General features: G+C 72.0%; 36 protein-coding genes and 2 pseudogenes. 17 read left to right on the plus strand and 21 right to left on the minus strand.

Annotated features, from left to right (window positions below):
* A partial coding sequence (locus C2L58_RS34305) for an SDR family NAD(P)-dependent oxidoreductase (protein WP_146073726.1) occupies positions 1-3,921 on the plus strand: 3,921 nt, incomplete at its 5' end.
* Positions 3,922-4,069: 148 nt separating this feature from the next.
* Here C2L58_RS34305 and C2L58_RS34310 read toward each other — a convergent pair.
* The 3 genes from C2L58_RS34310 to C2L58_RS34320 form a co-directional block, all read right to left on the minus strand.
* Positions 4,070-5,296, minus strand: a complete 1,227-nt coding sequence (locus C2L58_RS34310) for a cytochrome P450 (protein WP_103341801.1) — start codon at positions 5,294-5,296, stop codon at positions 4,070-4,072.
* A gap of 140 nt (positions 5,297-5,436) precedes the next feature.
* The gene (locus C2L58_RS34315) at positions 5,437-6,960 is read right to left on the minus strand and encodes an FAD-binding oxidoreductase (protein ID WP_103341802.1); all 1,524 of its coding nucleotides are present in this window, start codon (positions 6,958-6,960) and stop codon (positions 5,437-5,439) included.
* A gap of 465 nt (positions 6,961-7,425) precedes the next feature.
* The gene (locus C2L58_RS34320; protein ID WP_103341803.1) at positions 7,426-8,223 is read right to left on the minus strand and encodes a TetR family transcriptional regulator; all 798 of its coding nucleotides are present in this window, start codon (positions 8,221-8,223) and stop codon (positions 7,426-7,428) included.
* A 124-nt stretch (positions 8,224-8,347) separates the two neighbouring features.
* Here C2L58_RS34320 and C2L58_RS34325 point away from each other — a divergent pair, with 124 nt between their 5' ends.
* Positions 8,348-8,809, plus strand: coding sequence for a nuclear transport factor 2 family protein (locus C2L58_RS34325; protein ID WP_158264210.1), 462 nt, complete (start codon positions 8,348-8,350; stop codon positions 8,807-8,809).
* Between the two features lie 69 nt (positions 8,810-8,878).
* The gene (locus tag C2L58_RS34330) at positions 8,879-10,321 is read left to right on the plus strand and encodes an MDR family MFS transporter (RefSeq protein ID WP_103341805.1); all 1,443 of its coding nucleotides are present in this window, start codon (positions 8,879-8,881) and stop codon (positions 10,319-10,321) included.
* Between the two features lie 22 nt (positions 10,322-10,343).
* Here the strand turns inward: C2L58_RS34330 and C2L58_RS34335 are convergent, their stop codons facing one another.
* Positions 10,344-10,538, minus strand: a complete 195-nt coding sequence (locus C2L58_RS34335) for a ferredoxin (protein WP_103341806.1) — start codon at positions 10,536-10,538, stop codon at positions 10,344-10,346.
* A gap of 148 nt (positions 10,539-10,686) precedes the next feature.
* On the opposite strand from C2L58_RS34335, the gene C2L58_RS34340 reads away from it, so the two are divergent.
* Positions 10,687-11,898: a cytochrome P450 gene (locus C2L58_RS34340; RefSeq protein WP_103341807.1), complete on the plus strand. Its 1,212-nt coding sequence runs from the start codon at positions 10,687-10,689 to the stop codon at positions 11,896-11,898.
* A 40-nt stretch (positions 11,899-11,938) separates the two neighbouring features.
* On the opposite strand, the gene C2L58_RS34345 is transcribed toward C2L58_RS34340, so the two are convergent.
* Positions 11,939-12,712 carry an AfsR/SARP family transcriptional regulator gene (locus tag C2L58_RS34345; protein WP_103341808.1) on the minus strand — a complete coding sequence of 258 codons (774 nt, stop codon included), beginning with the start codon at positions 12,710-12,712 and terminating at the stop codon, positions 11,939-11,941.
* Positions 12,713-13,290: 578 nt separating this feature from the next.
* Here C2L58_RS34345 and C2L58_RS34350 point away from each other — a divergent pair.
* Positions 13,291-17,103 (plus strand): WD40 repeat domain-containing protein, encoded by a 3,813-nt coding sequence (locus C2L58_RS34350; RefSeq protein WP_233226094.1) that lies wholly within the window; start codon positions 13,291-13,293, stop codon positions 17,101-17,103.
* A gap of 308 nt (positions 17,104-17,411) precedes the next feature.
* Positions 17,412-18,314, plus strand: coding sequence for an endo-beta-N-acetylglucosaminidase H (locus C2L58_RS34360; protein ID WP_103341810.1), 903 nt, complete (start codon positions 17,412-17,414; stop codon positions 18,312-18,314).
* 269 nt (positions 18,315-18,583) lie between these two features.
* Here C2L58_RS34360 and C2L58_RS34365 read toward each other — a convergent pair whose 3' ends face one another.
* The gene (locus tag C2L58_RS34365) at positions 18,584-19,123 is read right to left on the minus strand and encodes a MarR family winged helix-turn-helix transcriptional regulator (RefSeq protein WP_103341811.1); all 540 of its coding nucleotides are present in this window, start codon (positions 19,121-19,123) and stop codon (positions 18,584-18,586) included.
* 99 nt (positions 19,124-19,222) lie between these two features.
* Here C2L58_RS34365 and C2L58_RS34370 point away from each other — a divergent pair, with 99 nt between their 5' ends.
* Positions 19,223-19,786, plus strand: a complete 564-nt coding sequence (locus tag C2L58_RS34370; protein ID WP_103341812.1) for an NADPH-dependent FMN reductase — start codon at positions 19,223-19,225, stop codon at positions 19,784-19,786.
* A gap of 6 nt (positions 19,787-19,792) precedes the next feature.
* Positions 19,793-20,782: an amidohydrolase family protein gene (locus C2L58_RS34375; RefSeq protein ID WP_103341813.1), complete on the plus strand. Its 990-nt coding sequence runs from the start codon at positions 19,793-19,795 to the stop codon at positions 20,780-20,782.
* A gap of 75 nt (positions 20,783-20,857) precedes the next feature.
* Here the strand turns inward: C2L58_RS34375 and C2L58_RS34380 are convergent, their stop codons facing one another.
* Positions 20,858-21,736 carry an alpha/beta fold hydrolase gene (locus tag C2L58_RS34380; RefSeq protein ID WP_103341814.1) on the minus strand — a complete coding sequence of 293 codons (879 nt, stop codon included), beginning with the start codon at positions 21,734-21,736 and terminating at the stop codon, positions 20,858-20,860.
* 112 nt (positions 21,737-21,848) lie between these two features.
* Here C2L58_RS34380 and C2L58_RS34385 point away from each other — a divergent pair, with 112 nt between their 5' ends.
* Positions 21,849-23,819, plus strand: coding sequence for a BTAD domain-containing putative transcriptional regulator (locus C2L58_RS34385; protein ID WP_103341815.1), 1,971 nt, complete (start codon positions 21,849-21,851; stop codon positions 23,817-23,819).
* A gap of 272 nt (positions 23,820-24,091) precedes the next feature.
* Positions 24,092-25,048 (plus strand): helix-turn-helix domain-containing protein, encoded by a 957-nt coding sequence (locus C2L58_RS34390; protein ID WP_103341816.1) that lies wholly within the window; start codon positions 24,092-24,094, stop codon positions 25,046-25,048.
* Positions 25,049-25,096: 48 nt separating this feature from the next.
* Here C2L58_RS34390 and C2L58_RS34395 read toward each other — a convergent pair whose 3' ends face one another.
* Positions 25,097-25,837, minus strand: a complete 741-nt coding sequence (locus C2L58_RS34395; protein ID WP_233226095.1) for a D-Ala-D-Ala carboxypeptidase family metallohydrolase — start codon at positions 25,835-25,837, stop codon at positions 25,097-25,099.
* A 24-nt stretch (positions 25,838-25,861) separates the two neighbouring features.
* A complete protein-coding gene (locus C2L58_RS34400; RefSeq protein ID WP_233226096.1) occupies positions 25,862-27,175 on the minus strand; it encodes a GH25 family lysozyme in 1,314 nt (437 codons plus the stop codon).
* A 427-nt stretch (positions 27,176-27,602) separates the two neighbouring features.
* Between C2L58_RS34400 and C2L58_RS50920 the strand changes: the two are divergent.
* A pseudogene (locus C2L58_RS50920) lies at positions 27,603-29,198 on the plus strand (PA14 domain-containing protein); the annotation flags it as partial.
* A gap of 1,665 nt (positions 29,199-30,863) precedes the next feature.
* On the opposite strand, the gene C2L58_RS51580 reads toward C2L58_RS50920, so the two are convergent.
* Positions 30,864-31,157, minus strand: a complete 294-nt coding sequence (locus C2L58_RS51580; RefSeq protein ID WP_103341818.1) for an SDR family oxidoreductase — start codon at positions 31,155-31,157, stop codon at positions 30,864-30,866.
* A 1,048-nt stretch (positions 31,158-32,205) separates the two neighbouring features.
* Between C2L58_RS51580 and C2L58_RS34420 the strand changes: the two genes are divergently transcribed.
* Positions 32,206-33,048, plus strand: a complete 843-nt coding sequence (locus C2L58_RS34420) for a DUF1996 domain-containing protein (protein ID WP_199191597.1) — start codon at positions 32,206-32,208, stop codon at positions 33,046-33,048.
* A gap of 170 nt (positions 33,049-33,218) precedes the next feature.
* On the opposite strand, the gene C2L58_RS34425 is transcribed toward C2L58_RS34420, so the two are convergent.
* The 6 genes from C2L58_RS34425 to fae form a co-directional block, all read right to left on the minus strand.
* On the minus strand, positions 33,219-33,773 hold the full coding sequence (locus C2L58_RS34425; protein ID WP_158264211.1) for a DUF305 domain-containing protein: 555 nt from the start codon (positions 33,771-33,773) through the stop codon (positions 33,219-33,221).
* A 67-nt stretch (positions 33,774-33,840) separates the two neighbouring features.
* Positions 33,841-34,977 (minus strand): iron-containing alcohol dehydrogenase family protein, encoded by a 1,137-nt coding sequence (locus C2L58_RS34430; RefSeq protein WP_103341822.1) that lies wholly within the window; start codon positions 34,975-34,977, stop codon positions 33,841-33,843.
* Between the two features lie 11 nt (positions 34,978-34,988).
* Positions 34,989-35,906: an NAD(P)-dependent oxidoreductase gene (locus tag C2L58_RS34435; protein ID WP_103341823.1), complete on the minus strand. Its 918-nt coding sequence runs from the start codon at positions 35,904-35,906 to the stop codon at positions 34,989-34,991.
* Between the two features lies 1 nt (position 35,907).
* Positions 35,908-37,236, minus strand: a complete 1,329-nt coding sequence (locus C2L58_RS34440) for an aldehyde dehydrogenase family protein (RefSeq protein WP_233226097.1) — start codon at positions 37,234-37,236, stop codon at positions 35,908-35,910.
* Positions 37,237-37,386: 150 nt separating this feature from the next.
* On the minus strand, positions 37,387-38,496 hold the full coding sequence (locus C2L58_RS34445) for a mandelate racemase/muconate lactonizing enzyme family protein (RefSeq protein ID WP_103341824.1): 1,110 nt from the start codon (positions 38,494-38,496) through the stop codon (positions 37,387-37,389).
* On the minus strand, positions 38,493-39,053 hold the full coding sequence (fae, locus tag C2L58_RS34450; RefSeq protein ID WP_103341825.1) for a formaldehyde-activating enzyme: 561 nt from the start codon (positions 39,051-39,053) through the stop codon (positions 38,493-38,495). Before fae ends, C2L58_RS34445 begins: the two co-directional genes overlap by 4 nt.
* Positions 39,054-39,196: 143 nt before the next feature.
* Between fae and C2L58_RS34455 the strand changes: the two genes are divergently transcribed.
* A complete protein-coding gene (locus tag C2L58_RS34455; protein WP_103341826.1) occupies positions 39,197-40,012 on the plus strand; it encodes an IclR family transcriptional regulator in 816 nt (271 codons plus the stop codon).
* A 497-nt stretch (positions 40,013-40,509) separates the two neighbouring features.
* Here the strand turns inward: C2L58_RS34455 and C2L58_RS50930 are convergent, their stop codons facing one another.
* A complete protein-coding gene (locus C2L58_RS50930; RefSeq protein WP_233226101.1) occupies positions 40,510-41,007 on the minus strand; it encodes a hypothetical protein in 498 nt (165 codons plus the stop codon).
* Here C2L58_RS50930 and C2L58_RS34465 point away from each other — a divergent pair.
* The gene (locus tag C2L58_RS34465; protein WP_233226100.1) at positions 40,961-41,215 is read left to right on the plus strand and encodes a cellulose binding domain-containing protein; all 255 of its coding nucleotides are present in this window, start codon (positions 40,961-40,963) and stop codon (positions 41,213-41,215) included. The two genes, C2L58_RS50930 and C2L58_RS34465, sit on opposite strands and share 47 nt — an antisense overlap.
* A gap of 38 nt (positions 41,216-41,253) precedes the next feature.
* Here the strand turns inward: C2L58_RS34465 and C2L58_RS34470 are convergent, their stop codons facing one another.
* From C2L58_RS34470 to C2L58_RS34480, 3 genes are all read right to left on the minus strand, one after another.
* Positions 41,254-41,829: a TetR/AcrR family transcriptional regulator gene (locus C2L58_RS34470; RefSeq protein ID WP_103341829.1), complete on the minus strand. Its 576-nt coding sequence runs from the start codon at positions 41,827-41,829 to the stop codon at positions 41,254-41,256.
* Complete coding sequence (locus C2L58_RS34475; RefSeq protein WP_103341830.1) at positions 41,822-42,658, minus strand: alpha/beta fold hydrolase; 837 nt, start codon at positions 42,656-42,658, stop codon at positions 41,822-41,824. Before C2L58_RS34475 ends, C2L58_RS34470 begins: the two co-directional genes overlap by 8 nt.
* 109 nt (positions 42,659-42,767) lie before the next feature.
* On the minus strand, positions 42,768-43,709 hold the full coding sequence (locus C2L58_RS34480; RefSeq protein ID WP_199191598.1) for an SDR family NAD(P)-dependent oxidoreductase: 942 nt from the start codon (positions 43,707-43,709) through the stop codon (positions 42,768-42,770).
* 51 nt (positions 43,710-43,760) lie between these two features.
* On the opposite strand from C2L58_RS34480, the gene C2L58_RS34485 reads away from it, so the two are divergent.
* The 3 genes from C2L58_RS34485 (at position 43,761) to C2L58_RS34495 (ending at position 46,696) form a co-directional block, all read left to right on the plus strand.
* On the plus strand, positions 43,761-44,351 hold the full coding sequence (locus C2L58_RS34485) for a TetR/AcrR family transcriptional regulator (RefSeq protein WP_103341832.1): 591 nt from the start codon (positions 43,761-43,763) through the stop codon (positions 44,349-44,351).
* Positions 44,352-44,376: 25 nt separating this feature from the next.
* A complete protein-coding gene (locus C2L58_RS34490; RefSeq protein ID WP_233226098.1) occupies positions 44,377-44,952 on the plus strand; it encodes a TetR/AcrR family transcriptional regulator in 576 nt (191 codons plus the stop codon).
* A gap of 286 nt (positions 44,953-45,238) precedes the next feature.
* Positions 45,239-46,696 carry a cellulose binding domain-containing protein gene (locus tag C2L58_RS34495; protein WP_103341834.1) on the plus strand — a complete coding sequence of 486 codons (1,458 nt, stop codon included), beginning with the start codon at positions 45,239-45,241 and terminating at the stop codon, positions 46,694-46,696.
* Between the two features lie 253 nt (positions 46,697-46,949).
* Here the strand turns inward: C2L58_RS34495 and C2L58_RS50935 are convergent.
* Positions 46,950-47,034: pseudogene (locus tag C2L58_RS50935) on the minus strand (fasciclin domain-containing protein); the annotation flags it as partial.

Raw genomic sequence — 47,034 nt, forward strand, 5'->3', positions numbered from 1 at the left:
GAACTCACCGCCCGCTACTGGTACGACAACCTCCGCAACCCCGTCCAGTTCCAGACCGCCGTCGAAAACCTCACCGCCGGCGGACACGACCTCTTCATCGAAACCAGCGCCCACCCGGTCCTGACCACCGCCGTCCAGCACGCCACCGCCCTCGGCACCCTGCGCCGCGACCACGGCGGGCTGACGCGGTTCACGAGCGCGCTCGCCGAGGCCCACCTGCACGGGGCCGAGCCGGACTGGTCCGCCGTCTTCCCCGGGGCCCGGCGGATCGAGCTGCCCACCTACCCGTTCCAGCGCCGCACCTACTGGCTCGCGGGCCCGGCCGGCGCGGCCGATCCGGGCCGCCTCGGGCTGACCGCCGACGACCACCCGCTGCTCGGCGGCGCGATCGTCCTCGCCGACGGTGCCACGACCGTGCTGACCGGGCGGATCTCCCCGCAGACCCACCCGTGGCTGGCCGACCACGCGGTGCACGGCACGAAGCTGCTGCCGGGCACCGCGTTCGTGGACCTCGTCCTGCACGCCGCCCGGCACACCGACCGCACCGCGCTGGCCGAGCTCACCCTCGAGGCACCGCTGGTCTTCGGCGACGCCCCGGTCCAGCTGCAGGTCGCGGTGACCGGGGACACCGTGACGATCCACTCGCGTCCCGCTGCCGAGGACGCGTCGTGGACCCGCCACGCCACCGCGACGCTGACCGGCGACCCGCTCCCCGCGCCGCCGGCGGGACCGGCGCCGTGGCCGCCCGCGGGCGCCGAGCCCGTCGACCTCGCCGGCGGCTACGACGACCTCGCCGCCCAGGGCTACGAATACGGCCCCGGCTTCCGCGGGCTGCGCCGGCTCTGGCGGGACGGCGACACCCGGTACGCCGAGGTCGCGCTGCCCGACGGAACGGACGTCACCGGCTACGGCATCCACCCCGCGCTCCTCGACGCGGCGCTGCACCCCCTGCTGGTCACGAGGACGGACACGGACCTGCGGCTCCCGTTCGCCTGGGAGACGGTCGGGCTGCACCAGACCCACCCGACGGCGCTGCGCGTGCGGCTCACCACCCTGGCGGACGGCTCCGCCTCGGTCCTGCTGACCGACACCGCGAACACGCCGATCGCCACCATCGGAGCGCTGCGCACGCGGGCCGTCGACCCGGACGCACTCGCCGTCCGCACGCACCGGCCGCTGTTCCGGGTCGGCTGGGTCCCGGTGCCGGTACCGGAGACCGGCGCCGAGTACACGATGGCCGGCCCCGCCGCGGACCCGGCCGTGGGCACCGTCGTCTTCGACGGCACCGGCGGCCCACGGGACGCGGTGCCGGCCGCCGGGCACGAACGGGCCGCCGCCGCCCTGCGGTTCGTGCAGGACTGGCTGGCCGGCGAACGGTTCGCCGATGCCCGCCTCGCGGTGCTGACCCGGGGCGCCGTCGCCACCGGCCCCGGCGAAGACGTCCCCGATCTCGCCGGTTCGCCGCTGTGGGGTCTGTTGCGCACCGCGCAGTCCGAGCACCCCGGCCGGTTCGTCCTGGTGGACACCGACCGCCCGGACAGCGAACTGCTGGCGGCGGCGCTCGCCACCGGCGAACCGCAGATCGCGATCCGGGCCGGCGGCTTGCTGGTCCCGCGCCTGGCGGAAGCCGCCCCGCCGCCGTCCGGGTCGCCGTGGGCGCTGGACACCGCGCCCGGCGGCTCGCTCGACACGCTCACGGCGCGGCCGTCCGGCGATGCCCTCCGGCCGCTGGGCGAGCTCGAGGTCCGGGTCCGCGTGCGGGCGGCCGGCCTGAACTTCCGGGACGTGCTGATGGCGCTGGGGCTCTACCCGGGCGACACCCGGCTCGGCGCCGAGGGCGCGGGGGTCGTCGCCGAGGTGGGACCCGGCGTGCACGACCTCGCGCCCGGCGACCGCGTGCTGGGCGTGCTCGACAACGCCTTCGGCCCGCTGGCGGTGACCGACCGGCGGCTGCTGGCCCCGATCCCCGGGGGCTGGTCGTTCACCCAGGCCGCCGCCGTCCCGATCGTCCACCTCACCGCCTACTACGGGCTGGTGGACCTCGCCGGGCTGCGGGCGGGCGAGAAGGTCCTCGTGCACGCGGCCGCCGGCGGCGTGGGCATCGCGGCGACGCAGCTGGCCCGGCACCTCGGGGCGGAGGTGTTCGCCACGGCGAGCACCGGGAAGCAGGACGTGGTCCGCGGCCTCGGCGTCGACGACGACCACCTCGCGGACTCGCGGACGCTGGGCTTCGAGACGGAGTTCGGCAAGCGGACCGACGGCGACGGCGTCGACGTCGTGCTCAACTCGCTGGCCGGGGAGTTCGTGGACGCGTCGCTGCGGCTGCTCCCCCGCGGCGGCCGGTTCGTCGAGATGGGCAAGACCGACCTGCGCACGCCCGAAGCCGTCGCCGAGCGCCACCCCGGCGTCCGGTACCGCGCGTTCGACCTGCACGAGGCCGGCCCCGACCGCATCCAGGAAATGCTCACCACGCTGCTCGGGCTGTTCGCCGACGGGACACTCGCGCTGCCGCCGGTCACCGCCTGGGGCATCCACGACGCCCCCGCGGCGTTCCGCCACCTCCAGCAGGCCCGGCACGTCGGGAAGGTGGTGCTCACCATCCCGGCGCCGCTCGATCCGGCCGGGACCGTCCTGGTCACCGGCGGCACCGGGGCCCTCGGCGCGCGGCTGGCGCGGCACCTGGTGACCGCGCACGGCGTCCGCCACCTCGTGCTCACCAGCCGCCGGGGCGCGGACGCGCCGGGCGCGGCCGGCCTGGTGGCGGAACTGGGCGAGCTCGGCGCGGACGTCGTCGTGGCCGCCTGCGACGCGGCCGACCGCGCGGCGCTCGCCGGGGCGCTCGCCGCCGTCCCGGCGAGCCACCCGCTCACCGCGGTGGTCCACGCCGCGGGCACGCTCGACGACGGCCTGCTCACCGGCCTGACCCCGGAGCGGCTGCGGACCGTGCTGCGGCCCAAGCTCGACGCCGCCTGGCACCTGCACGAGCTGACCGCGGAGGCCGACCTGGCCGCGTTCGTGCTGTTTTCCTCGATGGCGGGGGTGCTGGGCAACGCGGGCCAGGGCAACTACGCGGCGGCCAACGCCTTCCTCGACGCACTGGCCCACCACCGCGGGGTCCGCGGCCTGCCGGCCACGGCGCTGGACTGGGGGCTGTGGGCCGGCGCGAGCGCGATGACCGGCGGGCTCGGCGAAACGGACCTCGCCCGCATGGCCGCCGCCGGCGTCGCGGCGCTGACCGCCGAGGAGGGCCTGGCCCAGTTCGACGCGGGCCTCGCCCTCGCCGGTCCGCAGCTGGTGGCGGCGAAGCTCGACCGGGCCCGGCTGCGCGCCACCGACGGACCGGTACCGGCCCTGCTCCGCGGCTTGGTGCGGCCGTCGATGCGGCGAGTGGCCGAAGTCCCGGCCGGCGACACCTTGCCGGCCCGCCTGGCCGGCCTGCCCGAGCCGGCCGGGGCGGCGCTCGTGCTCGACGTGCTGCGCGGCCACGTGGCGGCGGTGCTCGGCCATGGTGAGCAGGACGGGATCGCCCCGGACCGGCCGTTCAAGGAGCTGGGCTTCGACTCCCTCACCGCGGTCGAACTCCGCAACCGCCTCGGCACGGCGACCGGGCTGCGCCTGCCCGCCACGGTGGTCTTCGACCACCCGACCCCGGCCGAGCTCGCCCGCTACCTGTACACGACCCTGGTCCCCGACCCGGAACCCCCGGCCACGGCGGTGCTCACCGAGCTGACCCGGCTCAACACGGCGCTCGGATCGCTGGCGCTCGAGGCGGAGGACCGCGGGCGGATCGGCGTCCTGCTGCGCGCGATGCTGGCGAAAGTGCCGGAGGAGACGCAAGCCGGCCCGGCGGCCCCGGACAGCCTCGACGCCGGCGACCTGCTCGCCTTCATCGACAACGAACTCGGCCGCGCAGTGGACTGACCCCACAACCGCGAACACCGACGGCCCGGCCCCCCGAACGGGGCCGGGCCGTCTCCGGCCCGGGAGCGCCGTCGCCCGGCGACACACCGAAAAGGACGCCTCCAGTGCGGCAAGCACACTGAAGGCGTCCCGAAAACCACGCCGGGAACTACCAGGTCACCGGCAGCTCCAGCACGCTCTGCACCGGACCGAACTCCACGCTCCGCAGCGGCACCTGATCGACCGGGACCGTGATCCGCAGGTCCGGCAGCCGCCGGAACAGCAGCTCGAACACCACTTCCAGTTCCAGGCGCGCCAGGTGCTGGCCGACGCACTGGTGGACCCCGTGGCCGAACGCCAGGTGCCGCCGGCTCGTGCGGTGGATGTCGAATTCGTGCGGGCGGTCGTGCACCTGCGGGTCGCGGTTGACCAGGCTCGCCGACATCAGCACGCCGTCGCCGGCTTCGATCCGGTAGCCGTCGATCTCGACGTCCGCGGTGGCCACCCGCAGGCCGCCCGTCTCGGTCAGGGCCACGAACCGCAGCAGTTCCTCGACCGCCGTCGGGATCAGCGCCGGGTACCGTTTGATCTCGGCCAGCTGCTCGGGGTGCTCCAGGAGCGTCATGACCCCCAGCGAGATCAGCCCCGACGTCGTCTCGTGGCCGGCGACGAGCAGGACGTAGATGATCTGCACCAGTTCGTCGCGGGTGAGCTCACCGGCCAGCACGCCCCGGGCCAGCACGCCGATCAGGCCGGATCCGGGCTCGCGCTCCTGCTCGACAGCCATCCGGGTCAAGTACTCCAGCAGCTGCCGCGCCGAAGTCTGCAGCGTCTGCGCGTCGCTGGACTGCATCAGGTTGCCCGCGACGTCCCGGAAGAACTCACTGTCCTCCACCGGGACACCGATCATCTCGGAGACGGTGATCGACGGCACCTGGACCGCCAGCGCCGTGACGAGGTCCACGGGCGGCCCCGCCGCCACCATCCGGTCGATCAGTTCGCCGGTGATCTGCTCGATCCGGGGCCGCATCGCCTGGATCTGCTTGAGGGTGAACTCCGGGTTGAGCAGCTTCCGGTGGGTGGTGTGCTCGGGCGGGTCCGCCCCGAGCAGCGCGACCTTCCTGGCGTGCCCGGCTTCGAAGCGGGGGGCCAGGATCGGGAAGTCGGGGTTGGTGCGGTCCGAGGAGATCCGCGGGTCCGCCAGCAGGCTGCGGGCCTGCGAGTAGCCGGAGACCAGCCACGCGTGGCGGCCGTTGTAGAGGCGGACTTTGTTCAACGGCCCCCGCTCCGCCAGCCGCAGCATGCTGTCGGGCGGGGCGTACGGGCACGTCCGGGGCTCCGGGAAGGGGGGCACCTCGGTCACCGGGGTCGAGGTGCTGCTTTCTGTGTCGGTCATGGGATCTCGCCTTCGACGGGGAGGACACCTGCGGGACGCGCCGGCCGCGAATGCCCAATGCGGAACCATCGTCGACCGGCCGGGCAAAGGGCCGCTAAAGCCGGCGATCCATTGTGGACGATTCGGCCGGCACCGCGGGATCAGCCGATCGCCTGGGGGAACGTGAAGAACCGGTACGGGTCGTAGGCGTGCTTCACCGCGGCCAGCCGGTCGTAGTTGGCGCCGTAGTAGGCCGAACGCCAGTCCGCGAGCCGAGGGTCGACGAAGTTCTGGTACGTCGACCCGGAGTACTTGCTCAGCACCCCCAGCCCGGTGGCCGCCCAGGCCTCCGCGGCGGCCTTGTCCTCGGCCGCCGGCGTGCTGGTGGGCAGCGCCGCGGAGAAGCTGAGGCTGATCTCGGCGGAGCGGTGGACGAAGGCGGTGGCGTCCGGCGCGACCTCGCCCGCCCGGCCGCCGAAGAGGCAGGCGCCGTGAATGCCCCGGCCGTGCCCGGGCCGCCGGTCCGCCGCGAACGCGGTGAGCACCTCGTCGACGGCCGAAGCCGGCAGCGCGGTGCCGTACAGGCGGCTCCGTTCGACGGTGAAGCCGGTCCGGGGCAGCAGGGCCCCGGGCGACGTGCCGACCCGGTGGCACTGGCCGACGGTCTTGTCCGAACAGCTGTACCGCTGCATCATCGCGTCGCGGTAGGTCAGGTCCTGGGTCACCCGGCTCGCCGGCGCACGCCCGATCTTCGCTTGCAGGTCGTCGAGAGCGGCGTCGAGGTCTTCGGGCGTGCCCGTCCAGGCGCCGAAGATCGCCACGATGGGCACGTTCCCCGGGGCGGCGTCGCTCAGCTGGATGGTCAGCCCGGACCCGATCTGCCGCGGGCCGCCGGCCGCCCAGTGCTGCCAGCCGGACAGCACGGCGGCGGCGTCGTCCCACGACCACGAGGTGCTGAAGTTGATCATCCGGGTGACCGGGACAGGGGTGACCGTGTAGGAGGTCACGATGCCGAAGTTGCCGCCACCGCCCCCGCGCAGGGCCCAGAACAGGTCCGGTTCCTCGTCCTCGCGGGCGCAGACCCGCCGGCCGTCCGCGAGCACGACTTCGGCCGCCACCAGGTGGTCGCAGGCCAGCCCGTACCGCCGGGTCAGCATGCCGATGCCGCCGCCCTGCACGAACCCGCCGGCGCCCACGGTCGGGCACAGCCCACCGGGGAAGGCCAGCCCGGCCGGCGCGAGCGCGTCGAGCACGTCCACCTGCTGGGCACCGGGGCCGAGCACCACCGCGGCGGCGTCGCCGGAGACGGCGTCGAGGCGCGAGACGTCGATGACGAGCCCGCTGGTGAGCGAAAACCCGGCCGGGCTGTGCCCACCGGACCGCGCGGTCGCCCGGATGCTGTTGTCGTGCGCGAACTTCAGGCAGGTGGCGACGTCCGCGGCCGAGCGGCAGTAGGCGATGGCGGCGGGGTTGATCGCGTCGAATTCGCTGAAGAACAGCTGCTTGGCTTCGGCGTAGCTGCTGTTGCCGGGCAGGACCAGGGTGCCCTGCAGGTGCCGGCCCAGCTGCGGCCAGTCGATCGTGGGCCCGCCCGCCCGGGCGACGGCGCCGGGCAACGCGGCCAGCCCCGCGGCCACCACCGCTCCGGCTCCCGTCCGCAGTACGGACCTCCGGCTGATCGCCATCATCCACTCCTCTTCCGGTTGCGCCCGCATCGGCGGCCCGGTCCCGCCCGGAGTGGCACCCGCCGATGTCCCGGCGGCTTTCCCGCCGGAACAGCCGAATCGTGGCGGCGGCGCGCAAAGAACGGCTAAAGCGAGCCCGGATCGGGAGAAAGGCCGAGGGGGCTTACCGGCGGAACGCCGCTCTTCACGGCCTGCGCCCCGAAGGCGGTCGAGCGGGTGTTTCGGCGGGGGTCGAGCAGGCAGCCGACGACGAAACCGCCGCCGCCCGGCTCATCCCGCCCAGGAGCCCGAACCTCCGGCGACCGCACACCACCGGCCCACTCACGCCGACGAGCCCGCCCTCCGCGACCGCGACCGGGCACACCACCCGGCCCACTCACACCAACGAGCCCGAGCCCCCAAGCAACCACGACCGGGCACACCACCCGCCCCGCACTCACCCCGCCCGCACCGGAACCCCGGCGGTCACCCCGTCTTCGCCCGGTTGCGGTGGGCGCGCTGGCGGCAGGTGGCCCCGCAGTACCGGGCCGGCCGCCCGGTACTGCCGGGCTCGATGGGCGTCCCGCACACCGTGCACCGGGGGCCGCCGGCCGGTTCCGTGGTTTCGTTACGCGGCTCGGCCGCCTGCCGAGTTTCGTTACGCTCGACCGGCAGCACCATCAGTTTCGTGACATCGGGTGCCGGGACCGGGGCCCGGCCGTCGTCCGGGCGCAACGCGCCGGCGATCAGCGCCACCATCCGCCAGGAGAAGCCGTGGTGACCGCGGGCCACCATCACCGAGGCGACCACCAGCATGCGGACCTCGGCCACATCCAGGTCGGCGCGCACCCGGCCGGCCGCCTTGGCCCGGGCCAGCAGCGCGCCCAGCGCGGCCTCGAACGACCGGTCGGCGTCCCGGTCGGGCAGCAGCTCCGCCGCGCCCTGGGTGTCGAACGCCTCGCACAACGCCTTGTTGATCACCGTCTGGTCGACCATCAGGTAGAAGAACCGGAAGAACGCGTCGCCGGCGTCCTCGGCGCCGGCCAGCGCGTCGGCCTGCTCGGCCAGCTGCCGCAGGCCGGAGTCGACGACCGTGCGGAACAGCTCCTCCCGGGCCGGGAAGTGCCGGTACACCGTGCCGACCCCGACGCCGGCCCGCCGCGCGATCTCGTCGAACGACACCGCGACGCCTTGCGCGGCGAGCAGATCCGCCGCGGCCTCCAGCAGGCGCGCGCGGTTGCGCCGCGCGTCGGCCCGCTTCGGGTCCACTGCCGCCTTGCCCATGAGCACACCACCTCACCCGGCCGGGTTGACATCCGGAGAGCCTTCTCCGTATTGTTCCAACCGGAGGACATCTTCCAGTTCAGTGCAGACTACCACCGGCTGCTCAGCCATTCAGGAGAGTTTCGTGACCGAGGCAAGCGAAAAGACCGTGGCGACCACCGGCGAAGTGATCGAGGTGCTGCGCGAGGCCATGGAGACCGGCGACGACAGCCGGTTCATCGCACAGTTCGCCGAAGACGCCGTGTACGAGACGCCGTTCGTCCTCGAGGGGCAACCGTCGCGGCTGGAGGGCTTCGAAACCATCAGCAAGGTGCTCGGCGCCGAGAACCCGATGAAGAACCTGCTCGAGTTCCACAAGGTCTCGGTGCAGGTCTACCCCGGTGCCGACCACGAAGTGGCGACCGCGCAGTTCACCATCGAGGGCAAGGTCGTCGCCAGCGGCGACTCGTTCGTGCTGCCGTCTTCGGTCGGGATCATCCGGGTCCGCCACGGCAAGATCGTGCACTACACGGACTACACCAACATCCTGCGCGGGGCGCAGATCGCGGGCGTGCTCAAGCAGTTCGCCGAGTCGCTCATGCAGTAACCCGCCGAAGGTCTGTCCAGCAGGGCGGCGCCAGGGGGCGTTCCCGCCCGCCACAAGGAGTTCCGCCACATGACGAAGAACAACCCCGATCGGCTCGACCCCGCGCTGCGGCGGCTGATCGCGATCCTCATCATCGGCGCGATGGCGCCCCTGCTGGACACGACCATCGTCAACGTCGCGCTGAACACCCTGGCGCACGACCTGACGACGACGGTGTCCACCGTCCAGTGGATCACCACCGGTTACCTGCTCGCCATGGGCATGGCGATCCCGCTCGCGGGCTGGGCCGTCACCCGGATCGGCGGCAAGCGGGCCTGGCTGATTTCGCTGGCCTTGTTCCTGGTCAGTTCCGCGCTCGCGGGCGCGGCCTGGGACATCGGCAGCCTGATCGCCTTCCGCGTCCTGCAGGGCGTCGCCGCCGGCGTGATGATCCCGGTGCTGCAGACCCTCGTCGTGCAGGCCGCGGGCGGCCGGCAGATGGGCAGGCTGATGGCGGCGGTCAGCATGCCCGCCGTCATCGCGCCCATCGTCGGCCCGGTGCTCGGCGGCCTGATCGTCGGCAACACGAGCTGGCGATGGATCTTCCTGATCAACATCCCGATCTGCCTGGCCGGGCTGGTCCTCGCCGGGCGCCGCCTCGACGACACCGGGCAGCGCAGCAACGTCCGCCTGGACGTCCTCGGGCTCGTCCTGCTGTCCCCCGGGCTAGCGGCGGTCCTCTACTCCCTCTCGCGCTTCAGCACCCTGCACAGCCTCGAGCCGGCCGTGACCGTGCCGCTCGTGCTCGGGCTGGTGCTGCTGGCCGCCTTCGTCGCGCACGCCCTGCGCACCGGCCGTCAGCCGATCATCGACATCAGGCCGCTCGCGGTGCGGTCCTTCGGTTCGGCGTCCGCGCTGATGTTCCTGTCCGGCCTGACCTTGTTCGGCGGCACCCTGCTGGTACCGCTCTACCTCCAGCAGGTGCGGGGCCTTTCGGCGCTGCAGGCCGGGCTGCTGCTGGTCCCCCAGGGCATCGGCGCGCTGCTGGCGCGGCGGTCCGTCGGCGGCCTCACCGACCGGATCGGGCCGCGGCCCGTGGTGCTCGCCGGCGTCGTGCTGGCCACGCTGCCCGTCGCCGTCTTCACGCAGTTCGGCGCGCACACCAACCTGGTGCTCATCGGCGCCTGCCTGCTGGTGTTCGGGGCCGGCGTGAGCGCCGCCAGCATCGGCGTCCTGGCGGCGGCCTTCGAAGGCCTGCAGCCCGCGCAGATCCCCGACGCCAGCGGGACCACCCGGATCCTGCTCCAGATCGGTGGCTCGTTCGGCACCTCGGTGATCGCGCTGCTGCTGGCCCGCCAGACCGCGGCGCACCCGGGGGCGCCGGACGTCGCGTTCGCCGGGACCTTCTGGTGGACGACGGGGTTCGTCGTCCTGGCCGTGGCGCCCGCCCTGCTTCTCCCCCGCCGCAAGCGCACCCCGCCGGAAGAGGCCGTCGGCGACCCGGCGATCAAGGGGGCCGCCGACGCCGGGTGACGACGGCCCCGCGCGGTGCGGCTCAGTCCTCGACGACCCGCACCGCGCCCGAAGGACACAGGATCCCGACTTCGCGCACGTCGCCCGCATCGGCGTCGCCGGGCTCCTTCAGCAGGACGACCAGCCCGTCGTCCTCGCCCTGGTCGAACAGGGCGGGGGCGGTCAGCACGCACTGGCCCGCCCCGACGCAGACATCGCGCCGCACTTCCACCTTCATGAGCGCTCGCTCCTCCCGGGATTCCGGACGCCGACGTTAACGCGCCCGGCTAAAGCGCGGCCAAGACCGCGAAAGACCGCCTTTAGCGGCGGACACGACGCTGGTCCTCGTCATCCGTCACCATCGGTCCAGCCCCGGAGGCAGTGCCTTGACCCAGAATCCCCCCGAAGAGCTGCCACGCTTCCCGCAACCGAGGAGCTGCCCGTTCGACCCGCCGTCGGCCTACGCCGAACTGCGCGAACGGGCCCCGATCGCCCGCGTGACCCTGCCCAGCGGGAACACCGCGTGGCTGATCACCGGTTACGAGCACGCTCGGCAGTTCCTGGCCGACGCGCGCACCACCGCCGACCGTTCGCTGCCCGCCTACCCCGCGGTCCTGCCCCGCCAACCGGTCACCAAGGCCCAGGCGAAGGGCCTGCTCACCTGGATGGACCCGCCGGAGCACACCGAGCACCGGCGCATGGTGGTCAACGAGTTCACGACGCGCCGGCTGCAGGCGCTGCAGCCGCGCATCCAGGAGATCATCGACGGCTGCGTCGACCGGCTGCTCGCCGGTGACCGGCCGGTCGATCTCGTGGAGGCCTTCGCGCTGCCGGTGCCCTCGCTGGTGATCTGCGAGCTGCTCGGGGTGCGCTACGACGACCGTGACCTGTTCGGCAAGTACACCATCGCCATCCTCAACCGGGACACCAGCGCGGAGGACCGGGTCGCCGCGTGGCGGCAGCTGCGCGTCTACCTCGGCGACCTGGTCACGGACAAGGTGCGCCACCCCGGTGAGGACCTGCTCAGCCGGCTGGTGCAGAAGTACCAGGAAGCGGGCACGTTCGACCACGAGCTGATGATCGGGCTGTCGATGGCCCTGCTCGTCGCCGGGCACGAGACGACGGCGAACATGATCGCGCTCGGCGCGATCGCGCTGCTGGACAACCCCGAGCAGCGCGAGCAGCTGCTGGCCGACCCGGCCCGCGCCCCGCAGGTGGTCGAGGAGCTGCTGCGGTTCTTCAGCATCGCCGACACCTCCACCAGCCGCGTCACGACCGAGGACGTCGAGATCGGCGACGTCGTCATCCCCGCGGGCGAGGGCGTGATCGTGCTCAATTCCCTGGCCAACCGCGACGAGAACGCGTTCCCGAAACCGCAGGAGCTGGACTTCGGCCGCGAGGACCGCCACCACATCGCCTTCGGCTACGGCATCCACCAGTGCCTCGGGCAGAACCTGGCCCGGCTCGAACTGCAGCTGGTGTTCACCACGCTGTTTTCGCGCATCCCGGACCTGCGCCTGACGGTGCCGTCGGCCGAGCTCTCCTACAAGGAGGACGCCACCTTTTACGGCGTCTACGCGGTTCCGGTCACCTGGTGACCGGACCGGGAGCGGGCGCGGGCCCGCTCCCGGTGGCGCGTCACATCAGCACGTGCTGGGCTTCCAGCCCGGCTTCCGCGGAAAGGATCGCCTGCTGCGCCTCCCGCAACGCGCGGCACGGCTCCAAGCCCAGCTCGCGCCGGGTGACCTCGCGGGCGGTGAAGTACACGTTGAGCGCCTCCGCCCGGCGGCCCGAGCGGTGCAGGGCCAGCATCAGCAGCCGGTAGAACTCTTCGTGCAGCGGGTGTTCGGCCACCATCGCCCGCAGGAACCCGACGATCTGGCTGTGCCTGCCCAGTTCCAGGTGGGCCTCGGCCAGCAGCTCCAGGCACTGCAACCGGATTTCGTCCAGGGTGCTGACGAACGCCGAGACGATCGGCCCGTCCCGGAGGTCGCCCAGGACCGGGTCCTCCCACATGTCCCGCGCCCGCTCGAGCACGTCCACGGCCTCGGCGTGCCGTCCGGCCCGGGTCAGCTCCCGGCCGCGGTCGACCAGGTGGTGGAACTCGTGCACGTCCAGCTCGTCGTCGCACAGCTCCAGGATGTACCCGGGGGAACGGGTCACGATCACGCTGGTGCCCTCGCCCGGCCGGTTGAGGAACTTCCGGAGCTGGGACACGTAGACGTGCAGCGCGGCCGTCGCCCGCTGCGGGGGCGCCGAGCCCCACAGCTCGCTGATGAGCTGGTCGACCGAGACCACACGGCCGGTTCTGACCAGGAGCGAAGCCAGGACCACCTCGATTTTCCTGGCTCCGATGTAGGAATACCCGTTCCGGTCCTTCACGCGAAGCGTCCTCAGGATTTCGTAGCGCATCTGCTGCCTCCCTCAGTGGATGAATCCCGCGTCAGCCCGCCTCTTCAGCCGCCGGTTCCGGTCACCACGATCACCCCCGTCCGAACGCGCGCACGACGACGCAGGCCGGTGCCTTCAGGCTCGGCCCACGTCGTCGTGGCAGATATTTCCCGGAACGCACGAACCCGGTCGTGCGCCTTCCCCAGTTCACCGGCGAGCGGTTCCATCACCGGTGGCTCGGGAAGAGCCTTGGCACTCGCTGCCGGCTCGTCCCGAACGTCGCCAGGTCAATGTTGCCCCCTGACCCCATACAGTGCCATCCCGTTTGTGAAAAATGACCCCAGCCTGGAGTTCTGCTACAACAGAACGGTGATCAGCCTGGGATTTTGGGCTTCCCGGTCCGGGACCGGTCCGGAACCGGACGGGGCCGAATGACCGCTTCGGGGGCGAAACCGGGACCGCGGGCGGTCTTCGCGGAACGTTTCGCGAGACTGTATGTCTCGGCGGGGGATCCGCCGATCACCCGGGTCGCCAACGCCGTCGGCCGCGCCCGGCGTACCGATGAGCGGGGCAGCCCGGTCCGCGTTTCGAACCAGCGGGTGAGCGATTGGCGGCGGGGCCGGAACGTCCCCGCCCGCTTCTCGTCCTTGGCGGCGGTGCTCGAGGTGCTGGTGCCGCTCGCCCACGCCCGGGTGCCCGAAGCGCCCGTCGACGGGTTGTACGACCTCGAATCGTGGCGGACGTGGTGGCGGGCGGCGCTGGCCAGTCCCGTGGGGGGCGATCCGGCGGCGGAGGAGACCTCCGGCGGCCTGCCGCCCCGCCCGGCCAGCCCGCCGTACCGCGGGCTGGCGCCGTTCGGGCGGACCGACGAGGAGCGGTACTTCGGCCGGGAAAGCGAAACGGCCGCCCTGCTGGCGCGGCTCGCCGACGCCGCTGCCACGGGCGGGATCGTCGTGCTGACCGGGGCGTCGGGTACCGGCAAGTCGTCGCTGGTCCAGGCCGGCTTCCTGCCCGCGGTGGGGCGGGGAGAGCTGGCCGTTCCCGGGTCGGCGGTCTGGCCGGTCGTGGAACTGGCGCCGGGACCCGATCCCGTCGGCCAGCTGAGCCGGAAACTGCCCGAAATCGGGACCGCGCTCACCGAACGGCCGCCGTCGGCGAACCGCGTACCGGACGCCGTCAAGGCCGCGATCACCCGGCTCCAGCCGACCGCCCGGCGCCTGCTGCTGGTCGTGGACCAGTTCGAAGAGGTCTTCGCCCAGTGCGCCGACGAGGACCAGCGGCGCCTGTTCGTCGAAACGCTCGCCGCCGCGTGCGCGCCGCGCAACGGCGAAGGCAGCCCGCCCGCCGTCGTCCTCCTGGTGGTCCGCGCGGACTACTACGGCCCGTGCCTGCGTTTCCCGGCGCTGGCCGCGGCGCTCGACCGGCCGGTGGCGCTGGCCCCGATGACCGACCAGGAAGTCCGCGAGGCGATCACCCGGCCGGCCGAAACCGCCGGGCTCCGGCTGGAAACCGGGCTGGTCGACCTGATCCTGCGCGACATGGGCGTCATGGGGCAGAGCGCCGACGGGGGCGCCTACGAAGCCGGCGCACTGCCCCTGCTCTCGCACACCCTGCTGGCCACCTGGCAGAACCGGCGCGACGACCGGCTGACGATCGCCGGCTACCACGAGACGGGCGGCATCCAGGGCGCGGTCGCCGTGACCGCCGAACAGGCTTACGCCGGGCTCGCGCCGCCGGGACAGGCCGCTTCGAGGGCGATCCTGCTGCAGCTGGTCCGGGTCAACCCGGAGACTCCGGACACCCGGCGCCGCGCCACCAGGACCGAGCTCGTCGACCAGGCGACCGATCCCGGGGCCGCCGCGGGGGCGCTCGAAGCCCTCGCCGGCGCCCGGCTGGTCACCCTGGACGCCGACTCCGTGATGATCACCCACGACGCCCTGCTGCGGGCCTGGCCACGGCTGCGGGCCTGGGTCGACGAAGACCGCGCCGGCCTGCTCACCCGGCAACGGCTGGAGGACGACGCCGCGGCCTGGGCCGCGAACGACCGCGGCAAGCCGTTGCTGTACAACGCCGGCCGGCTGGACACCGCGCAGAAGGCCGCCCTCCCGCCCGCGGCCATCACGGAAACCGCGCGCGACTTCCTCGCGGCGTCGGCCCGCCTGCGCCGGCGAGCGGTGTGGACCCGGCGGGTGGCGGTCGCGCTCTTGAGCGTGCTGGCCCTGGTCGCCGGGGTCACCGCGGCGATCGCGACACGCGAACGCGACAACGCCGAATACCGGCAGCTGCTCGCCGACATCGACCGGGTGCTCCCGGCCGACCCGTCGCTGTCCGCCCAGCTGACCCTGGCGGCCTACCGCGAGCGGCCGGACGACGAGGGGGCCCGCGCCCGGCTGCTGGCCACCCAGAACACCCCGCTGGCCACGAAACTGGCCGGGCACACCGGCGCGGTGTACTTCACGGCGTTCAGCCCCGACGGCCGCCTGCTCGCCACCGCCGGCGCGGACGGGACAGCCCGGCTGTGGGACGTGACGGACCGGTCGCGGCCGCACCCGCTCGGTGGTCCGCTGACCGGGCACGCCGGCTGGGTGAGCACGGCGGCGTTCGGCCCGGACAGCAAAACCCTCGTCACGGCGGGCGAAGACCACACCGTCCGGCTGTGGAACGTGGCCGATCCGGCGCACCCCGTCGAGCTCGGCGCGCCGATCACCACCGGCGCGATCGTCTTCCTGGCCCAGTTCAGCCCGGACGGACGGTTCCTGGCGACCGCGAACGACACCGAATCGGCGCGGTTGTGGAACATCACCGACCCGGCGCGGCCCACCGCCGCCGGCGGGAAGCTGGCGGGCGTCGGCAGCCCGGTGCGCTCGGTGGCGTTCAGCCCCGACGGGCACACGCTCGCCGGCGGCAGCACCGACGGCACGATCATGCTGTGGGACATCACCGATCCCGCCCGGCCGGTGCCGGACGGCCCGCCGCTGACCGGGCACACCGACAACGTGCACTCCCTCGCGTTCAGCCCGGACGGCCGCACGCTGGCCTCGGGCAGCATCGACCGGACGGTCCGCCTGTGGTCGGTCGCGGACCCGCACCGGCCCGCCACGCTCGGGCAGCCCCTCACCGGGCACGCCCGCGGCGTCTGGTCGGTCGCCTTCAGCCCCGACGGGCGAACGCTGGCCAGCGCGGGCGCCGACAGCACGGCGCGGCTGTGGAACCTCACCGACCCGGCGCAGGCGCTGCCGCTCGGCCAGCCGCTCACCGCCACCGGCGGCGGCAACGTCTTCGCGGTCGGGTTCAGTCCCGACGGTCTCACCCTCGGCAGCGGCGGGGACGACAACACGGTCCGGCTGTGGTCGTTGCCCGCCACCACGCTCCTCGGGCACACGGCCACGGTGCTCACGCCCGCGTTCAGCACGGCGCGGCACATCCTCGCCACGACGAGCGCCGACCGGACCGCCCGGCTCTGGGACTACTCCGATCCGGCGCGGCCGCACACCCTCGGCGCGCCTCTCCCCCTCGGCAGGCGGACCGGCGTCGGCACCGACTGCGCACTGGCGCTCAGCGCCGACGGCCGGTTCCTGGCCACCAGCGTCAGCCCGTGGGTGCAGCTCTGGGACATCACCGACCCGGCCGCGCCCGTTTCGATCGGCCCGCCACTGGACACCGGCGCACGCCGGTCGCGGGTGGTCGCGTTCAGCCCGGACGGAAACCTGCTGGCCACCGGCGGAACGGCCAATTCGGTCCAGCTGTGGGACATCCGCGACGCGGGACGGCCGAGGCCGCTCGGGCCGCCGTTGGCCCGGCCGGACAGCAGCGTCAGCGCGGTCGCCTTCGCCCCGGACGGGCACACGCTGGCGATGGCGACGTCGGCCCGCGCGCTGCAGCTGTGGAACATCACCGACCCGGCCCACGCCACCCCCGACGGACCGGCCCGCACGGAGCACACGGCGTCGATCAGCGCGGTGGAGTTCAGTCCCGACGGCAAGCTCCTGGCCACGGCGGGCGACGACAAGACGATCCGCCTCTGGGACGCCACCGACCCGGCGCGCACCACGCCCCTGGGCACGTTGGGAGACCAGACGACAACGTTCAACACGGTGGCCTTCAGCGCCGACGGCCACACCCTCGCCGCCGGCGGCGCGGAAAGCGCAATCCGCCTCTGGGACGTCACGGACCCGGCCCGGCCACGGTCCCTGGTCCGTGCGCTGCCGACGGTCGCCGGCGACAACTCGGTGACGTTCGGCCCGACCCCGAACACCTTGATAAGCGGCAGCGGCGACAACGTCATCCGGCTGTGGGACCTCGACCCCGAGCACGTGGCCGGCCGAGTGTGCAGCACAACGGAAGGAGCCCTCACGGCCGAACGCTGGCGGCTGTTCCTGCCTCGGGTGCCTTACGCACCGCCGTGCCGCTGAGCTTTTGCCGGTGGTGCGGAAGACCGGGAGCTGTGCCGGCCGCGTTTTGGGGACGGGCGCCCGGGGCTACGTGCTGGAGGCGGGGCCGCCCGAGGAGCTGTTCCGGGCCGTTCGCAGCGCCGCGGCGGAAGCCCTCTCGTGACACGCCGACAAGACAGGTGGTCCCGGACGTCGAGGCGCCGAGGGCGACGAACCGCGTAGGCCGATCGAGGTACCGGGCCCGTCAGTCGATCACCACTCTTGACAAGCGAGCGGAAAACTACCTACCTGGACAATGGTTCAAACCACTCGGCAGGAGTTGAGCTACCGTGGGCAAGCTTGGTCGGATCACCGCGTTGCTGGCAGGCGCCGCCCTCGTGGCGGGCATGATGACGGGCACGAGTGCGGCGAGTACGTCCGCCGCGCCGCGCAAGGCCGGGCCGATCAGCGTGGCCTACGTCGAGGTGAACAACAACAGCATGCTGAACGTCGGCAAGTACGCGCTCGCCCAAGGCGGCGGCAACGTGTTCGACATCGGCGTCATCTTCGCCGCCAACATCAACTACGACACCGCGACGAAGTCGGCGTACCTGTCCTTCAACCCCAACGTGCAGAACGTCCTCAGCAACGTGAGCACCCAGGTCCGCCCGCTGCAGGCCAAAGGCATCAAGGTCATGTTGTCGATCCTCGGCAACCACCAGGGCGCCGGGTTCGCCAACTTCCCGTCCCAGCAGGCGGCCGCCGCCTTCGCCAAACAGCTGTCCGACACCGTGACCAAGTACGGGCTCGACGGCATCGACTTCGACGACGAATACGCCGAGTACGGCAACAACGGTACCGGCCAGCCCAACGCCGGCTCCTTCGTCTACCTCGTCACCGCCCTGCGCGCCGCCATGCCCACCAAGCTGATCTCGCTCTACAACATCGGCCCATCGGCGTCACGGTTGTCCTACGGCGGCACCGACATCACCTCGAAGTTCAACTACGCCTGGAACCCCTACTACGGCACCTGGGGCGTACCGAACATCGCCCTCCCCAAATCCGGCCTCTCCCCCGCGGCCGTCCAGATCGCGGCGACGTCCACCAGCACCGCCGCCAGCCTCGCCCAGCGGACCGTGAACGAAGGCTACGGCGTGTACCTGACCTACAACCTCGGCGCCGCCGACGTGCACACCTACCTCTCCAGCTTCACCAAACCCTTGTACGGCAAGGACGCCGTGCACACGAACTAGCCACTTCAGCTGCCGAGGCCGCTGACCGCCATCGTGGTCGGGCCACCCATCCGGCCACTTCGGACGGATCGGACCGCGCCTTCCTGTTGCCGCCGGCGCAGAGCGTGGGCCGGTGGATCCGGCGAGACGATGAGACCCACACCGTCGCCGGCGACGGCCGCGTGAGGTGGATCGATATGAGGATTGAGAGCAGGGATCAGCGCGACTACCGGCCGATGGGCATTGGCCGGGGTCGGCAGTCCGCACCTGCCGCTGTTGCACCGCGCGATTCAGTCACGCACGTCCTTCGCGGAACGACTTCCCCCGTGGCCGCGCGTCGTTTCCCCTTGTGCGCGCTCGACGCGGGCGAGCACCTTGCCGGAGATCCGTTGCAGCGTCCGCAGTTCGGCCGGGGTCAGGGCGTCGGCGAACAGGTCCAGCACTTGGCCGACGTGCCCGGGTGCCGCGTCCGCCAGGTAGGCGTGGCCGGCGTCGGTCAGGATCGCCTGCGTGTACCTGCCGTTGTGCGGGTCGGGCTCGCGGCACACGAATCCGCGCTTCTCGAGCCGGCCGACCAGGTGTGACAGCCGTGACAGCTCCGTGTTGGCCAGGACCGCGAGCTCGCTCATCCGCATCCGGCGCCCGGGCTGATCGGACAGGTGGGCCAGCACGTAGTACTCGATGAAGCTGAGCTTCGAGTCCCGCTGGAGCTGTGCCTCCAGAGCGGCGGGCAGCCTCTGGGCGAGCTTCATGAACCCGCGCCACGCCGCCAGCTGGTCGTCGCCGAGCCAGCGCGGCCCGGACGCCCCGGGGTCCCGTGAGGCAGCCATGCGCGCAGTGTACTGACTCCGACCTTGACTTGAACATTCATGTCAAGAGGGCTAGCGTGACACTTGAACATTCAAGTGAGAAGACGGTGAGGAACCTCCATGAACGACCTGAAGCTGGCCATCGTCCTCGGCAGCACCCGTCCCGGCCGCAAGGGCGAAGCGGTGGCGAACTGGGTGCTGGGCAAGGCGAAGGAGCGGCCGAACGCCGACTACGAGCTGATCGATCTGGTCGACTACCCGCTGCCGCACCTGGACGAGGCCGTGCCGGCGAGCCGGGGCGTGTACGCGGGCGAGCACACGAAGGCCTGGTCCGCCAAGATCGGCGAGTTCGACGGGTACATCTTCGTCACCCCGGAGTACAACCACTCCACCTCCGGAGTGCTGAAGAACGCCATCGACTACCTGTACACCGAGTGGAACAACAAGGCCGCCGCCTTCGTGTCGTACGGCGCGCTCGGCGGAACGCGAGCGATCGAGCACCTGCGGGCGATCTCGAGCGAACTGCAACTGGCCCACGTGCGCCAGCAGCTGTCGTTCTCGTTGTTCACCGACTTCGAGAACTTCTCGGCCTTCGAGCCCTCCGCGCTGCACGACGGCGCTGCTTCCGTCCTGTTCGACCAGCTCGAGTCGTGGGCCGGCGCGCTCAAGACCGTCCGGAGCTGAGTCTCGATGAAGCTGTACGGGCTCGAGGAACACTTCGTCACCGCGGACGTGATCGAGGCGTGGCGGCGGCACGACCCCGATCTCGCCGAGCCGATGATGAAGTGGGCTGTCGCCAGTGACCTCACTCCGGCACTGCTGGACGTCGACGGCGGACGCATCGCGGCCATGGACGACGCCGGGATCGACACGGCGGTGCTGTCCCTCACGACGCCGGGTCTGCAGAACCTCGACGCGGCGGAGGCGATCGCCCTGCAGGCGCCCACGAACGACCTGATCGCCGCCGCCGCGCGCCGGCACCCCGGGCGTTTCCAGGGATTCGCGGCGCTCGCCACCTCCGCGCCGGCCGCCGCGGCCGACGAACTGCGGCGGGCCGTCACCGAACTCGGGCTCAACGGCACGCTGGTCAACGCCAACTCGGGGGGCCGCGCTTTGGACGCGCCCGAATTCTGGGACGTCTACGAGGCCGCCGAGGACCTGCGCGCACCCGTCTACCTGCACCCCGGCGTTCCGGTCCCGGCCGTCACGGAAGCCTACTACCGGGGCTTCGGCGAGCCGGTGAACAGCATGCTGGCCACCGGTGCGTTCGGCTGGCACTACGACGCCGGCCTGACCATCCTCCGGATGATCGTCGCCGGCGTGTTCGACCGGTTCCCCGGCCTCCAGGTCATCCTGGGGCACTGGGGCGAGGTCGTGCTGTTCTACCTCGACCGCGTCTCGGCCATGGACAAGCTCGTCACCCTGCGGCGCCCGATCGCCGAGTACTTCCGCTCGAACATCTTCATCACCCCCGGCGGCATCTCCAGCCACAAGTATTTGCGGTGGAGCCTGGAGACGGTGGGGGCCGAGCGGATCATGTACGCCTCCGACTACCCGTTCAACACCGAGCGCGCCGGATCCGCACGGCGTTTCCTGGACACCGCACCGGTCGACGAGGCCGGCCGCGAGCGGATCGCCTACCGGAACTGGGAAGAGCTCGTCGCCGGTATCCGGCGCTGATCACGATGGGGAGGGATATCGATCGCCGCGCACCACGACGCCGTGGCGGCGGCGACCCGGATGATCAGGGCGTGATCAGCGGACCAGCAGGTCCCGGATCGCCCCCGCGATCTCGTCCGGCGCCTCCTCGGCCATGAAGTGCCCCGCCCGGGTCAGCCGGTGGTCCAGGTCCGGCGCCCACGCCTTCCACACCCCGGCGGCGTCGTAGCCCAGCTGTGCGCCCCAGTCCTGCTGGACGACCGTCACCGGCATGGCCAGCTGCGACCCGGCGTCCAGATCGGCCTGATCGTGCGTGACGTCGATCCCCGCCGAGGCGCGGTAGTCCGCGACGATCGACGGCACCGCCGCCGCGCTCGCCCGCAGGTACTCCGCGCGGACCTCCGCCGGGATCGCGGCCGGATCGTTGGCCCAGGCGTCGAGGAACGAACCGAAGAACGCGTCCGCGCTGGCCGCGATCATCGTCTCGGGCAAACCCGGCGGCTGCGCCATGAGGAACAGGTGGTAGCCGACCGCCGCCGGGACGCCGTGCAGGACGTTCCACATGTCCAGTGTCGGGACGACGTCGAGGATGCCCAGGTGCGAGACGGTCTCCGGGTGGTCCAAGCCCGCCCGGAACGCGACCAGGGCACCCCGGTCGTGCCCGACGAGGGCGAAGCGCTCGTGGCCGAGCGCGGCCGTCAGAGCCACCACGTCGGCGGCCATCGTGCGCTTGGCGTAGACGTCCTCGCCGGTGGCCGCCGGCTTGTCGCTGGCGCCGTAGCCGCGCAGGTCGGGGCAGATCACCGTGTGCTCGCCGGCGAGCCGCTCGGCGACGTGCCGCCACATCAGGTGCGTCTGGGGGAACCCGTGCAGCAGGACCACCGGGCTGCCGCTGCCGCCGACGGCGGCAGCCAGCCCGACACCGCCGGCACCGGGCAGGCGGACGTGGTCGAAACCGGGAATCGAGAGTGTCATCGAAGGCCGTCTTCCAGGTCGGGAACTTGACCTGTCCGAGCCTGCGTGACGGCGATCAGCAACGGATCAGTGCGCCCGGGCGCACCCGGCCTCCGGCACCGATGATGGGGGCATGCGAATCGACGTGCTCGGTGCCGTGCGGGCGCTGCGCGACGACGGCAGCCCGGTCGGCCTCGGCGGTCCCCGCCACCGCGAGGTGCTGGCCCGCCTCGTCGCCGCCGAAGGGCGGCTGGTCACCACCGACACCCTCGTCGGCGACCTCTGGGCCGAGCCACCGGCCCGCGCGGTCGGCGCGCTGCGGACGTTCGTCGCCGCGCTGCGCCGCGCCCTGGAACCCGGCCGATCGCCCCGCACCCCACCGCGGGTGATCGTCACCGAAGGCCCCGGATACGCCCTGCGGCTGCCCCGCGAAGACGTCGACGTCCACCGGTTCGAGGACGCGCTCGCCCGCACCCGCCACTCCCCCGGCGCGGTGACCGAACTCAGTGCGGCGCTCGCGGCCTGGCGCGGCCCCGCCTACGCCGACGTGCCGGATTCGCCGTGGGCACACCGCGAACGGACCCGGCTGGAGGAACTCCGGCTGGCGGCGCTGGAGCTGCGCGCCCGCATCCTCCTCGACACCGGGGAAGGCGCCGACCTCGTCGCCGAACTCGGCGCGCACGTCACCGAACACCCGTGGCGCGAGCCGGCCTGGGGACTGCTGGCCCGCGCCTTGCACCAGGCGGGCCGCCAGGCCGACGCGTTGGCGGCCCTCCGCCGCGCCCGCTCGATGCTCGTCGACCAGCTCGGCCTCGATCCCGGCCACGACCTGCAACGGCTGGAGACCGACATCCTGGCCGGGCCCGCTCACGGCTCGCCGAACGCGTGGACCGGCTCCGGTGTCCGGCTCGGCCCACGCACCACCGTGGACCTCGCCCGCACCCTCGCGCTGGCCGGCGGCGACGCGCTGATCCACTCCCGGCGCGACCGACTCGCCGCGATCCACGCCGCCGAACGCACCGGCGACCTTCGCCTGACCGCCCGGATCATCGGCGCCTACGACGTGCCCGCCATCTGGAGCCGCGCCGACGACCCCGAGCAGTCCCGGGCGGTCGTCACCGCCGCCGAACGCACGCTCACCCGGCTCGGCCCGGACGAGCCCGCCGAGCTCCGGGCGCGGCTCCTGGCCACCATCGCCGTCGAAAGCCGCACCGCCGACCTGGCCGCGGCCGAGCTCAGCCGCGCCCGGCAGGCCGCCCACCAAGCCGAAGCGCTGGCCCGGGAGCTGGGCGATCCCGCACTGCTGGCGTTCGCGCTCAACGGCGTGTTCCTGCAGTCCTTCACCCGCCCCGGCCTCGCGGCCACGCGCGACGGGATCGGCACCGAGATCCTCGACCTGGCGACCCGGCACGGCCTGCCGAACTTCGCGGTCCTCGGCCGGCTCGCCCGCCTGCAATCCGCCTCGGCGCTCGGCGACCTGGACACCGCGGCCGCCCACGCGACGGCGGCCGAACAGCTCGCCGCCACCACCGAGGCGCCGCTCGTCGGCGTCCTCACCGCCTGGTTCCGAGCCCGCGTCACGGCCACCCGCAGCACCGAGCCCGGCGGACCGGCCCCCGCCACGGCCGCGGCGCAGTACCGCGCCGCCGAGGAGGCCCTCCGGTCCGCCGGAATGCCCGGGCTGCACCGCGGCCTGTTCCCGCTCGCCCTGCTGGGTTTGCGCCTGCTGCACGACCGTCCCGCCCCCACCGACCGGCACCTGGACTGGGGGCCGTACCTGCCCTGGGCACGTCCCCACGTGCTGCTCGCCCAAGGCCGTGACGAGGACGCCCGCACCGCACTGGCGGCGGCGCCGGAGCCGCCGCCCGACCACCTGCAGGAGGCGATGTGGTGCCTGACCGCCCACACCGCGGTTCGCCTCGGCGAACGCGAAGCCGCCGCTAGGGCGGCGGCCGCCCTGCACGCCGCGCACGCGGAAGACGCCGGCGGCGCCAGCGGACTGCTGACCCTGGGCCCGGTGGCGCGGTACCTGGCGAACGCGGAGACACTCGCCGGCCAGGTCGCTCGGAGGGACGCTTCCGCGGAACGCGGTCGCCCGCGGTGAACGCCTCGCAGCAGCAGCAGCTCGCACGCGGGGCGGTGACCCCGACGCGACGCTCGAGTAGGTGCGCCGGCGCGAACGGGAAGGCACGCCGACTTACGAGATTTGCTGCGCCGTGCCGCGGCGACGCTCAAGGGTCGGCACCGTGGTGGCGAGCCGGGCCGGGCGGTGCTTTCCCCCGGGTGGCGTAATCCGTCAGTTTCTGCCCGGAGTCCGGCGGGACGGTGTTAACTTCCGTCCGTCATCCGCTGCCCGAGCGAGGTGTTCGAGTCACAGTGACACTGCACACGGACAAGTTCGCCGCCTACCTGCGCATGCTGAAAGACCGCAGCGGGCAAGGCTATGAACGGCTCGGCAAGCAGGCCGGGGCCAGTGGCTCCAGCCTGCACCGGTACTGCTCCGGCAAGAGCGTCCCCGCCGACTACCGCGTCGTCCACTCGTTCGGCAAGGTCTGTGGCGCCTCCCCGGCGGAGCTGCGGGAACTGCACCAGCTGTGGGCCCTGGCCGACGCCGGCCGCGTCGACGAAGCGGAGCAGACCGGGACCGGTGAGGACGCCGCGCCGCCACGCCGTCGGCGCGCCTACGCCGCGACGGCCATCGCGGTCGTGGTGCTGCTGGCGGCCGGTTTGGTCTGGCTCACCGCCGACGCGTCCGCACCGGCGACCGGCCGGTACGCCGACCGGATGCTGTTCTCCCCGGGGTGCCGGCCGCCGGTCAGCATGGGGCAGCACGACGAGTGCGTCACCGAGGTGCAGAACCTGCTGGTCGCGGCCCACGGGCGGCTTTCGGTCGACGGCTCGTTCGGGCCGGAGACGCTGCGCCGGGTCACCGCGTTCCAGGTGCTGGCCGGCCTGCCCGCCCGCGGTGTGGTCGACGAGGCCACCAAGACCGCGCTGTACGACCGCCGGGCCAGCATGGCGACCTGGCCGGCGGCCATGGTGGAGCAGCGGGTCCGGGCCGTGTTCACCGAAGCGCCGGACACCGCGGTCGCGATCGCGCGCTGCGCCTCGTTCCTCGATCCGCTCTGGGTGCTGCCGAACACGAACGGCAGCCGCAACTGGGGCGTCTTCCAGATCTCCGACGCCCGGCTGCTGGAGCTGGGCGGCACGCCGCGGCAGGCGTTCGACCCCGTCTGGAACATCGATGCGGCGCACCGCCTGTGGAGCGTGCGCCACGACTTCCACGACTGGCCGGCCTGCTCGGCGGCGCTGACGAGCCCGCTGCCGCACTGAGCCGGCCGGGCGCCGGGAATCCCCAGGTTCCCCGGCGCCCCGGCCGCCTCAGACCGTGCCGTTCTCCCACCACCACGACCGGCCGAGGTCGGCCCGGCTGTCCACGTGCTGGTGGTCGGTGTTGTAGGTCTCCAGTCCGGAGAACCCGCACGTCTCGGCCTTCTGGTAGACGGTCTTGTTGGCCACGCCCGGCACGTTCAGGTCGGCGGCGGTGCCGTACAGGTGCATGCTGTCGCTCGCGCCGCCGATCTCCGCGTTGTGCGCGATGCTGCGGAACCCGGAGTTCACCGTGATCGGCTTGTTCCCGAGCTTCTTGCGCAGCGCCTCCAGCTTGTACATGCAGCGCCGGGCGTTCTCCTTGGCGGTGGCCGCGCTGACCTTGCCGCCGTTGAAGGTGCCGCTGTCGCGGTCGGTGAACTCGCTGAAGTTGAAGTGGACGGTGGACCCGTCGCTCTGCTCCAGCGCGTTGAGCGCGGCCTGGGTGCCCGGGCCGACCTGGGCGTCGGCGCCGAGGCCGTAGGCCGCCTGGAACCTGCGGACCGCCGCCGCGGTGCCGGGGCCGAACTCGCCGTCGATCGAGACGCGGCTCTGGGCGGCGTGGTCGGCCGCCCAGCCGGCGACCCGGATCTGGAGCTCGGTGACGTCGGCGCCCGTGCTGCCCTCCTTCAGCGTGCGGGACCACGGGTAGGCCTGGGCGGTGCCGGTCAGCAGCAGCGGACTCACCGCGGCGGCCGCGCCGAGCACGACCGCGCCGCGGAGTACCGAGCGGCGGCTCATGGGGAGACTCATTCTCGTCCTTTCCTAGCGGGGATTTCAGCGGTTGGCGAGCTGGTCGAGGTCGGCCTGGGTGCCGTTGAAGACGTCGCCGGTGGCCGGCGCGGGGATGCCGGCGGGGATGGCCGCGTCGGTGTACTGCCACATCAGCCAGGTCTTCGAGCCGGCGGGCAGCGCCGGCTGCGTGACGGACTGCCGGTAGTCCGCGAGCTGCATCGGGTAGGCCGAAAGGGCCGTGGTGCCGCCCAGGCACGCGTCCAGGAACGACTTCTGGGTGTAGATGATCGGGGTCCGGCCGAACGCCGCCTGGACCTTGTCCAGCCACGCCTTGGCGTCGGCGACGGTGACGTACGGCGGGCAGCCGCCGGAGCCGTCGTCCTTCCACTCCAGGTCGAACACGGGCGGCAGGTCACCGGCGCGCTTGCCGGTGTACCCGGTGGCCTTCACGGCGGCGACGAACCGGTCGGCCTGCGCGCCGCCGGTGCCGGCCGCGGTGCCCGTGTAGAAGTGGTACGGCCCCACGGCCAGGCCGGCGTTGCGCGCGGCGGGCAGGTCGGTGGCCAGGTAGTCGTCGGTGACGTTCAGGCCGCGCGTCGCTTTGACGGTCGCGAATTCGACGCCGGACGCCTTCACCGCGCTCCAGTCGATCGGCGCGCCCCCGGGGTGCTGGTACTTCGCCGTGTCGACGCCGTCGATCGGGTGCCCGGCGGGCTTCGGCGGCGTGCAGTAGGTGTTGCGGCTGGACCAGTCGGTGACCTTCGCCCAGGTGGTGGGCCCGGCGACGCCGTCGGCACTGGCGTTGACGCAGTGCTGGAACTGGATCACGCGGGTGCGGGTGCCGTCTCCGAACTGGCCGTCGATCGTCAGCGGCGGGTAGTGCCCCGGCTCCATGGCGAGGTTCAGCCGGCACTGGAGTTCCTTGACGTCCGTGCCGCTGGAGCCGCTCTGCAAGGTCGGGCGGGCGGTGGAAAGGCCGCACACGACGCTCTGCGCGGCGTCGGCGGTGCCCTGGGTGGCGCACTTGCGCGGCCGCGCGGACCAGGAGTTGAGGGCGGCCCAGGTGTTCGGCCCGATCTGGCCGTCCACGCTCAGGGCGGCGCACTTCTGGAACACGCGGACCCGGGCGTCGGTCGCCGGGCCGAAGGTGCCGTCCGCGCCGACGGGCGTGTACCGGCTCGCCTTGGTCGCCAGGTTCAGTTCGCACTGCGCCTCGGCGACCGCGGCGCCGGTCGCTCCTTGTTTCAGGGTGGGCTGGGTACTGGTGTGCCCGCACACCGCAACGGGTTCGGCCGCAACCGCGGCTGCGGCGGGGAACACCAGCAGCACCGCGACGGCCAGAGCGAGTCTTTGCATGGCGAGAAGGCTGGCAGCGGCCGGCCCGCCGATCCCCCTCCGGCGGCCGACCCGGGACGCCGGGACGGTCCCACCCCGCCGGACCAGCGGGAACGCCACCCGCCTGGGACACGGCGGGGACGCTGAGCCGGCCGGCCACGCTCGATCGGGGCGCCGGACGGTGCCGCCGGATCATCGAAATCCGCGGCGCGCATGGAGTTGACCGGCGGCCCGCGCCGCCTGCGCGCTCCACCTCGGACCGCGAGGCGAGGACCCCGCCTCCTTGCTCGCCCACGAACGCCGGCCCAAGCCCCGGACCACCGGCGGCAGCGTGATTCGGCAGTCGGTCGCCGAGATACCGACATTCGGCGGTAGATGACGGTCCGACTTGTCTGATTGGATCGCCCCAGCACGTTTTACAACGTTGTAAAAATGAAGGGTCCCGCCGATGAGAAGAGCCGCTTCCGCCTTCCTCGCCCTGCTCGTGGGGCTGGGCGTGGCGTCGGGAACGCCACCCGCCGGTGCCGCCGAGCCGGTGCACGGCCTGCAGGCCGAGTACTTCACCCCGTCGGCGCCGGGCGCGCACGACTTCGCGAACCTGGCCGGCACCGCGCTCGACGGAGAGGTCGACCACCCCGACCTGACCTCGGTCTTCGGCCTGGTCGCCGGGCGCACCGAGAACACGACCGCCCGGTGGACCGGGCAGCTCGCCGTGCCGCAGACCGGCGACTACACCTTCTACGCCATCGGTGACAACGGGTTCCGGCTCTTCATCGACGGCACGCCGGTGATCGACCACTGGGTCGGCGACTGGGACAAGGAGCAGACCAGCGCGCCGGTCACGCTGACCGCCGGCAAGCAGTACGGCTTCAAGCTGGAGATGTTCCAGGACACCGGCGGCGCCAACATGTTCCTGCGCTGGTCGAGCGCGGCCATCGCGAAGCAGATCGTGCCGCTCTCGGCGTTCACGCCGCCGGCCGGCTACCAGGTCGTGCCGCGCACGGCGGACATCTCCCGGGACGGCCGCACGCTCACGGCCGACTTCGACGGCCGGGTCTCGGGGACGAACGACCTGAAAGACCACCTGCGCATCGAGGTCGACGCGACGCCGATGCCGGTCTCGTCCATCACGGCGACCCGCACCCGGGCCACGATCCAGCTGGCCGAAAAGGTCCTGAAGGGCCAGCGGGTCACGCTGTACTACGACGGCGCGGGCGCGCTCGCGGTGAACGGCACGAAGATCGGCAAGGCCGGGCGGATCGTCGCGAACGCCTCGACGGAACGCCTCCGGACGCCGTGGGGCGAGAACGCCGACACGCGCCACCCGCTGCCGGAGTACCCGCGGCCGCAGCTCGAGCGCGACAAGTGGGTCAACCTCAACGGCCCGTGGGAGTTCTCGGCCGCCAAGGAGGGCCAGCAGCCCACGTTCGGCAAGCGGCTGCCCGAGAAGGTGGTCGTGCCCTACCCGATCGAGTCGCAGCTCTCCGGGCTCGAACGGCACGAGGACCACATGTTCTACCGCCGCACGGTGACCGTCCCGCGCGACTGGAACATCGGCGGCGGGCAGCGCCTCAAGCTCAACTTCGGCGCGGTCGACTACCAGGCCAAGGTGTGGGTGAACGGCAAGCCCGTCGCGGAGCACACCGGCGGCTACACGGCGTTCAGCGCCGACATCACCGACGCCCTCAAGCGCGGTGACGAGCAGGAGATCGTCGTCGCCGTCACCGACACGACCGGGCCGTACCAGCCCAAGGGCAAGCAGTCCGCCAACCCCGGTGGCATCTTCTACACGCCGTCGTCGGGCATCTGGCAGACGGTGTGGCTGGAGCCGGTGGCGGCCCAGGGCATCGACGAGATCAAGACGACGCCCGACCTCACCACCAATTCGCTGGCCCTCACCGTCAAGTCCGCGGGCAACGCCACCGTCACCGCGGTCGCCAAGGACGCGCGCGGCCGGCCGGTCGGCACGGTCACCGGGCCGGCGAACGCGAACCTGAAGCTGGCGGTGCCGAACCCGCACCTGTGGACGCCGGACGACCCGTACCTGTACCAGCTGGAGATCAAGCTGGGCGGCGACAAGGTCAAGAGCTACTTCGGCATGCGGTCCACCGGCATCACGAACGTCGGCGGCACGCCGAAGCTGACGCTCAACGGCAAGCCGTTCTTTTCGCTGATGCAGCTGGACCAGGGCTTCTACCCGGACGGCCTGAACACCGCGCCGAGCGACGAGGCCCTCGTCTTCGACCTGAAGGCGCAGAAGGACCTCGGCTTCAACGCCGTCCGCAAGCACATCAAGGTCGAGCCCGCCCGCTGGTACTACCACGCGGACCAGCTCGGATTGCTGGTGTGGCAGGACTTCGTGTCCGTCGAGGACGGCAACGACCCCGCGGCGCAGCAGGCGTGGCTCAGCCAGGGCCTGGAAGAGATGCACCAGCTGCAGAACTTCCCGTCCGTCTACGCCTGGATCGTGTTCAACGAAGGCTGGGGCGAGTGGGACAAGGCCGCGACCGGCCGGATCACCGACCAGGTCAAGGCCACCGACCCGAGCCGGATCGTCAACGCCCACAGCGGGGTGAACTGCTGCGCCTCCAAGGGCGACTCGGGCGCGGGCGACGTCATCGACCACCACGACTACAACAACACCGACCCGGCCCGCTCCGACGGCAAGCGCGTCGCGATGGACGGCGAGCACGGCGGCTTCACGCTGCGCACGCCGGGTCACCAGTGGCCGGGTGCGCCGATCGCGATCTACAGCGGCGTGGCGGACAAGGCGGCGCTGACGGCGAAGTACGTCGACAACACCCGCACGTTCTACCTCGGCCAGGCTCGCGCCGAGCTGTCGGCGTCGGTCTACACGCAGGTCACCGACCTGGAAGGCGAGCTGAACGGGCTCTGGACGTACGACCGCAAGCGCCTCAAGGTCGACCCGGGCCCGGTCCGCGAGATCAACCGCCGGGTGATCGCGGCCGGTGCCGACGCGGGCAAGCCGTACCCGTACGCGGGCAAGGGCGCCTGGAACCTCGACGAGCGCCGGGGAACGACCGCGAGGGACTCCAGCGGCGGCGACAACCCGCTGACGCTCACCCCGTCCGGTGCCGCGTTCGAGGACGGCGCGCTGCAGTTCACCGGTGGCTCCGCCGACACCTACGGCCCGGTCGTCGACACGACCGGTGGCTACACGGTGTCCGCGAAGGTGCGGCTCGACCAGGTGCCCGGCAACTACGCGACCGCGGTGAGCCAGGACGGCCGGGAGCGGGAAAGCCCCTTCTACCTGCAGTACGGGCAGGGCGCGTTTGCCCTTCAGCACGCCCGGCGGCAACCGGGCCCGGTACGAGGTCGTCCCGGAGCTCGGCCGCTGGTACGAGCTCACGGGCGTGCGGGCCGGCAACGAGATCCGGCTCTACGTGGACGGTGTGAAGGTGGCGACGGCCCCGGCCGGGCCGGCCCTCGTCAGCACCGGCGCGTTCACGGTCGGACGGGCCAAGTACGACGGCCGCAACGTCGACTTCTGGAGCGGCGCGGTCGACGACGTCGCAGTGACCGGCAAAGCGCTGACGGACGCGGAGGTGGGTCAGCACTCCTGATCCCGGGAGGAGCACGTGGTGACCGGACGGCCGGCTTTTCGGCCGTCCGGTCACCACGCCGCCCGCCGTGGGGACATTGCCCTCGCATTGCCGGAACCGGCGGCGTCCGGTGTGGACGGTGGGGGTCAGACCTGCGTGCGGCCGCCGTCGACGAACCACTCGCTGCCGGTGATGTAGCTGCTGTCGCCGCAGGCGAGGAACAGGGTGGCCGCGGCGATCTCCTCGGGTCGTCCGACGCGGCGCAGCGGGATGCCGGCGGCCCCGGCGGCTTGGAAGGCTTCGGCGTCCGCTTGCCCCGGCCTGGCGCGGATGTAGCCGGGACTGATGGCGTTCAAGCGAATCCCGCGATCTCCCAGTTCGACGAGGCGACCCTCACCGACGCGGGCATGGCGGTGGCCGAGAAGGCCGCACCCGGCCATGTGGCGGCCGTCCGGCGGTATGTGTTCGACGCGCTCCGGCCGGAGCAGGTGGCCGAGTTGTCCGGCATCGGCAGCCGGATCGCCACTCAGGTCGAAGGCGAGCACACCGGGACGCCGTTCCCCGGACGGACCCCGCGACGGCTCTGACCGCACCGCCGCGCGCCGGTCAAGGCTCCGGCACCCGCCAGGAGCTGCCGGTATGGCCAGGTCTCGCCAACACGGACCGTGTTGGTGGGATATTTGCCGTCGAGCGTCTTGACGTCACCCCGATCCGGGCGGTTTACTGGCAGTTGCCTCGATGGAACCGGTTCCGCGGCCGCCACCTGGAACACTCCAGCATCTCGGGTTGGTGGATGCCCCACTGCTTCGAACGTCACGCCCGTCGGTTCGCTCACGGGGCGTGACGAACCTTCAGTGGCAAATCCGCCACCTCACCCGAATGCCGGTGCGAGCCGTGCGCTCGCCTCGGCGTATGGATCACGACCGACCAGGTGGGCTCGATGAGATCAAGGACGTTCTCCCGACCACGACGCGCCACAGCGCCGCAGCGCCGCAGTGCCACCGACCGCGCCCGAAGGGCGCATTCGCCGTTCGCACCGGCCGAGTGGTGTCCCGTGTCCGCGGAATCGAGTCATTCCCGCGGAACTCCGGTGCGGTCGCGGGGTAACACCATTCCCCGGCAGTAGGCTGCCGTTTTCGCGAGCGATATCAAACGACGTCCAGGCGTTTCAGTCGCTCAGCGATGTCAGCGCGACCGTGCGTTCCCTCGGCAACTGTGACGCGCCTCCGCGATTGCATTAATTCAGATCTCCGCAGTGCCTGTGCAAAATTTCGTCACCAAAGTGAGGAGATTCCTATGCGAAATATGGTGAATCGGGCTACCGGTTGCCGGCCTCGAGAGTCACGGCTCCGGACCCGGGCCGTTCTCACCGCCGCCCTCGCTCTTGCGCTGGCCGGAAGCACCGCCTTCGTAGCCGGCGCGAGCGAAACCAGCGAACCGGGCTCGGCAGCCGCTTCGGGCAACTCCATCGCGGCGGATGCCGGCTGGGTGGACGTGGACCAGGCCCGGTACCAGCGCGAACTGACCGACTACCAGGGCATCGTGCCGCCACCCGTGCCGGCCGGGACGACGAGGGTCCCCGAGTTCCACACCGACTGCACGATCGCGAACGAAGCCAAGGACGACGCGATCGTCTTCCCCCGCCTGTCCGGCGCCTCCCACATGCACACGTTCTTCGGGCCGAGGAACGACGCGTTCATGACAACGGAAGCGCTGCTGGCCGCCGGGTCGACGACGTGCAACTCCCCTGGTGACAACGCCGCTTACTGGGTACCGCAGCTGCAGAGGAACGGTGTGGCCGTTCCGTTCAAGAGCATGCGCGTCTACTACGGTTCCCGGGTCTCCGACCCGTCGGCCGTCCGGCCGTTCCCGCCGGGACTGGTGATGGTGCAGGGTGATGCCAAGCTGCAGGTACCCACCCAGAAGGGTCAGGGAAACCAGTTCTGGTGCGCGGGCAGCGCCGAGGTCGGGCGAAGCGCCGACGGGAACTGGCCTGTTTGCGCTCCTGGCGGGAACCTGATCTACCAGCTCGTGTTCAAGGATTGCTGGGACGGCAAGCACATCGACTCGCCCGACCACAAGTCGCACATGGGCGACCCGGTCGCCGGCAAGTGCCAGGGGAACTACCCGGTCGCGGTGCCGAACCTTTCGTACATGGTCAACTACGACATCCTGGGCGGCGACGGCCTCGCGCTGTCCTCGGGAATGGCGTCGTCGATGCACGGTGACTTCATGAACGGCTGGGACCACGTCAAACTGGCCGCACTGGTCAAGACCTGCCTGAACCAGAACGCGAAGTGCGGGACCACGCCGAGCTTCACCGGCGGCTGAGAGCGACGGCAAGCGGCCGCCGTGCCGTGTCGCCCCGATCGGCCGGCACGGCGGCCTTCGTCTCGGAATTCAGGGAGAAACGACGTGATCTCACCCGAAAAATCACGCCGGCGCCTCGCAGTTCATCTGCGGAATCATGGCGCTGGCCGCCCGACACCCCACCGGGGCCGCTATTCGACCAGCCCGGAGAGCCGGCCCTGTTCTTGCAGGACTCGCGAAGCCAGGCTCACGGTCTGCGGCTCTTTGCCGGACGACTTCTCGCCGAGCGCCAAACGTTCCTGTTGGTCCAGGTGATCGCGCAGGCACTTTTTGAAGTAGTCGTCGAAGTCCGCCTCGCGCAAAGCGCCGGCGTGCGTGATCTGGTTCGGGGAAACCATTCCGGGCATCTCCATTCCCTTGTGGGGGTTCTCCGCCGGGAGGCCGGCCTGATCGTGCAGCCGCCGCAGCTCCAGCAGCTCCGATTTCGTCGAGGCGCCGGCTTTTCCGCCGAGGTCGCGGACGGCTGCGGTTCCGGTGTGACTGTCGACGAGGTCGAGCATCGGAACAAGCTGCTCGTCCATGGCTGTGGTGATCTCGATCCAAGCGCGGTCCGTGGCGGTGAACGACGACGCCGCAGTAGGGGCGGATGTATTCGCGGACGGATTTCCGGAGTGGCTGTGAAGCCCGGTGGCGCAGCCGCCGACCAAAACCATGCCCACGATGCCCAATCCGAGGAAAATGCGCATGTGTCGATTACAGGCCATCCCCTCCGGCCGAGTCAACATGTCTTCGTTCTTTTACCGCAGAAAGAGCTCAGTACACCGAACGCAGCAGTTCGGCGACTTCCGCCTCCGAGGGCAGGCGCGGCGCGTTCTTGGTGACGACGTCGGCGACCGCGGCTGCCGCTATCGCCGGGATGTCCTCGCGGGTGACGCCGAGTTCGCGCAACGGGCGCTTGATCCCGATCGCGCCCGAGATCTCCCGGACCGCGAGAACCGCCGCGCCGGCCCAGCCCGCTGCCGGTGTCACGTGCAGCGCGCGAGCCGTCGCCTCGTACGCCGCCGCGGCGGCCGGTGCGCTGAACGCCATCACCTCCTCCAGCACCGCGGCCAGCGCGACACCGTGCGGGGTGCCCGTGTGCGCGGTCAGCGCGTGGCCGATGCCGTGGACCAGGCCGAGGCCGGACAACGTGAGCGCGTGCCCGGCCAGGTGCGCGCCGAGCATCAGCTCGGACCGCGCCTGCAGGTCTCCGCCGTCGCGGTAGGCGACCGGCAACCAGCGGCCGACCAGGCCGACCGCCTGCGCGGCGTAGGCCGCCGAGAACGGCGTGGATCCTCGTGATGCCAGGGACTCGATGCCGTGGACCAGGGCGTCCAAGCCGGTCGCCGCGGTGATCCGGGCGGGCAGCCCGAGGGTGAGCTCCGGGTCCAGCACGGCGATCCGCGGCTCGACCGAGGTGTGTCCGATGTAGACCTTCCGGCGCGCGCAGACGTCCTCGGTGACGCCGAACCCGTTGGTTTCCGCACCGGTGCCGGCCGTCGTCGGGACGGCGATCAGTGGCAGGCCGTCGGAGGCATCCCACAGCCGGTCGGCGTCCGCGGCCGAGGCGCCCGGGTTTCCGGCGAGCAGGGAGATGCCCTTGGCCGCGTCCAGTGCCGAGCCGCCGCCGAGCGCGAGCACCACCGAATCACCGAAGCCGCGCAGCGCGGCGGCGCCGCGGTCGAGTTCCGCCGTCGACGGGTTCGGGCCGATGTCCTCGTGCACGGCGTGCTCGATCCCGGCGGCGGCCAGGATCTTCTCGACACGCTCGACGATCCCGGTGGCTCGCAACCCCCGGTCGGTGACCACGAAGACCCGGCCGTGGCCCAGGCTGTCGACGAAACCGGGCAGCTCGGCGACGACGCCGGGGCCGTATTCGGTGCGGCCGGCCGGCTCGACGGACAGGCGCATGCTGGTCTCCTTCAGACGGCCGGGAAGCTGGGCAGCGGCAGCCGGAAGTCCTGGCCGGCCCACGTTTCGTACAGGCGGATCGGGCTCATTTCGCCGGCGAGGTCGCCGTAGGCCGCCTTCGCGCGACAGAAGATCTGCTCGACGAGCGCGGAAAGCTCGGCCGGCACTCCGACCTCGCGGCCGAGGTCGACGGCCAGGCCGAGGTCCTTGCAGGCCAGCACCATCGCGAACGAGTCGTCGTAGTCGCCGTCGGCCAGTACCGACAGCACGTCGTTCTCGAGGAAGTGCGACGCGGCCGGGCCGGCCAGCAGCGCCGAGCGCAGCACACCCAGGTCGACGCCCGCCTTGACGCCCATGGCCAGGACCTCGGACGCCGCCACCAGGTGGCAGAACCACAGCAGGTTGATCATCAGCTTGACGGTGTAGCCGTGCCCGGCCGCGCCGACGTGCAGGATCTTCTCCGGGTCGCCGAGGATTTCCAGCAGCGGCCGCACTTCGCGGAAGTCGCCCGCGTCGCCGCCCACGAAGATCTGCAGCAGGCCGGCCTCGGCTCCGCGGGCCATGCCGCTGACCGGCGCGTCGAGCCGCCGGACGCCGCGCGCGTCGAGGACCTCTTCGGCGACGCGCCGCGCCGCCGCGGGCGTGGAGGTGGACATGTCGATCCAGAGCGCCCCCGGCGAGAGCGCTTCGGCCGCTCCGCCGCACAGGAGGACGTCCTCGACGACGTGGGGTGCCGGGAGCATCGTGATGAGCACGTCGACGCCGTTCGCGCAGGTGGCGGGGCTGTCCACCCAGCGGGCGCCCAGTTCGAGGTGTTCGAGCGCCGCCTCGGAGCGGACGTCGTGGACGGTGACGTCGTGGCCGGCGAGGATCAGGTGCCGGGCCATGGGCCGGCCCATGTTGCCGAGGCCGATGAAACCGATCTTCATGCTAGGTCTCCGGGAGGTTGAGCCAGGTGGTCTTGAGAGCGGTGTAGGCGTCGAGGGCGTGCAACGACTTGTCGCGGCCGGCCCCCGTGGCCTTGAAGCCGCCGAACGGGGTGATCACATCGCCGGCGTCGAAGGTGTTGATCCACACCGTGCCGGCGCGTAGCCGCTTCGCGACCCGGTGGGCCGTCGTGACGTCGCCGGTCCAGACCGACGCGACCAGGCCGAAGTCCGTGTCGTTGGCCAGCCGGACGCCTTCCGCCGGCGAACCGTCGTAGGTCAGCACGGCCAGCACCGGGCCGAAGACCTCTTCGCGCTCGATCGTCGTTCCAGGCCGGACATCGTCCACGATGGTCGGTTCCATCGCCAGGCCCTCGCACCGGCCCCCGAGGACGATCTTCCCGCCTTCGGCCCGGGCGGCGTCCAGGTGACCGAGGACGCGGTCGCGCTGGACGTCGTCGACGAGCGGGCCGAGCACGGTCGCCGGGTCGAGCGGGTCGCCGGGCCGGAAGGTCTCCCCGGTGAGCTTCACGAGCTCGGCGAGCAGGTCGTCCTTCAGCGCGGCGGGCACGATCACCCGAGAGCCGGCGTTGCACGTCTGGCCGGCGTTGGAGAAGATGCCCCACGCCACCGCCGACGCCGCGGCGGACAGGTCCGCGTCCGGCAGGATCAGCTGCGGCGACTTGCCCCCGGCCTCGACCGCGACCTGCTTGCCGTTCGACTCCCCGGCGTAGACCTGGAACAGCCGTGCGACTTCCGCGGAGCCGGTGAAGGCGATCTTGTCCACGCCGGGATGCCGACCGAGGGCCTGCCCGACAACTTCGCCGCGGCCCGGGACGACGTTGAGCACGCCGTCCGGCAGGCCGGCCTCGCTCGCCAGCCGCGCCAGGAGCAGCGCGGCCAGTGACGTCTGCTCGGCGGGCTTGAGCACGACCGAGTTGCCGGTGGCCAGGGCCGGGCCGAGCTTCCAGGACGCGATGAGCAGGGCGTAGTTCCACGGCACGACCGCGCCGACGACGCCGAGGGGCTCGCGCGTGATCCACGCCAGCGCGTCGCCCGGTGCCGGCGCGACTTCGTCGTAGGTCTTGTCGATCGTCTCGGCGTACCAGGCGATCGTCTCGGCGGTCTTGGCGACGTCGACGCGCTGCGACTCGCTGATCGGCTTGCCCATTTCGAGGGTGTCGAGCAGGGCCAGCTCCGCGGTGTGCGCGGTGATCGCGTCGGCCCAGCGCAGCAGGATCCGCTTGCGCTCCCGGGGCGGCAGGTCGCGCCAGCGTCCGTCCTCGAAAGGACTCGCGGGCCGCCCGCACGGCCCGGTCGACGTCCTCGGCACTGCCCGCCGGGAGGTGCGCGAGCACGCGGCCGTCCCGGGGGGAAACGCTCGGGAACGTCTCGTCCGAAGTGGACTCGACGTGCCGGCCGCCGAGGAACGGCCGGGTCTCGGGCGTCAGCCGCTCCGCCGCCGCGAGCCAGTCCTGGTGGGTCAGATCCGCCACCGCTGCACCGCCTTCTCGTCGAGTTCGATCCCCAGGCCGGGCCGCTGCGGGACCTCCAGTTCGCCGGCCGCGGTGATCATCACGGGTTCGGTGAGCATGAAGTCCCGGCGCTCGGGCGTCCACCGGGGCGGGTCCCAGGGGAATTCGAAGAACGGGCCGCCGCCGACCCCGGCCGAGACGTGCAGGTTGGCCAGCACGCCGATGCCGTTGGTCCAGCTGTGCGGGGTGAACGCGCGGTGCTTGAGCTGGGCGAGCTCGGCCAGCGTCCGGGCCCGGTGCATGCCGACCGCCAGCACGACGTCCATCTGGTAGACGTCGAGGACGTCTTCTTCGAGGTAGCGCAGCAGCTCCGGCACCGAATGGTGCATCTCCCCCGCCGCGATCCGCACGCCGGGGTTTTCCGCGCGGAGCGCCTTGAAGCCGGCTGTGTCGTTGTACGGCAAGGGTTCTTCGACCCAGAACACGTCCAGTTCGGCCAGCCGGCGCACCAGCTTGCGGGTCTTCACCAGGTCCGACGCGGGTGCGGTGTCGCCGGCCATCCGCCAGGACTGGTTGAGGTCGACCATGATGCCGAAGTCCGGGCCGAGGGCGTCGCGGACAGCGGTGACGGCGGCGACACCCTCGTCGGCGCGGTCCCGGTCGATCCGGATCTTCATCGCCCGGAACCCGGCCTCGCGGGCCCGCAGGGCCGTCTCCGCGCGTTCGGCCGGCGGCTTCAGCTCGGCCGAAGAGGCGTACGCGGGCAGCGAGCGGGCGGAGTTCCCGAACAGCGTCGCCACCGGCAGGCCGGCGACCTGGCCGATGATGTCCCAGAGCGCGACCTCGAGGGGCCAGTAGCGGCCGCCGTGGAAGTTGGCGGTTTCGATGGCCTTGACGTGCCGCACGATGTCGAGTGGGTCTTCGCCGAGGAACAGGTGCTCGACGGCCTCGAAGCCGGCCATGGTGTCGCCGGAGCCGATGCCGGTGACGCCGTCGTCGGTGTGCACCCGCACGATCGTGGCGTCGAAGTGCCGTCGCGGTTCCGGGTCCCAGGCCGCGGCGAGCGGCGGGTCCAGCTCCAGCCGCAGCCGGTCGAGGGCGATGGCGGTGATCTTCATCGGATGGCCGCCAGCCCGGGCGCGGTGCGGGCCAGGACCTCCGGGTCCGGTGCGTAGAACGGGTTGGCCGGCCCGGTGCGCGCGGCGTCGAGCACGACGTCGATCGTCGGTGTGCCGAGGACCGCGGCGCGGATCGCCCGGAAGGCCGCCAGACGCTGGTTCGCGAAGGCCTCGTCCAGGTCGCTCACGTCGGGGTTCACCCAGATCGCGGCGATGATCAGCAACGCGCCGGCCTCGCCCGCGGGCAGGTCCCCGGCCTCGACGGCGTCGGCCACGCCCCGGGCGAGCCCGGCCTGCGCGGCGCCCCAGGTGGCCCGCTGGTGCAGATCGGTCCCGGCGGCGGCCTTGGGCACGAAGAGCGTCGGCGGCTGCACCGGCACGGACGGGCGCAGCACGGTCACGAACGGCACGTGGCCCGCGCTCGGCGTGGCCAGCGCGGTCGCCCACGCGGCTTCCACCGGGCCGCCCCGGCGACCCAGCACGATGTTCGTGTGGGCGGCGTTGGTGCCCTCGCCGACGAAGGCTTCGCCGATGAGCGCGGTGGACGCGAAAGTCATGGGGGCTCCAGGTCGACGGGGGGTGCGGCGGGATCGACGGTAGGAGCGCGCGGAAACCGTGGACAAGGTCCGGCCGGACATTGCAACGCGGGTTGCGCTGACGCCAACTCGCGCGCTCGCCGACGGTTGCTAATTTCGGGGACATGACACTCCCGGACGACGGTGCCCGGCAGCAGGGGCACGGCCTGCGCCGTGACCTGGACCTGCTGGAGGCGCTCGCCTCCCCCGAGGCCCAGCGCGCCGGCGAACTGGGGGTCGTCCGCCTCGCCCAGCTCACCGGCCGGGAGAAGAGCCAGGTCTCGCGCGCCCTCAAGGCCCTCGCCGAGGAAGGCATCGTCGAGCGCGACCCGGACACGCTGGGCTACCGGCTCGGCTGGCGGCTGTTCTCCCTGGTCGCCCGGACGGTCGAGGACCGGCTGGCCCGGGCCGCCGAGCCGGTGATGCGCGAGCTGTCGGCCGAGCTCGAAGAAACCAGCCACCTCTGCGTCCTGCGCGACCAGGAGGTCCTGACGCTGCTGTCGGTGTCCGGGCATTCCTTCCGCGTGCACGGCTGGGAAGGCCGCGGGGTGCCGGCCCACTGCACGTCGGCCGGCCGTGTCCTGCTGCTCGACGCCACCCCCGACGAGCTCTACGTCCGCTTCCCGGCCTTGGCCGACGACCGGCCACGGTCCGAAGTGCACTCACTGCCCGAGCTGTGGGCGAAGATCGAGCAAACCCGGCGGGACGGCTACGCCCGTGTCCGGGAGGAGTTCGAGGCCGGCCTGGTCGGGGTCTCGGCGCCGATCCGCGACTTCCGCGGCCGGGTCGTCGCCGCGGTGAACGTCTCCGCTCCCGCCGAACGGCTCGGCGACCGCCTCGACACCGCGGGCCGGATCACCGCGGAGGCGGCGGCGAAGGTGTCCGCGCACCTCGGCTGGGAAGCCCGCCCGGAGCCACCGCCCGCGGCCCGGCTCACCTGAGTCGCCCGTTGTGGCGTTGTTTTCAGCGGTTCGGCACAAGTACGTTTCGTTGGCCCAGTGCCCGCTAGGCTGATCGCCGCTTGTGAAATGAGCCGAATTCCGCACCGCAACGGATCGGCAGGTCGGTCGCTGCCTTGACGCGGCGAGTATGCGATCATGGGAGCCGCAAGATTCCCCGTCAGCCCCATTCCCCCAGACGGAGCAATTCCCAGGAAGTCACCTTCTCCGCGCTCGCCGCGGTGAAGGCGGTCCGTGCTGCGGTCGAATTGTTCGCACCGGTCGACGGCAAACATTCGGAAAGGCTGTTCGAACGTTGGAGGTTCGGTAGTGATGCCCCCTGGGCACCGGAAGGACGAGCAGCTCTCGGTGGACGAACTTCTTCGGACCGCAGGGCAGCGCGCGCGAAGACCGGCCGGCGCGGAAGCCCCTGGCCGCGGTGTCACCGACGCCTCTCGCGAAGCGCGGGAACCCGGCAGCCGCCAAGGGAAAGACCCGGCTCATCGGACTCCCGCGAAGCGGCGCAGGAGCGTACAAGCCGCGGTGGCCCTCGGCGTCACGGCTGTCGCATGCGGAGTCGTCGCCTGGATCGGCGCCACCACGGCTCCGTCGAACCCGCCGCACGCGGGATTTCCCTTCGTCTCCCTGCCGCGGGCGACCGGGACCCCGGGCACGCCTTCCCCGCGTTCCGCGGATACCGTGCTGGCCGCCGACTCGTCGAGCGCCACCGGATCCCCCACGCCGGCACCATCCCACCCGGCCAAGCCGGTCTGGGAAAGCGCTACCCGCACCCCGGCGACACCGCCGTCGACGGAGCGGAGCCGGCCGAGCGCGCCGAACTCCGCCACCAGCCCGGGTAGCGCGCCGATGACCCCGCCGGGCCGGCCGAGTTGCTCGGTCCACTTCGCGATCGAACATTCCTGGCCGAACGGTTTCACCGCTTCGGCGACGATCACGAATCGAGGACCCGACACGCTTCGCTCGTGGTCGCTGGCCATGACGTTCACCGCCGGTCAGCGACTGACCGAAGGCTGGAACGGCACCTGGACCCAACGCGGGAACCGGCTGACCGCCCTGGCTCCGTCCTGGAAAACGGATCTCCAGCCGGGCGAAGCGTTCACGACGGGGTTCAACGGATCATCCGCCGCCTCGAACCCCGCTCCGACCGGGTTCACCGTGAACGGGGCCGCCTGTCCGGCCGGCTGAACGGGGTTCCTCGCGCTCGGCACGTCACCGGCGGCGGCTCACCGGAATCCGTCCAAGGACCGCAGGCCGCGGTCGACGAAGTCGATCAACCAGGTGAAGCTGTCTTCGACGTCCTCGTCGATCCGGAACCCGTTGGCCGCTTCCAGTGTCGCGAATCCGTGGAGCATGGTGCGCAGCATCCGCAGGGCGTGGATCTCCTGGCCGGCGTCGATCCGGTACCCGTGCAGCATGGCCGCCCACGAAGCGAGCACCCGGTCGAGCGCCGCGGTGAGCGGGTCGCCGGGCCCGGCCGGGCGGGCGGCGTTGCCCGCCGCGTACCGGCCGGGATGGTCCTTCACGTACCGCCGCATCGCCTGCGCCCCGGCGGTGAAGGCCTCGCTGCCGGCCCGGCCTTGGGTCGCGTCGCGAATATCGTCGGCGAGTTCGTTCGCGGCCTGGACGGCGATGCGGTGGACGAGGTCGGCCTGGCTGGTGACGTGCTTGTAGAGCGAAGGAGTTCTGACTCCGAGCCGCTCGGCGACCAGGCCCATGCTGAGCTGCGCGAACCCGATCTCGTCGGCCAGCGCGGCCCCGGCCTCGGTGACGATGGCCGGGGTGAGCCCGGCCCTAGGCACGAGTCAGCGTCCTGCCGAGGAACGGCAGGGCCAGCGCGACGACCTGATCCGGCGTCTGGACGTGCGGGTAGTGCCCGGCCCCTTCGATGACCGCCAGTTCACCAAGTCCGTCGGGCAGGTCAGCGACAGTCTTCTCGCCTTCTGCGCGAGGGTCGGCCCAGTCGGGGTCGGCGCTGCCCTCGATGATCAGGACCGGGCACTTGACGTTGCCCAACTGCGCACCGGCGTCGGCCGGGCTGGTCTTGCACATCGCCTGCAGCACCTTCATCCGGCCGGGCTCACTCAGCTTCGCCTCGATCCGGGCCAGCTCGCTGTCCCAGTCGGCCGGTTTGACCGGCAGCGCCAGGTCGAGGTACTTCGTCCAGTTCGCGAGTCTTCCGCGCACGATGACCTGGGCCATCTGGGTGTAACCGGCGCGGAAGCGCTTCACCCGCACCAGCCCGCCGAGGTCGAAGGACTGCGCGCGGGTGAACGGCGCCAGCTCGATCACCCCGGCGATCACCTCCGGCGCGGTGGCGGCCGCGATGGTCGCCGCGCCCCCGCTGATCGACTGGCCGATGATCACGGCCGGGCCACCCAGCCGGCGAACGAGGGCGACCAGGTCGCCGGCGATGTCCGTGCGGCTGTAGCCGTCCCAGCCCAGGCTCGAGTCCCCGCACCCGCGGATGTCGACGTTGGCGACCTGGTAGCCCTGCGCGGCCAGGGCCGGGGCGAGGAAGCGGTAGGAGTGGCGGCTGTCGCCGAGACCGTGCGCCAGGACGACCAGGGGTCCCTGCCCCGTCACGTCGTAGGCGATGGTGTTGCCGGCGATGCTCAGGTACTCGGTCACGATGCACTCCAGCGGATTGGCTAACGTCGATAGCTTTAAGCTAGCGGCGTTAGCCAACTGGGTCAATACCCGGAAGCGCAACGAGACCGCGCCTGTCCAGGGGGCGGCCTCATGTGCCCGGGTCCGGGGTGACGCCGGTGGCGGTGGCCGTGGCCCGCCAAAGCTCGCCGGCGAGCGCCGGGTCCTTCGCGGCCGCCGAGCGGCGTGCGGGTCCGGCCGGACCGCGGACCTCGAACGGCCCGGTCGGGCCCAGGTAATCGCCGCCGCGCACCGGCCCGGTGGCCGCGAGCAGCTGGGGCCGGATCCCGGCGGCGACCGGCTGGGACACCCAGCGATCCGGCAGCACGAGCAGCCGGGCTTTCCACGTGTTGCCGCGGGCGAGCGCGTTGTTCAGCAGGTCCGAAGCCGTCAGCCCGGGGTGGGCGGCGATCGACAGCACCGGGTCGCCGGCGAGCCGCAACCGCCGGTCGAGCTCGGCCGAGAACAGCACGTTCGCCAGTTTCGAGGCCCCGTAGGCCCGCGTGGGCGAGTAGCGCCGGCGCTCCCAGGCCAGGTCGGTGAGATCAAGCCCGCCGGTGCGGTGCGCCAGGCTCGACGTCGTCACCACCCGGGAGGGCCGCCCGAGGGTTCCGGCGGCCCGCAGCGCCGGCATCAGCAGCCAGGTCAGCGCGGCCGGGCCGAGGTGATTGGTCCCGAATTGCAGCTCGAACCCGTCCCGGGTCCGCGCGTGCGGCCCCAGCGACACGGCGGCGTTGTTGACCAGCACGTCGACTCGATCCCCGGTGCGGTCCCGGATGTCCGCGGCCGCGGCGCGCACCGAGGCGAGGTCGGCCAGGTCGAGCAGCACGGATTCAGCCGAGCCGGGACCCTCGAAGCCGGCCCTGACCTGTTCGACGGCGGCCGCTCCGCGCTCGGCGTCGCGAACGGTCATCAGGACGCGGGCACCCGCGGCCGCCAGTGCGCCGGAGAGGGCGAGGCCGAGGCCGGAGGTCGTCCCGGTGACGACGATCGTGCGTCCCGCGAGGTCGGGCAACTCATGTGACATTGTCATATCAACGACTGTCCCCGAACTCGGCTGACATTGTCAAATAGACTGCCCCGCATGACCCGAGCCGAGAGCGCCGCAGCCACGCGACAGGCCCTCGTCCGTGCCGCATCCGAGCTGCTGGACGAAGGTGGCCCGGCCGCGGTGACCCTCCGCGCGGTCGGAGCGCGGGCCGGAGTTTCGCGTGGCGCCCCCTACGGCCACTTCGAGAACAAGGAGCACCTGCTGACGCAGCTCGCGATCAACGCGTGGAACTCGCTGGCGGACGACGTCGAGCAAGCACGCGCGGACGCCGGCACCACCGCCGAGGCCCGGCTCGAGTGGGGCATCCTGACGCTGATCGGGCTCGCCCGGCGGCAGCCGCACCGGTACGCGCTGATGTTCAGCACCCCGGTGGACACGCCGGCCGCCGCCGAGGCCGCGAGCCGCCTCGAAAAGGAGTTCCTCGTCCTCGTCGCGGACGTGGTCGGCGAGCCGGACGCCGGCCCTTACGGCGCCCTGCTGATGTCGAGTGCGCACGGTATCGCGGGGATGGAGCTCAGCGGTCACCTGTCGAAGGACACGTGGCGGGCCGGCGTGGAGCAGCTCGTGCGCATGCTGGTCGACGCGATCCGGCCCGGCGGCCGGGATCGTGCTCCCCATCAATGAGGCACTTGTCTCGTACGATGCGACGATGAGCTACTCAGCGGATCCGCGAGCGGTGCGCAGCCGGGAGGCGATGCTCGCCGCCGCCCGGCGGCTGCTGGCCGAGGAGGGCCTCGACGCGGTCACGCACCAGCGAGTCGCTCAGGAAGCCGGCGTCGGCCGGGCCACCGTCTACCGGCACTGGCCCCGGACCGACCAGCTGCTGCTCGACGCCATGGGCGGCGCCGGCCTCCCGCTGTTCCGCACTCCGGAGACGCCCGTTCGCCTATGGCTGCGTGAAGAGCTTCGGCAGATGGCCGACGAGCTCGCCATCCCCGCCGTCGCCGCGGTTTCGCTGACGCTGGCGCAATCCGCACTCACGGACGCTCAGACAGCACACCCCCACGACGAGTCCGTCAAGACGATCACCGAGCGGATCCACGCCGCCATCCGATCGGCCGCCGCCGCCGGCGAACTGGAGGCCGACATCGAGCCCGCCGACTTGACGGCGATGCTCGTGGGACCGATCGTCTACCGCACGACCATGCAGCGCGCCCCGGCCTCCGACGACTTCCTCGGGCGGCTCGTGGACAGCGTGGGAACCTGGCAGGACCAGGCGGGTTAGCTCGTCCCCGCAATGGCGATGACGGCGAAGGCGAAATGAGCCACCATCGCGGCAACCCGGATCCCATCGGTCCGCACCAGCCGGGCAATGGCGGCCCGATCGGCGGTACCACCCGCCACTCAAGGGCGGAAGGCGTCGATCTGGACGCCGCCGTCGGGTCGTCGACTCAGTGTGCCGGTTCGGCTGGATGAGGCAGTCAAGTTGGGCGGCCAGGCGGTAAACTCGGTTTGAGAGCGCTTCCAGACCCGCCGTGCCCGTCCCATCGCCTGGTCTCGGAGGAACGCCCATGCACACCATCCGCCGATCACGCCTGAGCGCCGTCGCCGGTGTCTTGACCGTCGTGGCCGCCGCCGTCACCGTGGGGGCGGTTCCCGCCGCCCGGGCCGCCGCGGGCTGCCGGATCGATTACGCGGTCGCCAGCCAGTGGCCGGGCGGCTTCAGCGCTAACGTCGACGTCACCAACCTCGGCGATCCGGTCGCGAGCTGGCAGCTCACCTGGACGTTCGCCGCCGGTCAGCGCGTCACCCAGCTCTGGAACGGCACCGCCACCCAGTCCGGCGACCGGGTGACCGTCGGCAACGCCGCCTGGAACGGCTCCCTCGGCACCGGCGCGAGCACCCGGCTCGGGTTCACCGGCTCGTTGGCCGGCTCCGCCAACCCGGTACCCACCGGCTTCGCCGTCAACGGCACCCCGTGCAACGGTCCGGTGCCCCCGGCGACGACCACGTCGCCACCGCCGGTGGACGCGTTGGCCGGCGTGTACACGGTGGGCCGGGTGAAGCTCACGGCGAGTGCCGCGCAGTACACCTGGCCCGGTATCTCCTTCGAGGGCCGCTTCCGCGGCACCGGCGTCGACGTCGTGCTCAACGACGCCCAGAACGACTACGACATCCAGGTCGACGGCGCCACGGTCGCCACGCTGGTCACCCCGGGCCGCACCACCCGCCAGATCCGGGGGCTGACCGACGCCGAACACAGCGTACGGCTGGTCAAACGGACCGAAAGCCCGTGGGTCGCCGGCGAGTTCGACGGTTTCGTCGCGGCACCCGGCGGGGAGATCCTCGCGAAGCCCGCCGCCCGCAGCCGGCAGGTCGAGTTCATCGGCGACTCGCTGACCGCGGGCTACGGCGACCTCTCCACCACCCGCGACTGCTCGGCCACCGGCGGGATCGACCGCAACACCAACACCGACATCAGCTACGCCGCCCTCGCCGCCCACGGCCTGAACGCCGACTACCAGGTCAACGCGTACTCCGGCCGCGGCATGGTGCGCAACTACAACGGCGGCGACCCCGGGACCGACTTCCGCACCTCCTACGACCGCACGCTCCAGAACGTGTCCGGCGACGTGTGGCACAACCCCGCCACGTGGCGGCCGCAGCTGGTCGTGGTCGCCTTGGGCACCCACGACTTCAGCACGGCCGTCAACCCCGGCGAACCGTGGACCGCCGACAGCCTGGTCGCCGCGTACAAGAGCGCCTACCAAGGCTTCCTCGACAAGCTCCGCGCACAGTACGGCGCCGGCACGATCATCGTCGTCGGCGCGACGAACCTGTTCGCCCCCCAGGCCCAGCAGGTCGTCTCCGACCGCAACGCCCAAGGCGACAGCCGGGTCCGGTTCTGGAACTTCGACGACCCGCGCCTGGACCACCTCGGCTGCGACTGGCACTTCTCCCGCCACGACCACCAGATCATCTCGGGGCTGCTCACCGACTACCTCGCCACCCTGCCGCTCACCTGGTGAGACCGCTCGGGTGCACGGTGGTCTGCAGCGGCCGTTTCCCCAGGCCGATCGCCGCCACGGCCCGGGAGTGAACCGGCCGTGGCGGCGATCGGCGGGGCGCCGCCGCTTCGGCGTCCCCCGCCGTCGGGTCCAAGGGGCCCGACGCGGTATCGAGTTTTCCGCGGACATGGCTGTCGCCGCCGCGAGCAGGCTCGCGGCGGCGACGTTCCGGGCCTGCCCGCAAGAGGATTTCAGGCGGGCCCGGACGGATTCCTTACTTGTTGGTGCCCGGCGTCAGCACCTTGTCGATCACGAAGACCGTGGCGTTCTTGGTGGGGATGTTGCCGCACAGGATCTTC

The sequence above is a fragment of the Amycolatopsis sp. CA-126428 genome (assembly GCF_002904335.1).
GTDB lineage: Bacteria > Actinomycetota > Actinomycetes > Mycobacteriales > Pseudonocardiaceae > Amycolatopsis.

What these genes read in the sequence shown, in the direction of transcription:
- C2L58_RS34310 (WP_103341801.1), bottom strand. Translation starts at nt 5,296, where the DNA reads ATGACCGACACAGAAAGCAGCACCTCGACCCCGGTGACCGAGGTGCCC.
- C2L58_RS34315 (WP_103341802.1), bottom strand. Translation starts at nt 6,960, where the DNA reads ATGGCGATCAGCCGGAGGTCCGTACTGCGGACGGGAGCCGGAGCGGTG.
- C2L58_RS34320 (WP_103341803.1), bottom strand. Translation starts at nt 8,223, where the DNA reads ATGGGCAAGGCGGCAGTGGACCCGAAGCGGGCCGACGCGCGGCGCAAC.
- C2L58_RS34330 (WP_103341805.1), top strand. Translation starts at nt 8,879, where the DNA reads ATGACGAAGAACAACCCCGATCGGCTCGACCCCGCGCTGCGGCGGCTG.
- C2L58_RS34335 (WP_103341806.1), bottom strand. Translation starts at nt 10,538, where the DNA reads ATGAAGGTGGAAGTGCGGCGCGATGTCTGCGTCGGGGCGGGCCAGTGC.
- C2L58_RS34345 (WP_103341808.1), bottom strand. Translation starts at nt 12,712, where the DNA reads ATGCGCTACGAAATCCTGAGGACGCTTCGCGTGAAGGACCGGAACGGG.
- C2L58_RS34365 (WP_103341811.1), bottom strand. Translation starts at nt 19,123, where the DNA reads ATGGCTGCCTCACGGGACCCCGGGGCGTCCGGGCCGCGCTGGCTCGGC.
- C2L58_RS34370 (WP_103341812.1), top strand. Translation starts at nt 19,223, where the DNA reads ATGAACGACCTGAAGCTGGCCATCGTCCTCGGCAGCACCCGTCCCGGC.
- C2L58_RS34375 (WP_103341813.1), top strand. Translation starts at nt 19,793, where the DNA reads ATGAAGCTGTACGGGCTCGAGGAACACTTCGTCACCGCGGACGTGATC.
- C2L58_RS34380 (WP_103341814.1), bottom strand. Translation starts at nt 21,736, where the DNA reads ATGACACTCTCGATTCCCGGTTTCGACCACGTCCGCCTGCCCGGTGCC.
- C2L58_RS34385 (WP_103341815.1), top strand. Translation starts at nt 21,849, where the DNA reads ATGCGAATCGACGTGCTCGGTGCCGTGCGGGCGCTGCGCGACGACGGC.
- C2L58_RS34395 (WP_233226095.1), bottom strand. Translation starts at nt 25,837, where the DNA reads ATGAGTCTCCCCATGAGCCGCCGCTCGGTACTCCGCGGCGCGGTCGTG.
- C2L58_RS34400 (WP_233226096.1), bottom strand. Translation starts at nt 27,175, where the DNA reads ATGCAAAGACTCGCTCTGGCCGTCGCGGTGCTGCTGGTGTTCCCCGCC.
- C2L58_RS51580 (WP_103341818.1), bottom strand. Translation starts at nt 31,157, where the DNA reads ATGGCCGGGTGCGGCCTTCTCGGCCACCGCCATGCCCGCGTCGGTGAG.
- C2L58_RS34425 (WP_158264211.1), bottom strand. Translation starts at nt 33,773, where the DNA reads ATGCGCATTTTCCTCGGATTGGGCATCGTGGGCATGGTTTTGGTCGGC.
- C2L58_RS34430 (WP_103341822.1), bottom strand. Translation starts at nt 34,977, where the DNA reads ATGCGCCTGTCCGTCGAGCCGGCCGGCCGCACCGAATACGGCCCCGGC.
- C2L58_RS34435 (WP_103341823.1), bottom strand. Translation starts at nt 35,906, where the DNA reads ATGAAGATCGGTTTCATCGGCCTCGGCAACATGGGCCGGCCCATGGCC.
- C2L58_RS34445 (WP_103341824.1), bottom strand. Translation starts at nt 38,496, where the DNA reads ATGAAGATCACCGCCATCGCCCTCGACCGGCTGCGGCTGGAGCTGGAC.
- fae (WP_103341825.1), bottom strand. Translation starts at nt 39,053, where the DNA reads ATGACTTTCGCGTCCACCGCGCTCATCGGCGAAGCCTTCGTCGGCGAG.
- C2L58_RS34455 (WP_103341826.1), top strand. Translation starts at nt 39,197, where the DNA reads ATGACACTCCCGGACGACGGTGCCCGGCAGCAGGGGCACGGCCTGCGC.
- C2L58_RS50930 (WP_233226101.1), bottom strand. Translation starts at nt 41,007, where the DNA reads ATGGCCAGCGACCACGAGCGAAGCGTGTCGGGTCCTCGATTCGTGATC.
- C2L58_RS34480 (WP_199191598.1), bottom strand. Translation starts at nt 43,709, where the DNA reads ATGACAATGTCACATGAGTTGCCCGACCTCGCGGGACGCACGATCGTC.
- C2L58_RS34485 (WP_103341832.1), top strand. Translation starts at nt 43,761, where the DNA reads ATGACCCGAGCCGAGAGCGCCGCAGCCACGCGACAGGCCCTCGTCCGT.
- C2L58_RS34490 (WP_233226098.1), top strand. Translation starts at nt 44,377, where the DNA reads ATGAGCTACTCAGCGGATCCGCGAGCGGTGCGCAGCCGGGAGGCGATG.
- C2L58_RS34495 (WP_103341834.1), top strand. Translation starts at nt 45,239, where the DNA reads ATGCACACCATCCGCCGATCACGCCTGAGCGCCGTCGCCGGTGTCTTG.